General features: G+C 60.7%; 39 protein-coding genes and 1 pseudogene. 22 read left to right on the forward strand and 18 right to left on the reverse strand.

What is annotated here, in order from left to right; all coding sequences use genetic code 11:
- Positions 1-176: 176 nt before the first annotated feature.
- From QME24_RS19425 to QME24_RS19440, 4 genes are all read right to left on the reverse strand, one after another.
- On the reverse strand, positions 177-1,499 hold the full coding sequence (locus QME24_RS19425) for a dicarboxylate/amino acid:cation symporter (RefSeq protein WP_054905940.1): 1,323 nt from the start codon (positions 1,497-1,499) through the stop codon (positions 177-179).
- Between the two features lie 295 nt (positions 1,500-1,794).
- Positions 1,795-3,141 (reverse strand): ATP-binding protein, encoded by a 1,347-nt coding sequence (locus QME24_RS19430; RefSeq protein ID WP_235768006.1) that lies wholly within the window; start codon positions 3,139-3,141, stop codon positions 1,795-1,797.
- The gene (locus tag QME24_RS19435) at positions 3,138-3,815 is read right to left on the reverse strand and encodes a response regulator (RefSeq protein ID WP_054905938.1); all 678 of its coding nucleotides are present in this window, start codon (positions 3,813-3,815) and stop codon (positions 3,138-3,140) included. The genes QME24_RS19430 and QME24_RS19435 overlap by 4 nt, the downstream gene beginning before the upstream one ends.
- A 149-nt stretch (positions 3,816-3,964) precedes the next feature.
- Positions 3,965-4,570: an outer membrane beta-barrel protein gene (locus QME24_RS19440; protein ID WP_192440756.1), complete on the reverse strand. Its 606-nt coding sequence runs from the start codon at positions 4,568-4,570 to the stop codon at positions 3,965-3,967.
- A gap of 129 nt (positions 4,571-4,699) precedes the next feature.
- Between QME24_RS19440 and QME24_RS19445 the strand changes: the two genes are divergently transcribed.
- On the forward strand, positions 4,700-5,491 hold the full coding sequence (locus tag QME24_RS19445) for a dienelactone hydrolase family protein (protein WP_054905937.1): 792 nt from the start codon (positions 4,700-4,702) through the stop codon (positions 5,489-5,491).
- A gap of 157 nt (positions 5,492-5,648) precedes the next feature.
- On the forward strand, positions 5,649-6,350 hold the full coding sequence (locus tag QME24_RS19450; RefSeq protein ID WP_232892526.1) for a 4'-phosphopantetheinyl transferase superfamily protein: 702 nt from the start codon (positions 5,649-5,651) through the stop codon (positions 6,348-6,350).
- A gap of 3 nt (positions 6,351-6,353) precedes the next feature.
- On the opposite strand, the gene QME24_RS19455 is transcribed toward QME24_RS19450, so the two are convergent.
- Both QME24_RS19455 and QME24_RS19460 read right to left on the reverse strand, forming a co-directional pair.
- A complete protein-coding gene (locus tag QME24_RS19455; protein WP_235768007.1) occupies positions 6,354-7,961 on the reverse strand; it encodes an ATP-binding protein in 1,608 nt (535 codons plus the stop codon).
- Positions 7,958-8,656: a response regulator gene (locus QME24_RS19460; RefSeq protein WP_009682568.1), complete on the reverse strand. Its 699-nt coding sequence runs from the start codon at positions 8,654-8,656 to the stop codon at positions 7,958-7,960. The genes QME24_RS19455 and QME24_RS19460 overlap by 4 nt, the downstream gene beginning before the upstream one ends.
- A 747-nt stretch (positions 8,657-9,403) precedes the next feature.
- Here QME24_RS19460 and QME24_RS19465 point away from each other — a divergent pair.
- The 12 genes and pseudogenes from QME24_RS19465 (at position 9,404) to QME24_RS19520 (ending at position 22,495) form a co-directional block, all read left to right on the forward strand.
- On the forward strand, positions 9,404-12,283 hold the full coding sequence (locus tag QME24_RS19465) for a ribonucleoside-diphosphate reductase subunit alpha (protein WP_281690965.1): 2,880 nt from the start codon (positions 9,404-9,406) through the stop codon (positions 12,281-12,283).
- Positions 12,284-12,932: 649 nt separating this feature from the next.
- Positions 12,933-14,183, forward strand: coding sequence for a ribonucleotide-diphosphate reductase subunit beta (locus QME24_RS19470; protein ID WP_029885549.1), 1,251 nt, complete (start codon positions 12,933-12,935; stop codon positions 14,181-14,183).
- 185 nt (positions 14,184-14,368) lie between these two features.
- Positions 14,369-14,575 carry a zinc-binding dehydrogenase gene (locus QME24_RS19475; RefSeq protein ID WP_082414745.1) on the forward strand — a complete coding sequence of 69 codons (207 nt, stop codon included), beginning with the start codon at positions 14,369-14,371 and terminating at the stop codon, positions 14,573-14,575.
- Positions 14,576-14,638: 63 nt separating this feature from the next.
- Positions 14,639-15,270: pseudogene (locus QME24_RS19480) on the forward strand (SDR family NAD(P)-dependent oxidoreductase).
- Positions 15,228-15,338, forward strand: a complete 111-nt coding sequence (locus tag QME24_RS19485; RefSeq protein ID WP_256217110.1) for a hypothetical protein — start codon at positions 15,228-15,230, stop codon at positions 15,336-15,338. Before QME24_RS19480 ends, QME24_RS19485 begins: the two are co-directional and overlap by 43 nt.
- A gap of 297 nt (positions 15,339-15,635) precedes the next feature.
- Positions 15,636-16,352 (forward strand): GntR family transcriptional regulator, encoded by a 717-nt coding sequence (locus QME24_RS19490; protein ID WP_029885550.1) that lies wholly within the window; start codon positions 15,636-15,638, stop codon positions 16,350-16,352.
- Entirely contained in the window at positions 16,349-17,137 is a 789-nt protein-coding gene (locus QME24_RS19495) for an SDR family oxidoreductase (RefSeq protein ID WP_182337208.1), read from the forward strand. Before QME24_RS19490 ends, QME24_RS19495 begins: the two co-directional genes overlap by 4 nt.
- A 53-nt stretch (positions 17,138-17,190) precedes the next feature.
- Positions 17,191-18,123 carry a 3-keto-5-aminohexanoate cleavage protein gene (locus QME24_RS19500; RefSeq protein ID WP_281690966.1) on the forward strand — a complete coding sequence of 311 codons (933 nt, stop codon included), beginning with the start codon at positions 17,191-17,193 and terminating at the stop codon, positions 18,121-18,123.
- Between the two features lie 69 nt (positions 18,124-18,192).
- Positions 18,193-19,071: an SMP-30/gluconolactonase/LRE family protein gene (locus QME24_RS19505; protein WP_182337207.1), complete on the forward strand. Its 879-nt coding sequence runs from the start codon at positions 18,193-18,195 to the stop codon at positions 19,069-19,071.
- A gap of 70 nt (positions 19,072-19,141) precedes the next feature.
- The gene (locus tag QME24_RS19510; protein ID WP_029885554.1) at positions 19,142-20,485 is read left to right on the forward strand and encodes an MFS transporter; all 1,344 of its coding nucleotides are present in this window, start codon (positions 19,142-19,144) and stop codon (positions 20,483-20,485) included.
- 69 nt (positions 20,486-20,554) lie between these two features.
- Positions 20,555-21,877, forward strand: a complete 1,323-nt coding sequence (locus tag QME24_RS19515) for an MFS transporter (RefSeq protein ID WP_050492184.1) — start codon at positions 20,555-20,557, stop codon at positions 21,875-21,877.
- A 93-nt stretch (positions 21,878-21,970) separates the two neighbouring features.
- Complete coding sequence (locus QME24_RS19520) at positions 21,971-22,495, forward strand: gamma carbonic anhydrase family protein (RefSeq protein ID WP_232893041.1); 525 nt, start codon at positions 21,971-21,973, stop codon at positions 22,493-22,495.
- Between the two features lie 905 nt (positions 22,496-23,400).
- Here QME24_RS19520 and QME24_RS19525 read toward each other — a convergent pair.
- The 4 genes from QME24_RS19525 to QME24_RS19540 all read right to left on the reverse strand — a co-directional run bounded on the left by QME24_RS19525 (position 23,401) and on the right by QME24_RS19540 (position 28,578).
- Positions 23,401-24,660 (reverse strand): type II toxin-antitoxin system HipA family toxin, encoded by a 1,260-nt coding sequence (locus QME24_RS19525; RefSeq protein WP_280091667.1) that lies wholly within the window; start codon positions 24,658-24,660, stop codon positions 23,401-23,403.
- Positions 24,653-24,970, reverse strand: a complete 318-nt coding sequence (locus QME24_RS19530; protein ID WP_029885558.1) for a helix-turn-helix transcriptional regulator — start codon at positions 24,968-24,970, stop codon at positions 24,653-24,655. The genes QME24_RS19525 and QME24_RS19530 overlap by 8 nt, the downstream gene beginning before the upstream one ends.
- A gap of 166 nt (positions 24,971-25,136) precedes the next feature.
- Positions 25,137-25,979 (reverse strand): hypothetical protein, encoded by an 843-nt coding sequence (locus QME24_RS19535; protein WP_009682572.1) that lies wholly within the window; start codon positions 25,977-25,979, stop codon positions 25,137-25,139.
- 217 nt (positions 25,980-26,196) lie between these two features.
- On the reverse strand, positions 26,197-28,578 hold the full coding sequence (locus QME24_RS19540; protein WP_054905979.1) for a glucose/quinate/shikimate family membrane-bound PQQ-dependent dehydrogenase: 2,382 nt from the start codon (positions 28,576-28,578) through the stop codon (positions 26,197-26,199).
- 312 nt (positions 28,579-28,890) lie between these two features.
- Between QME24_RS19540 and QME24_RS19545 the strand changes: the two genes are divergently transcribed.
- The 8 genes from QME24_RS19545 (at position 28,891) to QME24_RS19580 (ending at position 36,912) form a co-directional block, all read left to right on the forward strand.
- Positions 28,891-30,135: an OprD family porin gene (locus tag QME24_RS19545; protein WP_280091666.1), complete on the forward strand. Its 1,245-nt coding sequence runs from the start codon at positions 28,891-28,893 to the stop codon at positions 30,133-30,135.
- Positions 30,136-30,293: 158 nt separating this feature from the next.
- Positions 30,294-31,100, forward strand: coding sequence for an NAD(P)-dependent oxidoreductase (locus tag QME24_RS19550; protein ID WP_009682575.1), 807 nt, complete (start codon positions 30,294-30,296; stop codon positions 31,098-31,100).
- Between the two features lie 24 nt (positions 31,101-31,124).
- Positions 31,125-32,006, forward strand: a complete 882-nt coding sequence (locus QME24_RS19555; protein WP_054905981.1) for an SMP-30/gluconolactonase/LRE family protein — start codon at positions 31,125-31,127, stop codon at positions 32,004-32,006.
- A gap of 67 nt (positions 32,007-32,073) precedes the next feature.
- Positions 32,074-33,045, forward strand: coding sequence for a TRAP transporter substrate-binding protein (locus QME24_RS19560; protein ID WP_029885563.1), 972 nt, complete (start codon positions 32,074-32,076; stop codon positions 33,043-33,045).
- A 64-nt stretch (positions 33,046-33,109) separates the two neighbouring features.
- On the forward strand, positions 33,110-33,637 hold the full coding sequence (locus QME24_RS19565) for a TRAP transporter small permease (protein ID WP_009682578.1): 528 nt from the start codon (positions 33,110-33,112) through the stop codon (positions 33,635-33,637).
- Complete coding sequence (locus QME24_RS19570) at positions 33,638-34,918, forward strand: TRAP transporter large permease (protein WP_054905982.1); 1,281 nt, start codon at positions 33,638-33,640, stop codon at positions 34,916-34,918. It abuts the gene before it with no gap.
- 175 nt (positions 34,919-35,093) lie between these two features.
- Positions 35,094-36,017 carry a DMT family transporter gene (locus tag QME24_RS19575; RefSeq protein ID WP_054905983.1) on the forward strand — a complete coding sequence of 308 codons (924 nt, stop codon included), beginning with the start codon at positions 35,094-35,096 and terminating at the stop codon, positions 36,015-36,017.
- Between the two features lie 25 nt (positions 36,018-36,042).
- The gene (locus tag QME24_RS19580) at positions 36,043-36,912 is read left to right on the forward strand and encodes an aldose 1-epimerase (RefSeq protein ID WP_054905984.1); all 870 of its coding nucleotides are present in this window, start codon (positions 36,043-36,045) and stop codon (positions 36,910-36,912) included.
- 21 nt (positions 36,913-36,933) lie between these two features.
- On the opposite strand, the gene QME24_RS19585 is transcribed toward QME24_RS19580, so the two are convergent.
- The 8 genes from QME24_RS19585 to QME24_RS19620 form a co-directional block, all read right to left on the reverse strand.
- Complete coding sequence (locus tag QME24_RS19585; RefSeq protein WP_154211822.1) at positions 36,934-37,830, reverse strand: LysR family transcriptional regulator; 897 nt, start codon at positions 37,828-37,830, stop codon at positions 36,934-36,936.
- An 83-nt stretch (positions 37,831-37,913) separates the two neighbouring features.
- Positions 37,914-39,950, reverse strand: a complete 2,037-nt coding sequence (locus tag QME24_RS19590) for a pyridoxamine 5'-phosphate oxidase family protein (RefSeq protein WP_054905986.1) — start codon at positions 39,948-39,950, stop codon at positions 37,914-37,916.
- A gap of 22 nt (positions 39,951-39,972) precedes the next feature.
- Entirely contained in the window at positions 39,973-40,602 is a 630-nt protein-coding gene (locus tag QME24_RS19595; protein WP_029885569.1) for a glutathione S-transferase, read from the reverse strand.
- 215 nt (positions 40,603-40,817) lie between these two features.
- The gene (locus tag QME24_RS19600; protein ID WP_054905987.1) at positions 40,818-41,369 is read right to left on the reverse strand and encodes a UPF0149 family protein; all 552 of its coding nucleotides are present in this window, start codon (positions 41,367-41,369) and stop codon (positions 40,818-40,820) included.
- 92 nt (positions 41,370-41,461) lie between these two features.
- Positions 41,462-42,451, reverse strand: a complete 990-nt coding sequence (locus tag QME24_RS19605; RefSeq protein WP_054905988.1) for an asparaginase — start codon at positions 42,449-42,451, stop codon at positions 41,462-41,464.
- On the reverse strand, positions 42,448-43,602 hold the full coding sequence (locus QME24_RS19610) for a hypothetical protein (RefSeq protein ID WP_054905989.1): 1,155 nt from the start codon (positions 43,600-43,602) through the stop codon (positions 42,448-42,450). The genes QME24_RS19605 and QME24_RS19610 overlap by 4 nt, the downstream gene beginning before the upstream one ends.
- A gap of 10 nt (positions 43,603-43,612) precedes the next feature.
- Complete coding sequence (locus QME24_RS19615) at positions 43,613-44,509, reverse strand: nitrilase family protein (protein WP_009682591.1); 897 nt, start codon at positions 44,507-44,509, stop codon at positions 43,613-43,615.
- A gap of 145 nt (positions 44,510-44,654) precedes the next feature.
- Positions 44,655-46,592: an FAD-dependent oxidoreductase gene (locus tag QME24_RS19620; protein ID WP_054905990.1), complete on the reverse strand. Its 1,938-nt coding sequence runs from the start codon at positions 46,590-46,592 to the stop codon at positions 44,655-44,657.
- Positions 46,593-46,819: the final 227 nt, after the last annotated feature.

Raw genomic sequence — 46,819 nt, forward strand, 5'->3', positions numbered from 1 at the left:
TTTTGTCCAACGTCAGGGGCGCAGTTCACATTGTAGGAGCGGGCTTGCCCGCGAACACCGGCGCAGCCGGTGCCAGACACCGCGTCGCCTGCTTCGCGGGCAAGCCCGCTCCTACAAGGACCGTGCAGGCATGAAAAAGGCGACCCGAGGTCGCCTTTTTGCATTTCAAGCCGCTATCAACGAGCTGGGCCTTCAGCTACACCCAGGTCGTCGGTTGGGCGGGTATCAACCAGCGGTGTACCGCCGGACGCCAGCTCCGAGGCCAGCTTGTCGTTGTCCATTTCCTTGACCCACTTGGCCACGACCACGGTGGCAACGGCGTTGCCGACCAGGTTGGTCAGGGCGCGGGCTTCGGACATGAAGCGGTCAATACCGAGGATCAGCGCCAGGCCGGCAACCGGCAGGTGGCCCACCGCCGACAGGGTGGCAGCCAGCACGATGAAGCCCGAGCCGGTGACGCCGGCAGCACCCTTGGAAGCCACCAGCAGCACCAACAGCAAGGTGATCTGGTGGGTGATGTCCATGGTGGTGTCGGTGGCCTGGGCAATGAAGACCGCTGCCATGGTCAGGTAGATCGAGGTGCCGTCGAGGTTGAACGAGTAACCGGTCGGGATCACCAGGCCAACCACGGACTTCTTGGCACCCAGGCGTTCCATCTTGGCCAGCATGCGCGGCAGGGCCGATTCCGACGAGGAGGTGCCCAGTACGATCATCAGCTCTTCACGGATGTAGCGGATCAGTTTCAGCACGCTGAAGCCGTGGGCGCGGCAGATACCGCCCAGCACCACCAACACGAACAACAGGCAGGTGATGTAGAAGCAGGCCATCAGGTAGCCCAGTTGCACCAGCGAACCCACGCCGTACTGGCCGATGGTGAAGGCCATGGCACCGAAGGCGCCAAGCGGGGCCAGCTTCATGATCATGTTGATGATGTTGAACATGACATGGGCGAAGCGGTCGATCATGTCCAGCAGCGGCTTGCCGTAGCTACCCAGGCGGTGCAGGGCGAAGCCGAACAGGACCGAGAACATCAGCACTTGCAGGATATCGCCGTTGGCGAATGCACCGACCACGGTGTTGGGGATGACGTTGAGCAGGAAGCCGACCGTGGTCTGCTGCGCGCCGGCGGCGGCATAGGCAGCCACACTGCTGGCGTTCAGGGTGCTGACGTCGATGTGCATGCCAGCGCCTGGCTTGACCACGTTGACGACGATGAGGCCAATGATCAAGGCGATGGTGGAGACGATTTCAAAGTACAGCAGCGCGTAGCCGCCAGTCTTGCCGACCGACTTCATGCTCTGCATGCCGGCGATGCCGCTGACCACGGTACAGAAGATGATCGGGGCGATGACCATCTTGATCAGTTTGACGAAACCGTCACCGAAGGGTTTGAGCGCGACGCCCGTTTCCGGGTAGAAGTGGCCGAGCAGGATGCCGATGGTGATGGCGACCAACACCTGGACATACAGGGATTTGTAAAGCGGCTGACGTGTCGTCATGGCTAATTTTCCTCAAGTGTGCCGGCTCACCCTTCCCAGGGTGATGGGGCACCTGAATCGCTAACCCTCCTGCACCTGGAGGGATTTGTCGTTGTGTTCGAGCTGCCTGGGCAGGCCTCTGCGTAGATCAATAGCAAGGGTGGTGCCAAAGTGCCCAGCAAGGGTGCAAATGCCTTGTGTACCAAGGATTAATGCCCAACGACGGGGCGATAAAGGTGAGGAAAGCTGGCGGATTTCCGCCCGGTGGCGGGTTTTGTACAGGCATGTTGGCGGGAATCCGCCCACCCGGGCCGAATCAATCGAGGTTGAAGGTAATCCTGAACGCAGCCCCACCCAGTGGTGAGTCCCCCAGGCTGAGCACGGCGTCATAGCTGTCGACGATATCCTTGACCACCGCCAGACCGATGCCCTGCCCCGGGTGCTGGCTGTCCAGCCGCTCACCGCGCTCGAGGATGCGCTCGCGCTGGTCGACCGGTACGCCCGGCCCGTCGTCTTCGATGCACAAGCTCAGGCGCCCTGGCACTTGCTCAAGGCTTACGCGCACTTGGCCAAGGCTCAGCCGATAGGCGTTTTCCAGCAGGTTGCCGAGCATCTCCAGCAAGGCGCCCTGCTCCATCGGCACCTGGGCCGCCCCGGGTAACACCCGTTGCACCTCCACGCGTTTGTCCCGGTATACCTTGGCCAACGTGCTGCACAGGCTGTCGAGCACAGGCCGTAGCGGCACACTGTGGCGCACCAGGCCGCTCTTGCGCAGGCTGGCCCGCTGCAGCTGGTAGTCGATCTGCTGGCTCATGCGTTCGATCTGGCTTTGCAGCACCCGCGCCTGTTCGCGTTCGCCACTGCGCTGCTGCAGGCTTTCGCCCACCCCCTGCAACACCGCCAGCGGGGTTTTCAGGCTGTGTGCTAGGTCGTCCAGCGAATCCCGGTAGCGCGTACGCTGCTCGCGTTCACTGCGCAGCAAACGGTTGAGCGAGCGGGTCAGGCGCAGCAGCTCGCGGGGGTGCTCGCCGCTCAGACCATCGCGCGCCCCTGCTTCCACCTCATCCAGTTCGTGGCTGAGCCGGCGCAGCGAGCGCAAGCCCCAGGTCAAGCCGGCCCACAGCAACACCAGCAGCGCCAGCAAGGCGGCGCCGAAGCCCAGGTAGAGCTTTTCGCGCAGGCCGTCGAGGGTGGCCTTGTACTCGCTCACCGGCTGCAGGGCGACAATGCTGTAGGCTGCGCTCTGGCCACCCAGCAGCTTGATCTCGACGTCGTAGACAAAGAACTCTTCACCATCGGCCTGGTGGATGCGTGCAAATTCGTTGCCGCGCCCGTCATAGCGCGGCAGGTAGTTGATGTGCCGGTCGGCGGTGGCGCGCGACTGCCAGACCAGCTGGCCATCGCGGTCGAAGATATACCCGAGCAGGCCGGTGTACGGCAGGTTGTAACGCTCGTCCGGCAGCAGTTCGGGCATCTGCAAGTGGCCGCCTTCGATGCGCGCGGCCGATATCAGCGTGGTCACGTCCGAGGCCAGGCGCTGCTCGATCGACTCCTGCAGGGCCAGGCTGAACGCCTTCTGCAACGCGGGCAGCAACCCCAGCATGAACAGCAGCGCCAGCACGGCGGCGGCCAGCATCAGGCGCACGCGCAGGGAACGAATCATCGGCAGCGCTCGGTGAACAGGTAGCCCAGGCCACGTACGGTATCGATGGGTTTGAACCCCTGCTCGCCTTCCAGCTTGCGGCGCAGGCGGCCGACCAGCACTTCGATGACATTCGGGTCACGCTCCTCATCGCCTGGGTACAGTTGCTCCATCAGGCGGTCCTTGGCCACCACTTGCTGATGATGGCGCATGAGGTATTCGAGGATGCGGTACTCATAAGCCGTGAGCGCCAACGCCTGCGCATCGAGGCTGGCCTGCTTGCGGTTGAGGTCGAGCACCAGCGGGCCGGCAGCGATGGTCGACTGGGTGAAGCCGCTGGAGCGGCGCAGCAGCGCATTCAGGCGGGCTTCGAGCTCTTCGAACTGGAAGGGTTTGACCAGGTAGTCGTCGGCGCCTGCGGCCAGGCCTTCGACCTTGTCCTGCCAGTTGCCACGGGCCGTGAGGATGAGGATGGGGAAGGTCTTGTCCTGGCTGCGCAGGCGCGTGATCAGCTCCAGGCCACTGATACCGGGCAAGCCCAGGTCGATGATGGCCAGGTCGAAGTGGTACTGCCCGGCCTGGTACAGCGCCTCCTCGGCATCGGCGACCGCCTCGACCACGTGGCCGCTTTCGCCCAGGCGGGTGTAGAGGTGATGGCGAAGCAGGGCTTCGTCCTCGACCACCAGCAGTTTCATATGCAGCTCCTTTTCATCTATTGCCTGTACCGGCCTCTTCGCGGCTAAAGCCGCTCTCACAGGGAGCACACAGGTTTGCTGGACTGTGCGATCCCTGTGGCAGCGGCTTCAGCCGCGAAGAGGCCGGTACAGGATAACCCGGCAGGCCGTCAGAACTTGTAGGAGGCCGCCAGGTAAGTCTGCGCACTGCTGCTCAGGCGCAGGGTGCCATCCTTCGGCCCGCCATGCGCGCCCACCTCGGTTGCCGCATTGGTGCGCAGGTAACGGTAGCCCAGCTCGACCGAAGCCTTGTCGGTGATGTCCTGGATCACCCCGGCCTGCAGCCCGTAGGCATAACCGTAGTCGGTATCGCGGCGGGCGCCTGGCGAGTCCTGGGTGAGCTTGGTCATGCCCAGGCTGCCACCGCCAAACAGTTTGGTGGTATCGCCCACCGGCAGGAACAGGTCATAACTGCCCAGCAGGTTTTCCTGACGCAGTTTCAGGCCGCTGTGATCGCCCGAGACGTTGTCATAGGTCATGTAGTAACGGCCTTGGTCGTTGATCTTGCCCACACGCACACCCCAGGTGTCATCCTTGCCGATGATGCCGTCGGTGTTGAGGTTGTCGGTGTTGCGCTGCAACAGGCCGGACTTGCGAACCTTGTCGCTGGTCTGGCCGTAGGTGAAGCTGGCGAAGTTGTCATCGGCAGCCTGAGCGGTGGTGAGGCCAGCGGCGCAGACGGCCATGGCGGCAAGCAGGCTATTGAAGGTTTTCATGGCAGGTTACTCCAGTTGGGTGCGTTGTTTCGGTCTGGAAGCTAGAGTAAGCAGGGCACCCTGAACCGCGACTGAACCCTGACTGAACCTCGGCTGAACGACCCGATTGCCGAACAAGGAGTAGTACCCATGCGTGTCCTGCTGGCCCTGACCCTGATGTGCAGCGCTGCCCTTGCCCAAGCGGCAGTACAAACCCGCGAAATTCCTTACCAGGACGCCGACGGCAACCGGCTGGTCGGCTACTACGCATACGACGACGCCGTCGAGGGCAAGCGCCCAGGCATTGTCGTGGTGCATGAATGGTGGGGGCTGAACGATTATGCCAAGCGCCGCGCCCGTGACCTGGCAGCGCTGGGCTATAACGCCCTGGCCATCGACATGTACGGCGACGGCAAGCACACCGAGCACCCGCAGGATGCCCAGGCGTTCATGGCGGCCGCACTGAAAGACCCTGCCGCCGCAGCCAGGCGCTTCGATGCGGGCCTTGAGCTGCTGAAACTGCAACCGAACACCAACAAGCACGAGCTGGGTGCGGTCGGCTACTGCTTCGGCGGCAAGGTGGTGCTGGATGCTGCGCGCCGTGGCGAGAAACTCGACGGCGTAGTGAGCTTCCATGGCGCACTGGCTACCGCTACCCCGGCCAAACCGGGCGTGGTACGCGCGGATATCCTGGTCGAGCACGGCGCGGCCGACAGCATGGTCACGCCGCAACAGGTCGAGGCTTTCAAGGCCGAGATGGAGGCGGCCAAGGTGAACTATCAGTTCGTCAGCATCGAAGGGGCCAAGCACGGCTTCACCAACCCGGATGCAGACCGCTTGAGCCATGGCGAGCATGGCGGGCCGGACATTGGTTATAACAAGGCCGCGGATGAAAGCTCCTGGGCGGATATGCAGGCGTTTTTCAAGAAAGTATTCAAATAGCGATTGTACGGCCCGCTTTGCGGCCCATCGTCGGCAAGCCAGCTTCCACAGGCACGGCATAGATCTTCGGGCCTGCAGGCTTGCAGGCGATGGGCTGCACGGCAGCCTCGGCTATTGCATCTCCCACACCGTCGCCGCGGCTGGCACAATAGCCGCCATGAACACGCTCCCCGCCTGCTGCGCCCCACTTCAGTACCACTGGCCCCTGCCCCGCCCATTACCCGGTGCGGTGCTGGTCAGTTGCGCCTTCGACCCCGCCCAGCTGGGGGCCGACGACTTCCAGCGCGCGGGGGTAGTGCCAAGCGCCAGCCTGCTGCGCTCGGTGCCCAAGCGCCAGGCCGAGTACCTGGCCGGCCGTGCATGCGCACGGGCCGCGCTGCAGCGCCTGGACGGTCGCAACTACGTGCCTGGCACCCATGACGACCGCTCGCCCATCTGGCCCGCCGGCATTCATGGCTCGATCACCCATGGCCAAGGCTGGGCCGCCGCGGCGGTCGCTGGCGCCCACAGCTGCCAGGGCCTGGGCCTGGATCAGGAAGCCCTGCTCGATGACGAACGCGCCGAGCGCTTGATGGGCGAAATTCTCACCCCGGCCGAGCTGGAGCGCCTGGACCGCGCTCAGCTTGAGCTGACGGTCACCCTGACCTTCTCGCTGAAGGAAAGCCTGTTCAAGACCCTCTACCCCCTGACCCGCCAGCGTTTCTACTTCGAGCACGCCGAAGTGCTCGACTGGTCTGGCGAGGGGCTGGCGCGCCTGCGCCTGCTCACCGACCTGTCGCCACAGTGGCAACGCGGGGCAGAGCTGCACGGCCAGTTCAGCCTGCAAAACGGCCATCTGCTTAGCCTGGTGAGCGTCTGACGCCTACAGCGGTGCCTGCTGGCGCGGCCAGTTCAGGCTGAAGCAGGCGCCCCCCAACGTCGCACTGCGCCCTACCGTGGCTCGCCCGGCATGCCAGTAGATGATCCGCCGCACAATCGAAAGGCCCAGGCCATGCCCGCCCGAGGCGCGGGTGCGGCTGTCGTCCAGTCGGGTGAACGGCGTGAAAATGCGGTCCCATACCCCCTCCGGGATCCCTGGGCCATCGTCTTCCACATCGATGCGGCAGCGTTGCTGCCCCAGCTGGTAGCTCAGGCGTACCTGCGACTCGGCGTGGCGCATGGCATTGCCGACCAGGTTCTGCAGCGCCCGGTGCAGGTAGCGCGGCTCCGCCTCGACCCAGGCGCCATCGGCATCGGCCCCCTGGCACTCACCCCGCTCGACGCGCACATCGGCACGCAGCGGCGCCAACTCGTCGATCACCCGGTCGAGCAAGGCATCGATGTCAATGCGCTGGAACTGCAAGGCCGGCGCGCCTTGCTCCAGGCGCGCGTAAGTGAGCATTTCGTCGACCAGCTTGTCGAGGTCCTGGATGTCGCCGTCCATGCCAGCCAGGTGCTTGGCGCGCGCCTGCTCGGTGCTGGCACTTTCGATCATCTCCAGGCCAAAGCGCAGGCGCGCCACCGGCGTGCGCAACTCGTGGGATACCGCGCGCACCAGCTCACGCTGCATGGTCAGCGAACGCTGCAAGTGCTCGGCCATGCCATTGAATGCAGCGGCCAGGCGCCCTACCGAGTCGGTGTCGCCAGCCGGTACGCGCGTGTCCAGGCTGCCCTGGGCGATGCGTGTGGCGGCAACTTCCAGGCCCGACACGCGGCGCTCCAACTGGCGGACCAGCAAGTAGACCACCAGACCGATCAGGCACAGGCCCAGAAACGCGATCAGGACCAGCAACTGCGGCGGATACGGGTTGAGCTGGTACAGCGGGCCGATCTCCAGCACCCAGGGCGAGCCGGTCAACCCGGCGAACACCCGGATCGAATCGCCATCCTTGCCCAGCGCCATCACCGTGTCGCCCTCCTCGACCCTGTGCCGCTGGTCATCGTCCAGGCTGACGCGCTCGATCCGTTGCAATGCAACGCCAAAGCCGAAGCCTTTTTCCTGCGTCAACTGGGCCAGGCGCTGCTGTTGTTCGGTGACCGGGTAGCGCACCAGCTCATCGGCCAGCAGATAAAGCGTCGCGCGTGCCAACTGCTCGCTGATCTGGTTGATCTGCGCCACCAGCATCAGGTCTTCCTGGCCAACCTTGCGCAGCACCTGTGCCGCATGCGGGCCGGTTTTTTCCACCACCACCAGGCCACGGGCCAGGCGCGCACGCTGGGTGCCATCAAGCCGGCGGGCGCTCATCGGCTGCAGCGCCAGTGGCACGCCGAGCAGGCGCTCCCAGATCAACAGCGAGCGCTTGCGTTCGGTTGCGTTCTGCACCGCCAGGTTGTCCGCCATCAGGCTGAAGGTGCCTTGCGCCAGGCGCTCACGGTGCTGGGCGGCGAGCACCTCGTTGACCAGGTGCAGGCTGAGCACGCCCAGCAGCGCCACCAGTACCAGCACCGCCAGCATGCCGCCATAGATGCGCAGGAAAATCGAATTGTTCATGGCGCCTCGCCGACGAACAGGTAGCCCTTGCTGCGCAGGGTCTTGATCAGCCGCGGCTGCAGCGGGTCATCGCCGATCTTGGGGCGGATCCTGGAAATGCGGATGTCGATGGAACGGTCCTGGCCGTCGTAGCCAACACCACGCAGCGCAGTGAAGATCTGTTCGCGGCTAAGCACCCGCCCGGCATTGCTGGCCAGCAGCCAGAGCAAGTCGAATTCGGCGCCGGTCAGTTCGATCAGTTGCTCACCCAGGCGCGCCTCGCGCAGCCGGTTGTCGATGTGCAGGGCACCGAACGCCAGGTCCTGGCGCTTGCTGTCCAGGGCTTCGCTACGGCGCAGCAAGGCCTGGATACGCGCCAACAGCAGGCGCGGGCGCACCGGCTTGCAGACATAGTCGTCGGCGCCCAGGTCCAACCCGTGGATCTGGTCGAGTTCGTCGCTGCGTGCGGTGAGCATCAGGATCGGCCCAGGGTACTGGTTGCGCGCCCGGCGGCAGATGCTCAAGCCGTCCTCGCCCGGCAGCATCAGGTCGAGAATGACCAGATCAGGTTGGCTGTCGACGATCCGACGCACGGCACGCGCGCCATCGCCCTCGACCGCGACCTCGAAGCCGTTGGCCTGCAGGTATTCGGCGGTCAGCTCGGCCAGGCGCGGGTCGTCCTCGACGATCAGAATGCGGGGTTGGGTCTGGTCCATGGCTTTGGCCTTTTTATTCTCTGGATCGCAATCTTGGCCTTTGAGCGTATGACTGTAGATCTTTGCTGTCCATGAAATCGAGCGGGGCCAGCACGGTGCTCGATCTGACAGGCAGCAACCCGCAACAGCCACGCACCTGCCCCCCTTGGCTCGAGCGTTTTTTGTGGTAGGGTGCGCGCCCGCAAAAACTGCGACGGGGCGGCGAACGGCCGAAAAATACTGCAAACCACTTGGCACAAGGCCTACAGCGAATACTCACCTTTCACCCACAAAGTACCCACACGTTATCCACAGACGCTCGCCTTGCAAACACCCCAATACCGCATTATCTTGTATCCCGATCGCAGCGAACCACTAGATATAGGGGTTCGTGCAAAATCACACACAAAAGTCAACCCGCTAGATCAAACGATCTTCGGGTTGGAACTTCAAGTGATTTCAGCAGCCAAACCGCTCCTGCGGAGGCGACCGAGGCAAGCCCACCCAGGGCCTTGTTCGGGCATGGGTGTTGCAGGCCAGCCTGGCACTCATCAGCAACAGTTTTTGGGCCCAGCCCAGAACCTTTGACTTCGGCCAGGGAGCGGCAAGCCATTGCCCCTTATTCCTGAGTCTGTCCCGAAGTCGGTACGCCCGCGCGGGCGGGTGTGCATGCAGTGCGCATCCCCGTGAGGTTATCGAGCAAGTGGACGGAACGGTGGGCGCTCAAAAGGCGCCTGTACAATATAGAAACTGTGGAGACACCCACCCATGCAAACCGACACAACTCGCGAGAACCCGCAGGCCAAGGTGCCGCAGGCCGCAGATTCCCAGCAGGATCTGGCTGCTACCGCCCCTGGCCAACTGCGCGTGATCAAGCGTAACGGCACTGTCGTCCCGTACACCGACGACAAGATCACCGTTGCCATCACCAAGGCGTTCCTCGCAGTTGAAGGCGGCACCGCCGCCGCCTCGTCGCGCATCCACGACACCGTCGCGCGCCTGACCGAGCAGGTTACCGCCACGTTCAAGCGTCGCATGCCATCGGGTGGCACCATCCACATCGAAGAAATCCAGGACCAGGTCGAGCTGGCCCTGATGCGCGCCGGCGAGCAGAAAGTCGCCCGCGACTACGTGATCTACCGCGACCAGCGTGCCAAGGAGCGTGCGACCCGCGCCAACAACGACGCCGTGGTCGAGCCACACCCGAGCATCCGTATTACCTTGGCCGACGACAGCCTGGCACCACTGGACATGGCCCGCCTGAACACCATCATCAGCGAAGCCTGCGAAGGCCTGGCCGAAGTCGATGGCGACCTGATCCAGCGCGAAACCCTGAAGAACCTCTACGACGGCGTAGCCATCAAGGACGTCAACACCGCCCTGGTGATGACTGCCCGTACCCTGGTAGAGCGCGAGCCGAACTACTCGTTCGTCACTGCCCGCCTGCTGATGGACACCCTGCGCGCCGAAGGCCTGGGCTTCCTGAACGTCGCCGAAAGCGCCACCCACCACGAAATGGCCGACCTGTACGCCAAGGCGCTGCCGGCCTATGTCGAGAAAGGCGTCGAATTCGAGCTGCTGGACCCTGCCCTGAAAGGCTACGACCTGGAGCGTCTGGGCAAGGCCATCGACCACGAGCGCGACCAGCAGTTCACCTACCTGGGCCTGCAAACCCTGTACGACCGCTACTTCATCCACAAGGACGGCGTGCGCTTCGAGCTGCCCCAGGTGTTCTTCATGCGTGTGGCCATGGGCCTGGCGCTGGAAGAGAAAGACAAGGAAGCTCGTGCGATCGAGTTCTACAACCTGTTGTCGTCGTTCGACTACATGGCCTCGACCCCGACCCTGTTCAACGCCGGTACCCTGCGCCCGCAGCTGTCCAGCTGCTACCTGACCACCGTGCCAGACGACCTGTCGGGCATCTACCACGCGATCCACGACAACGCCATGCTGTCGAAATTCGCCGGTGGCCTGGGCAACGACTGGACCCCGGTCCGTGCACTGGGCTCGTACATCAAGGGCACCAATGGCAAGTCCCAGGGCGTGGTGCCGTTCCTGAAAGTGGTCAACGACACGGCCGTTGCCGTGAACCAGGGTGGCAAGCGCAAAGGCGCCGTGTGTGCCTACCTGGAAACCTGGCACCTGGACATCGAAGAATTCATCGAGCTGCGCAAGAACACCGGTGATGACCGCCGTCGTACCCACGACATGAACACCGCCAACTGGATCCCTGACCTGTTCATGAAGCGTGTCTTCGATGACGGCAAGTGGACCCTGTTCTCGCCATCGGAAGTGCCCGACCTGCACGACCTGACCGGCAAGGCCTTCGAAGAGCGCTACGAGTATTACGAAGCCCTGACCGAGTACAACAAGATCAAGGTGTTCAAGACCATCCAGGCCAAAGACCTGTGGCGCAAGATGCTGTCGATGCTGTTCGAGACCGGCCACCCATGGCTGACCTTCAAGGACCCGTGCAACCTGCGTTCGCCGCAGCAGCACGTGGGCGTGGTCCACAGCTCGAACCTGTGCACCGAGATCACCCTGAACACCAACAAGGACGAGATCGCGGTCTGCAACCTGGGCTCGATCAACCTGCCGAACCACATCAATGATGGCAAGCTGGACACCGCCAAGCTGCAACGCACCGTGAACACCGCCGTGCGCATGCTCGACAACGTGATCGACATCAACTACTACTCGGTGCCGCAAGCGCGTAACTCGAACTTCAAGCACCGCCCGGTCGGCCTGGGCATCATGGGCTTCCAGGATGCGCTGTACCTGCAGCACATCCCGTACGGCTCCGACGCGGCTGTCGAGTTCGCCGACAAGTCGATGGAAGCGGTCAGCTACTTCGCCATCCAGGCTTCGTGCGACCTGGCCGACGAGCGTGGCGCCTACGAGACCTTCCAGGGCTCGCTGTGGTCCAAGGGCATCCTGCCACTGGATTCGCAACAGATCCTGATCGAGGCCCGTGGCCAGAAGTACATCGACGTCAACCTGGAAGAGTCGCTGGACTGGGCCCCGGTGCGCGAGCGCGTCAAGAAAGGTATCCGTAACTCGAACATCATGGCCATCGCGCCAACTGCAACCATTGCCAACATCACCGGCGTGTCGCAGTCGATCGAGCCGACTTACCAGAATCTGTACGTGAAATCCAACCTGTCGGGCGAATTCACCGTGATCAACCCGTACCTGGTGCGCGACCTGAAAGCCCGCGGCCTGTGGGACTCGGTCATGATCAACGACCTGAAGTACTACGACGGTTCGGTGCAGCAGATCGAGCGTATTCCGCAAGAGCTCAAAGACCTGTACGCCACCGCGTTCGAAGTCGAAACCAAGTGGATTGTCGATGCGGCCTCGCGTCGTCAGAAGTGGATCGACCAGGCGCAATCGCTGAACCTGTACATTGCCGGCGCCTCGGGCAAGAAGCTGGACGTGACCTACCGCATGGCCTGGTACCGTGGCCTGAAAACCACCTACTACCTCCGTGCCCTGGCCGCGACCAGCACCGAGAAGTCGACCATCAACACCGGCAAGCTCAATGCCGTTTCCAGCGGTGGCGACAGCGCCCCGGTCCAGGCAGCAGGCCCAGCGCCAGTGCCGAAGGCCTGCGCGATCGACGAGCCAGACTGCGAAGCCTGCCAGTAAGGCCTGAATGCCGCACGGGGTGCCCTTGGGTGCCCCGCGCGGCATTTTTGTATCTGCACCCCGGAGAAACCTTGCCCTTTGACCAGCGCTCACGCGGCTCGGCAAAAGAACAGGACTTCTCACAAAACGCGGTCACTGTGGGAGCGGCCCTGTGTCGCGATTGAGGTGCGAAGCGCCCCCAAGATTGCAGCTTCGCCGCATGATTCGCGGGGCCGCTTTGCGGCCCGTTCGCGACACAAGGCCGCTCCCACAAAAATCGCGACAACACCACATAATGTGCCTTAAAAATAAAAAGCCACAACATGTAGTGCCATCCGCGTTTTGCCGCTACACTCCCTTCCCATAGCGAGCCACACAAACCCGGTGAACGGACGCACGCATTTCCGGTCGAAAAAGTTACCCTCGCCCGCAAGAGACGCGCCCCGATCCAAGGCGAAATCCGATATACTTCGCCCCCTCTGAAAAGAGCACCATTCAATTGTCCTGGCCCCTCCCCGAGGCCTGGCCAGGTACAAGCCAGAACACATTCAGATGTAAACGAGAGTCAGCCTCTCGAGCTGTCCATTCGCCGTTACGGCCTTGCGTCAGGCATCACATTCTTTAAATCCAAGCGGTTGCCCCAGGGCAACCCTCAAGCAGGAGCCAAACCATGCTGAGCTGGGACGAATTCGACAAAGAAGACGGCGAAGTAGCCGCCAAAGGCAACAACCCTGCGCAGGCCGCTGCCGCCGCCACCCTCGACAAGCTCGACAGCGCCGGCGGTGCCGCCGCCCTGGAAGCCCGTGCGGCCACCGCTGCTGACTCCGACGCGGTCAAACGTGCCAAGGCAGCCCTCGACGCCCTCGACGTTGCCGAAGGCCTGGCCGAACTGGAAGGCTCCTCGGCCCGTGTTGCGGTTGATGAAAAGCGCATGATCAACTGCCGCGCCGACCTGAACCAGCTGGTACCGTTCAAGTACGACTGGGCCTGGCAGAAGTACCTGGACGGCTGCGCTAACCACTGGATGCCGCAAGAGGTCAACATGACCGCCGACATCGCCCTGTGGAAGAGCCAGGACGGCCTGACCGAAGACGAGCGCCGCATCGTCATGCGCAACCTGGGCTTCTTCTCCACCGCCGACTCGCTGGTTGCCAACAACCTGGCCCTGGCCGTGTACCGCCTGATCACCAACCCCGAGTGCCGCCAGTACATTCTGCGCCAGGCCTTCGAGGAGGCGATCCATACCCACGCCTACCAGTACTGCATCGAGTCGCTGGGCATGGATGAAGGCGAGATCTTCAACATGTACCACGAGATCCCGTCGGTCGCGAAGAAAGCCGCCTGGGGCCTGAAGTACACCCGCGCCATTTCCGACCCGGAGTTCAACACCGGCACCGTCGAAACCGACAAGGAGCTGCTGCGCAACCTGATCGCCTACTACTGCGTACTGGAAGGCATCTTCTTCTACTGCGGCTTCACCCAGATCCTGTCCATGGGCCGCCGCAACAAGATGACCGGCGTTGCCGAGCAGTTCCAGTACATCCTGCGTGACGAGTCGATGCACCTGAACTTCGGTATCGACGTGATCAACCAGATCAAGATCGAGAACCCGCACCTGTGGGATGCGGCGATGAAGGAAGAAGCGACCCAGATGATCCTGCAAGGGACCCAGCTGGAGATCGAATACGCCCGCGACACCATGCCACGCGGCGTACTGGGCATGAACGCAGCGATGATGGAGGACTACCTCAAGTTCATCGCCAACCGTCGTTTGACCCAGATTGGTCTGAAGGAAGAGTACCCGGGGACTACCAACCCGTTCCCGTGGATGAGCGAGATCATGGACTTGAAGAAGGAGAAGAACTTCTTTGAGACGCGGGTGATTGAGTATCAGACTGGTGGGGCGTTGAGCTGGGATTGATCGTCCGGGCCCTTATTTTTCAGCGAAAACCGAACAAATTTCAAATTTTCCGAATTCTCGCACCAAATAAGCGCATGAAATGAAAAAAGCCACCTGAGCCGCAAGGGCCAAGGTGGCTTTTTCGTATAAGCCGAAGAACGGCTAAACCCCTACCCGCTTCAGCGCTCTGATTTCATCCCGGATTTTTGCCAGAAGCTCGTCCACATCGCCCTCCTGACCGACCTGCATCAAGACAATCAGGGTCGCGGGCCCAAGTCTGGCCACTACTGGGCGAAGGGCGTTGCCTACCCATCCTTCATTCAACTTTCCCATTGGCTCAGGCTTCCCAAGCCCACCAGTTAATGGAGAGCAGCAAACACATTGGCAAGATAATTTTGGAGATAGCCCCATGATCCCGGGCAGACACAAAGGTAGCTGTACTGATCTCAGGCGCTGCAGGCGGGATTGGAGCGGCTATAGCGAGGCGGTACTGTGAGGAAGGTGCCAGTGTGGCGCTGCTCGATCTCGATCCGAAAGCTTTAGAGGAGCAAGGAAAGCACTTAAGGCTCAAGGATACAATGTTGCTTGGCATTCCGCAGACGTAGGCGATTTCGGCCAGTGTGAGAAGGCATGTGCACGCCTGTCTGAGGCGATCGGACCAATTGATACCTTGATCGATAATGCTGGAATATCTCCCAAGCATGATGGTAAACCGGCCCCAATATGGCAAATGACTTCTACGGAATGGCAAAGGGTTGTGAACGTCAATCTCAACGGTGCGTTCAACCTGTCACGTCTCCTGTCTGTATCGATGGTTGAGCGCCGCTTTGGCCGCATTATCAGCATGTCCTCCGTGGCCGGCAGCGCCTTCTTACCAATTGTGGCAGCGCACTACAGCGCGACGAAAGCAGCCATTATCGGATTGACACGGCACCTGGCTGGCGAACTCGGCGAATACGGGATCACAGCGAATGCACTAGCACCAGGTCGCATCGAGCCCCCCTTCTTAGGACTGTTTCGGCTTCGGCAACTGACGCCGTCATCGCAGATACGCCGCTTCGAAGGCTGGGACAACCATGGGAAGTCGCGGATGCTGCGTGCTACCTGAGTGCCCCGGACAGCGCATTTGTTACGGGCCAAGTGATCGATGTCGCAGGTGGCTGGCTGATGCGTTAAGCCGATCAAATAATAAGGGTCGAGATGCACCCAGGCGCGATAGCCAAGCGCCTCGCTGCGTCTTGCCACCTTAGGACTGTGTAAAAAGCGGGTAGGGACATCCACACCCAAATGGCTTGCGCCTGCCCGGCCCTTACCAGGTTTCTCCAACGGTCTATCCCATCGCTTCGCGCCCGATCGCAGACTCTAAAGCTCATTGCACTTTATCCCAGCGCCAGTTGGTTTGAAATCAACACTTGACATTGCATTTTTGTGATCACATATTTCATCTCACAAAACACAATAGGACTGATCATCATGACCGACGCCCCGATTGCTTTACCGGTGTTGCGCCAGGTTTCACGGGAAACCCTGCAAGAACAGGTCTACCGCCAGCTACGTGAGGCGCTGATGAGCGGTCGGTTTGAACCTGGACAGAAGCTGACAATTCGCGGCCTCGCAGAGGCCCTGGGTTCCAGTCCAATGCCAGTACGTGAAGCCTTGAGCCGGCTCACTGCCGAGAACGCCTTCGAAGTATCCGGCACAGCCCGCCTACGCGTGCCAGTCATGACAGTCGAGCGTTTGCGGGAAATCCGTGATGCCCGAGTAGCCCTTGAGGGTCTGCTTGCTGAAAAGTGCATCACTTACCTACAACGCGAAGATCTCGACGACATTCATCGTATTTACGCAGAGATGAAGGAGGCAGCAGATACCGCTGATGTGCCTCGTTATCTGTGGACGAACTTCGCCTTCCACCGCCGCATCTACGCCGTCGCTCGCGCCGGACTGACCGTTGCAGCGGTCGAAAACTTCTGGCTGCACATGGGCCCTTGCTTCGCTTTGGTTGCACCTGACAAATCCCATCTCAGCCGTTCGATGGAAGCGCACACACGGATTGTCGCAGCTCTTCAGGCATATGATCCCGCCGCAGCTCGCGCTGCGGTTACCGACGACATCATGCAAGCAGCTGACTCACTCGGTCGCTTGCTCTCCGTACTTGAAAACAACAAGAAATCAGGAGGTAAACGCGCATGAGCGTTATAGAAAGACTCACCCCTTACCCACATCTTCGCGTACTGATCTCAGGCGGTGCAGCCGGTATCGGCGAAATCATCGCCGCAGCCTACATCGAGGCGGGGGCCCAAGTTCACGTTTGTGATGTAAGCCAAGAAGCCATCGCGGCTTTCCTGGATCGCCACCCCGAAGCTACGGCCACGCGGGCAGACGTGGCTGATGCTGCCCAGGTCGCAGAAGTTTTTGCCGTCCAGCGTGGACGCTTCGGTGGCCTAGATGTGCTGATCAACAACGCTGGTATTGCAGGGCCAACTGCAGGTGTTGACCGCATTAGCGACGAAGACTGGCAGCGCACAGTAGAGATTAACCTTACGGGACAATACCGCTTCGCTCACCATGCTGTTCCCCTGTTGCGCGAGTCTTCCCATGGCCACCTGATCCAAATCGCATCAGTCGCGGGACGCCTGGGCTATGCATGGCGGACACCTTATGCCGCCACCAAATGGGCCATTGTCGGGATGATGAAATCCCTGGCTGCCGAGTTGGGTGAAGACGATATACGCGTGAACGCGATCCTGCCCGGAATCGTCGAAGGCCCTCGTATGGACGGCGTGATTCGCGCCCGTGCAGAACAACAGGGTGTCCCCGAGCCGCAAATGCGCCAGGAATACTTAAAGAAGATTTCGCTGAAACGCATGGTCACTGCAGAGGATGTCGCGGCCATGGCGCTGTTCCTCTGCTCTCCAGCCGCTCGAAACGTGACCGGCCAGGCGATCAGCGTGGACGGCAACGTCGAATATCTCTGACCCTTTACCCCTACATCGCTGTTTCCACAAAAATAAGTCAAAGGAAACCCATCATGGCCAAGCCTAATCCCATCATTATTACCTGCGCTGTTACCGGCGCGATCCATACGCCCTCCATGTCTCCGTACCTGCCGGTGACACCTGAGCAGATCGGGGATGCCGCACTCGGGGCAGCAGAGGCAGGCGCAGCGATAGTCCACCTGCATGCACGAGATCCAAAAGACGGACGTCCGGTGCAGGATCCTGAGTTGTTCCGGCAGTTCCTGCCACGAATCAAGCGTGAAAGTGACGTAGTCATCAATCTCACCACTGGTGGAGCGCCGACCATGGGTGTTGAGGAGCGGCTGCAACCGGCACTGCAGCTCAAGCCCGAGCTTGCATCTCTCAACATGGGTTCCATGAATTTTGGTTTGTACGAAATGCTCCATCGCTTCAAGGAGTTCCAGCACGATTGGGAGCGCCCTTATCTGGAAGAGAGTGATGATCGGGTCTTTCGTAACACCTTCCGCGACATCGCCTACATCCTGGAGTCGTGCGGGGAAAATCGCACCCGCTTTGAGATCGAGTGCTACGACATCGGCCATCTCTACACGGCAGCGCATTTTCTCGACCGGGGTTTGTTAAAAAAACCAATCTTTATTCAATCGGTCTTTGGCTTGCGAGGTGGCATAGGCGGTCACCCGGAAGATCTCATGCAGATGCGCCGGACCGCTGACCGATTGTTTGGCGATACCTATATCTGGTCGATCCTCGGTGCCGGGCGCAATCAGATCCCCCTTGCAACCATGGGTTTAGCGATGGGCGGGAATGCGCGTGTCGGGCTGGAAGACTCTCTTTGGGACGGTCCCGGCAAACTGGCGGTATCAAATGCCGATCAGGTTCGACGTATTCGCACAGTCGTCGAAGCCTTGGGAGGACGCGTTGCGTCGCCGGACGAGGCTCGCGAAATCCTTGGACTGAAGGGGCGCAACAACGTCGACTTCTGATTGCCTCAGATGACGTAAGGAAAACGAAAGGTCATCTCTTCCCGTAAAACAATAAAAGAGGGAAATATCATGCGTATCGAGATCGTCGCCGATGTGAAAACTACGCTCGGCGAAGGTCCCTTGTGGGACGTCGAGCAACAACGGCTCTACTGGGTCGACAGCTTTGATGGGCGCGTTTTTCGCTCCACTGAAGACGGTCGAGAATTGCGTGCTTGGGACGTCGGCCAGAAAATCGGCTCGATGACGCTGCGCAAGCAGGGTGATCATGCGCTGGTGGCGTTGCAAAATGGCCTGCACGATCTGGATATGTTGACGGGCGATCTTTCGTTGATAATTGATCCTGAGCCCCACCTCCCCCACAACCGGCTCAACGATGGGAAGGTCGACAGGCAGGGGCGTTTCCTGTTCGGCTCGATGGACACTCGAGAAGAATTGGCGACAGGCAAGCTATATCGGCTCGATCCCGATCTTTCAGTCCACGTCATCGACGAAGGAATCATCTGCTCCAACGGCCCATGCTGGAGTCCGAATGGAGACTTGTTGTATTTCACAGACACCTGGACCGGCGAGCAATGGGTCTACGACTACGATATAGCTACCGGCACGGCGAGCAACCGCCGTATCTCTCATCATATTGACACGTCCCAAGGCGGGGCAGCCGACGGCGCCACCGTGGACGTAGAGGGATGCCTATGGCAAGCGCTGGTGTACGCCGGAAAACTGGTTCGCTACACCCCTTGTGGTGATGTCGACCGCATTATCGATATGCCGGTTAAGAAGGTTACTAGCGTGATGTTTGGTGGGCCGAATCTGGATGTATTATTCGTGACCTCAATGGCCCGCCCTCCTCTTCCACGCTTCCCCGCTGATGGTCAATTACGCGGCGCATTGTTCGCGCTCCATGACTTGGGCGTTCGGGGCGTTCCGGAACGACGATTCGGAAGCTAAGACTGCGCTCCAAAATCGTTCGAATATTTCTGGTCTGACAAGGCTCCGTACCGGGGCCTGGTGAATCATCATGCCTACCGAAAAGAAAGCATCGCTGCGTAACATTCACCGCTATTCATGGGTGTCGTTGTTGGTCTGCTGGCTGATCTGGATCCTCAACGCCTATGATCGCGAGATCATTCTGCGTTTGGGGCCCACAATCTCTAAACATTTCGAGCTCTCGCCTGATGACTGGGGCACGATCGCCACAATTATCATGCTTGCACTCGCAGTTTTGGATATTCCCGGTGCGATGTGGAGCGATCGCTACGGTGGCGGCTGGAAGCGAGCCCGATTCCAGGTTCCCCTAGTACTTGGCTACACCGCGATCTCCTTTCTTTCCGGTTTCAAGGCGCTCACCCATAGTCTCACCACATTTGTCGCCCTGCGCGTGGGCGTAAATCTCGGTGCCGGTTGGGGAGAACCGGTAGGGGTGAGCAACACCGCCGAATGGTGGCCAATAGAACGCCGTGGCTTTGCCCTAGGTGCTCACCACACCGGCTACCCTATCGGAGCGCTGCTCAGCGGGATTGTAGCGAGTTTCGTTTTGACAACCTTTGGTGAGGAAAACTGGCGATATGTTTTCTTCGCTGCTTTTTTTGTTGCCGTACCGTTGATGCTGTTCTGGTCACGCTATTCGACATCAGAGCGTATCACCCGTCTTTACGTCGACATGGCTGCAAAAAACATGACGCCGCCGGATGTCTCTTCAAGCGCCCAGGTCATGAAGGGGCAAGCCTGGAAAACTCTCAAAGCTAGCCTGCGCAATCGCAACATCGCGCTCACGGCAGGTAACACCATGCTTACCCAAGTGGTGTACATGGGGGTCAATATCGTGCTGCCGGCATACCTGTACAACATTGCAGGTCTGTCCCTGGCGCAATCAGCTGGCATGAGCGTGGTGTTTACCGTGACCGGCATTATCGGCCAGCTGGTGTGGCCATCATTGTCAGACATGATCGGCCGCAAAGTCACACTGATCATATGTGGCATATGGATGGCGACAAGCGTAGGTGCCTTCTATTTCACCGAGACCATGACCCTCATGATCGTGGTACAGCTGTTGTTTGGATTGGTGGCCAATGCTGTATGGCCGATCTATTACGCCGTGGCTTCAGACTCCGCGCAACCGTCGGCTACATCGACTGCCAACGGCATCATTACCACCGCCATGTTCATCGGCGGTGGCATCGCCCCTATATTGATGGGTTGGTTGATCACAATCGGCGGCGGCTGGACGAACCTTTCCGGCTATATCACCTGCTTTTTGGTAATGGCCGGCTGCGCCTTGACTGGCGCGGCTCTGCAGCTGTTCACGCACTCAAATATCCGAGCGGAAAATTTGGCAGGTGACCGCCTGCCAACCGCGCTCTGAAGTCCACTTTAAAACAATGACAAGACAGAGGCGCCCGGCTCTGCGGGCGCCATATAAGAGGACCCTCAAATGACCTCCCCTGCAAGCACTGCCCGGAGCCAGAAAGAAATCACCGCGTTGCTTTTCCGAAAACTAATGCCGCTATTAGTGATCGGATACGTACTGAGTTTCCTCGACCGTACAAACATCGCTTTAGCGAAACATCAGTTGGAAATTGATCTGGGAATCTCCGCTGCCGCATACGGGCTGGGTGCGGGGCTATTTTTCCTTACCTACGCGCTGTTTGAAGTGCCAAGCAATCTGATCATGCACAAGGTTGGAGCCCGGTTCTGGATAGCGCGTATCATGGTTACCTGGGGTTTGATATCGGCGTCGATGGCCTTCGTGCAAGGCGAAACCTCGTTCTACATACTGCGCGTACTCTTGGGTATTGCCGAGGCGGGATTCTTCCCTGGGGTAATGCTTTATCTAACTTATTGGTTTGGTCGGGAAGAACGTGCAAAAGCGACCGGCTACTTTCTGCTTGGTGTTTGCTTGGCAAACATCGTTGGCGGCCCGCTGGGTGGTCTGCTGATGCAACTTGATGGCGTGTGGGGCTGGCACGGGTGGCAATGGATGTTCGTGCTCGAGGGCCTCCCGGCGGCTCTTTTTGCAATTGTCGTGTGGAAAAAACTGCCTGATCGGCCGAACAAGGCACCCTGGCTGAGCATCGCCGAAGCCCAAGCGCTAGAGGAGAGACTCGCACGTGAACGAGAGGAAGGTGGAAAAGGTGAGCACTCGATCCGTCAGTGGCTACAGCCACAGATATTGCTGGCGATATTCGTGTACTTTTGTCACCAGATCACCGTGTACACCGTGATCTTTTTCCTCCCTGGAATCATTCGAACCTATGGCGATCTTTCGATCCTCACCATTGGACTGCTCACTGCTTTGCCATGGATTGCAGCCGCAATCGGAGCAGCGTCCTTGCCACGTTTTGCAGATACACCTGCACGCAGTCGAGCGTTACTTGTAGGTGGTTATGTCGTTATGTCTGCAGGCTTGGTGATCGCGGCGTTTAGCGGGCCAGTCGCAGCACTTCTAGGCTTCTGCCTAGCTGCATCGATGTTCTTCCTTGTGCAATCGATTATCTTCATCTACCCATCGTCACGCCTAAAAGGCGCTGCATTGGCAGGCGGATTAGCGTTCGTCAATTCGTGTGGCTTGTTAGGAGGCTTCGTAGGACCATCGGTAATGGGGTGGATCGAGCAAAGTACTGGACGCTCGACCAACGGACTGCTTCTCATGGCCATCTTGTTACTTGTTGCGGCTCTCGCTTCTCTTGCCTTACGTCAAGGGCAGGAAACCAAAGATTGTGCTGCCCAGCGAGAGCCAACTCGTAAAACAATTTGACATCTACATGAGGCTCGCCGGCGCAGTTGCGGCGAGCTGCAACCAAATAATCAGGGTATATCTGGACCACACAATTCCACTTAGGAGACTTGTATGAAATATTGCCTTCAAAGCCACCGTGTCAATGCCCACTCCGAGAGCTGGATTGCGCCCAGTGCGAGCGTAATCGGTAACGTCAAGCTTGATGAGGGTAGTAGCGTGTGGTTCGGTGCTGTGATTCGTGGAGACAATGAACTGATCCATATTGGCAAAGATTGCAATGTTCAAGACGGAGCAGTGCTTCATACAGACTTGGGTAGCCCCCTTAGCCTCGGTACCGGCGTAACGGTTGGACACCAAGCGATGCTTCATGGCTGCGAGGTTGGGGATTTCAGTTTGATCGGAATCCAGGCCGTGGTACTCAATGGCGCCAAAATCGGCAAGCATTGCATCATCGGTGCGAATGCACTGGTTACGGAGGGAAAAATTATTCCTGATGGTTCAGTGGTAATGGGTTCTCCTGCACGGATCGTGCGTCAGGCGACCGATGCACAATGTCGAGAGATTGAAGCCAACGCGTTCCACTACCGTGACAATGCCAGGCGATACCAGCAGAGCCTCCTCGAGCAACTTGAGTAAATCTTTGAGCATCGTGATATTCATTTCCGCAGACACTGCTTTGCCTATCAGTCAAAGGCGGTGTGCCTGAAAGGAGTTTTTGGAAAGCTGTCTAGTCGCTAGTCTAAGTGAACTATATTTATCAATGCCTATTATTCGGAAGTCAGTGAAAAATAAGGCCGGGCTGAGCATCGAGAAGGCTGCCGAATGGCAGCCTTTTTTATTGCCTGGCAGAAGCAAAAGCGGGAGGCTTATACAGCTCCCGGCATTGTCCCTCCCTGTCCATCAAGATAGCGTTTCAGGGCACTTGAGACCGCTCATGCACAGGTGGATGGTGAAGCCGATTCGCCAGACACCGCGTCGCTTGCTTCGCGGGCACGCCCGCTCCCACAGGGCATTGCGTATTGCCAAAGCCTGGCTAATCCTGCAATGCAATCATCGCTGGCAAAACCAGCTCCTGCAGGTATCACAAAAGCCTTCCGCAAACGGGGATACCCCCGTGGGAGCGGGCGTGCCCGCGAACACCGGCGAAGCCGGTGCCAGACACCGCGTCACTTGCTTCGCGGGCACGCCCGCTCCCACAGGGTATTGCGTATTGCCAAAGCCTGGCTAATCCTGCAATACAATCATCGATGGCAAGACCAGCTCCTGCAGGTATCACGAAAGTCTTCAGCAAACGGGGATCCTGTGGGAGCGGAGAGCCATGCTCAAAAAAGCCAAAGTGAAGAGACCTCGCCCACGCCGACAGGAGGGGTACGGCACACTCAGTTGCATGTGCCGGGACTGGACTTGCCAGTCTAAGTGGTCGTGAGCGAGGACGACTTCAGTATAGGGTTGATCGCAGAACATGCACCCCTTTGCAAACCTCGCCGAAGCGAGTTCCCCAGTCAAACGTCAACATTGCACAGCTATGCCCGCCTCCCCAATCAGCTAAGTAACGCGACGTTTTCATCGATACGGCGCTGCACCGTTTGCAAAGTGTCTTGAGTGATCAACCGCGCAAAGCTCAGCTGCGCTCGTTCTGTAAACTGGCGGGCGACTGCGCAAATACGGTCGATAAGCTGACTCGCCGCCACCTCCGGAATGTCCGCCTCGCGTGCCAAGGCAAGCATCTCCTGGCGCCCGATATCCAAAGCTTCCCCCATCACATCCATCTGGTGATACCCACCCGGGCCTTCACAGAACGTGACGTCGTAGGCAGGTGCCAGTGTCCACTCTCCGGTACGCGACATGAGGTAAGCGAAGTTCTTCGGGTGGTCGTCGCGATTGTTGAATGCCACGTTGAACACGGCACGCTCGAAGGCTCGCGCCTTCTCCCGCAAATCATTGGTACACATGTGGGTGGCACGCAAAAAATTGACATAATCCAGCGCGCCAGGCGACCTGAAATCCGCGCCGGTGAATGCGGCAAGGCTTTGCATCGGCACACGCAGGTCACCCTGGCGGTCGAAGCGTCTACTGGCAAAGGCCGCCTGCCCATTGGGCAAGCTGAAATGCTGGGTGTCCGGGGTCGCAATGCCACACAAGCGCAAGCATTCGGCGTACACCATTTCTATCGCGCAGACTTCCGGATGCTCTTCCTTGGCGGGAAACTTGATTAGCCAGGCTTCCAGACCTGGCTTGGCAACGGTGGTGAATGAGCCGCTCAACGGATCGCGATAGACCAGAGCCTTGGGCCTTGCACCTTGGGGAGAGCCACCCACCAGAAGCAGCCGCTGCAGAAATTCTCCCCCCTCCCCTTTAAGTACTTCATGAACTTCGGCCGCCAGCATCTCAAGGGGGATGTGTTGCGGTGGCTCGAACCCTTCAGTTGCGACCGGTTCGAACGACATGGCTCCCATGGCGCTGTCACCGATGTACGCCAACCGCTCCAGCGGACCAACGCGCGCGGCATTAAGGCCCCGGCGCTTGAACAAACGGTCCATCAATAACATGCCCCAGCCGTCCGGCAGCGCATCATAGACAGGGCTTGGAAGAAAAGACTGATGAGCAGCGAATCCTTTGCGCAGGTTTTCGCCCCGCAAAGGCAAGGTGTACGAGGACAGCTCAAACCCGCGCCCCCTGGCTTCATTGCTGTATTCGAAGACGATTTGCGGGCGACTGCCGACCACACTAGTGGAGGCAAGCGTACCCCACAGCCAGCGCTCTCCCCAGCCTTCGTAGTAGACGCGCACCTGCTCAGGCATCGCCCTGCCTCATCTTTATGCGTTGACGCTTGGCGCCTTCTTCATATCGGCGCAAGTCTTCCAGGCTGTCCAGCTTGGGCTGAAACAGGCCCTCCAGTTCACTGGCACGCCCGAGCACCATCGCAATCCGCACAAGGTTCTCGAAGCTGACGTTTCGTCCAGCCTCAAGACTCGAAACAGTACTGATGGCGACACCGGCTCGCCCCGCCACCTCTGCTTGCGTCAGCTGTTGAGACAAACGCTCGCTGCGCAAGCGCTCACACAGTCGTTTGACGACCTCAACGGGTTTGCTAAAGCTTAAATCCAGCATGGCAAATGCTACCCCCAGGCGCGAAGCGGTAGGGGAATTATAGGCTCACCCACAATCAACAGCACACGTAATTCCTGTAAAACATGTTTTAACGTCAAAAAATCGAGTTAATAACTGAAATACCGAAATTATTTAGCACCTGACACGAGTTCGTTGATGGATTGCATCAGGCTTCAGGCGTTGCTAAGGCCGACTCGGCTTCAAGCAGGTTGTGCAACGTATTGAGGAACAGGTCAAAGCTGATGATGCCGGTCGATACGGTCGACAGCACGGTCTGACCGTTTTCGTCCTTGATCACCACAAGTTCGGTCCACTGGCTGAGGTCAACATTGCGCAGGCTGCTCAACGCGACCTTGCGGCCATCCACGTCGAGCGCTTCACGAGTGATGGTCAGCGGTTTGGTGGTGACATTGAAGAAGTCGCCGCTCATGCGCTTGCCCCAAACCTGGGACGTTTCGAGGTAGTTGAACTGCACCGCCCCGCCGCTTTGCAGGGTGGCGAATACTGCTGGCAGGCGTTCGTTCAGGTACAGCTCGCGTACCTGCTCAAGAAACACATAAAGCTTTTGCAGGTGTGGATTGACCCGGCGAAACGGCTCACTGGCGTTACGGCGATAAGCGAGGTTGTTGATCAGGCCGGCAATGGCAGTCTGCCCAGAAGCGAACAGGTAGAAGTCGCCCATCTCGCTGAAGGGCACGTAATCGCGCTGGTTGCCTATGATCTGGCAGATGCCTTTCTCATAAACCTCATAACGGGCAGCGCGCAGTTTCTTCTGCCACAGCGCCAGGGCGAACATCACCCCACCGAGCACCGCCAGCAAGGCGATGGTGGAATAGAACAGGCTTTGCGGGCCGTTGAAGTTCTGGCCGCTGGTAGCACTCAGGTAGCCGACGAAAGCGGCCAGGCCCAGGAAGACACTGCCCAGGATAAGCATGCAGACGATCAGCGCCTTGCCATAACCATAACTGCCGAGCAGCTTGCCGGCGGACGTGACTGGGGTGGGTTGCATGGTGAAGCCTCCTTGCTTGGGGAAATGGACGTCATGTCATTGTTGGTGCTCAGACACCAGTTGTAGCGCGTGGTTCAGTGCCAACGCGCTTCAGGCTAGTGCTTTAGCCCAAGCTCTGACGACAGGGGTGGGGGACGTGCTGGCCGTCAAAAAAGCCCGTGAAACCAAGCGCCGGCCGCGCGGTGCTCGATCTCACAGGCCTTGAACCTGCCGCCGCTTACTCCGGCAGGGCAAACGCCATCACATAGTCCCCTTGCCGGGTACCCAACGAGCCATGCCCGCCGGCCATCACCAGCACGTACTGGCGACCATCCTTGCCGGTGTAGGTCATCGGCGTGGTCTGGGCACCGGCCGGCAGGCGCCCTTCCCAAAGCACCTTGCCATCGCGCACGTCATAAGCACGCAGGTACTGGTCGAGGGTGCCGCTGAGGAACGCCAGGCCGCTGGCGGTGGTGAAGCTTCCACCCAGGCTCGGCACGCCCATGGTCAGCGGGATCGGAATGGGCGAGCTGTCACGTACGGTGCCGTTCTTGTGCTTCCAGATCACCTTGTGGGTGGTCAGGTCCACTGCGGCCACATAGCCCCAGGCCGGTGCCTGGCAAGGCAGCCCCAGCGGCGACAGGAAAGCGCCCATGATCACGCCATAAGGCGCCCCCTTGTTGGCCTGGATGCCCTCGGTTTCACTCTTGCGCGCCGGCTGCCCGGCGATTTTCGAGGCTGGCACCAACTGCGACTTGAAGGCCATGTAGCTGGGGTTGACGAAGGCGATCTGGCGCTCCGGGTCGACCGAAATGCCACCCCAGTCGAACACCCCGAAGTTGCCGGGGTAGACCAGCGAGCCCTGCAGCGATGGCGGGGTGTAGATGCCGTCATAGCGCAGCGAACGGAAGTCGATGCGGCACAGCATCTGGTCGAACGGCGTTACGCCCCACATGTCTCGCTCACGCAGGGTGGGCGGCATGAAATTGAGCTCGGACATCGGCTGGGTCGGTGCGGTGTGATCACCTTCCACGGCGCCTTGCGGTACCGGGGTTTCGTGGATGGGCACCAGCGGCTGACCGTTGCTGCGGTCCAGCACGTAGATGCTGCCCTGCTTGGTCGATGCCATTACCGCAGGCTTGATGCCTTCGGCGGTCTTGATGTCGACCAGGCTCGGCTGGCCACCGACATCCATGTCCCACAAGTCGTGATGGGTGAACTGGTAGTTCCAGCGCACCTTGCCAGTGGCGATGTCCAGGGCCACCAGGCCGGCACTGAATTTCTCCGCCTCTGGCGTGCGGTTGCCGCCCCACTGGTCGGGCATCTGGTTGCCCATGGGCAGGTACAGCAGGCCGAGCTTCTCATCGGCGCTGATCACCGACCACACGTTTGGAGAGTTGCGGGTGTAGAACTGGCCGTCACTGATCGGCGCGGTGGCGTCGGGGTTGCCGCTGTCCCAGTTCCACACCAGCTGGCCGGTGATCGCATCATAGGCGCGGACGACGCCGGACGGCTCGTCGGTGGAAACGTTGTCGGTGACATGACCGCCAAGTATCACCAGGCCGCCGGCCACGGTGGGTGGCGAAGTGGAGTAATAGCCACCAGGGGCGAAGCTGCCGATGTTGCGGGTAAGGTCGATCTGGCCGTTGTCGCCAAAGCCGGCGCACTGTTGGCCGGTATCGGCATCCAGCGCGATCAGGCGGGTGTCGGCGGTGGGTACATAGATGCGCTTGGCGCAGGCCTGCCCTTGCACGGGGCTCGCTTGCGAGCTGGCCGTGTCGAAATAGGCCACGCCGCGGCAGGTCATGTGTGCCCAGCCTTTGAAGTTGGCCGCATTCTGCGTGCTGAGCTTGGGATCGAAACGCCAGATCTCCTTGCCGCTGTCGGGGTCCAGGGCAATCACCTGGCTATGCGGGGTGCATACGTAGAGCTTGCCGTTGACTTTCAGCGGGGTGTTTTCCGCCGTGGTCTCGCCCGGGTCGTTTGGCCCGGGGATATCACCGGTGCGGTAGGTCCAGGCCAGCTTGAGCTTGCCCACATTCTGCGGGGTGATCTGCTTGAGTGGCGAGTAACGGTCGCCAAACTCGGTACGCCCGTAGGACTGCCAGTCACCGTCAGGCATTGCCGGTGCCGTGCTGGTGGTGCCTGCCGTGTCACGGTCCAGGCGGCCGACCACGGTGTCGGGCTGGGTGAACTGGCTGGCCAGCGCCATCAGGCCCGCGGCCGCCACGCCCACACTCAATACCCCTGTACCGAGGGGATAAGGCTGGCCCTGCGTCAATGGCCTGCGTAGCCAAGGCAATAACAACATCAGGCCAAGGACGAACCAGAGGGCCAGCCGGGGGACCAGTTGCCACCAGTCCAGGCCCACCTCGACCAACGACCAGAGCGAACTCAGCAACAGCACGACGCCATAAACGCTCAATGCCTCACGTCGGCCAGCCAGCAACAAGGCTGCGGTAATCGCCAAGCCAATGCCGGCCAGCAGGTAATACAGCGAACCGCCAAGGGTTGCCAGTTTGATGCCGCCGGCCAGCAAGGCAAGGCCCATCAGCAAAAAAACCACGCCTAGCAATCTGGGCAGCAAGCGTGAGGGGTGTGAAGCACGGGTGGTGCTCATCGGTGAAATCTCCGTTTACATGGGACTGAATCAGTAAGACATCCAGCAACGAAGAATAGTGTTACTAAATGATTCTGCGACAAACTGACGAACTCGAGGGAGAGCGTTGCGACAAATGCAACAATTCGCATGTGGTCATAGTATGACTAACGCTCATTGCGAACCCCGAGCTAGAGCCTGCGCTTGATCCCTCCTCGCCGAAAGTAGCTGATTTCCGGCTACCAACGCCGTTGACAGCTGGTTTTTCACTTGCTAAAAAAGCCGAAGTTGTACGACAACACATAACAAAAACAACATCAGCGGAAGCAACCCATGTCGAAAATCTGCCAGACCACCCTCCCCTGTGCGCTGCTTGGCGCCAGCCTGCTCAGCTGCCTGCCGGGCACCAGCCTTGCCCAAGGTTTCATCGAAGACAGCAAAGCCGTGCTGGGCCTGCGCAACTTCTATATCAACCGCAACCTCACCAACCCTGCCAACCCGCAAGGCAAAGCCGAAGAATGGACCCAGAGCGTGATCCTCGATGCCCGTTCCGGTTTCACCGAGGGCCCGGTGGGTTTTGGCGTAGACGTGCTGGGGCTGTGGTCGGTGAAGCTCGATGGCGGGGGCGGCACCTATGGCACCGGGCTGCTGCCACGCCACGACGATGGGCGGCCGGCGGATGACTTTGGCCGGCTTGCCGTGGCGGGCAAGGCGCGCATTTCGAAAACCGAGCTGAAAATCGGCGAATGGATGCCGGTACTGCCAATTCTGCGCGCGGACGACGGTCGCTCACTGCCGCAAACATTGCGTGGCGGGCAGGTCACGTCCAACGAGTTTGCCGGGCTGACCTTGTACGGCGGCCAGTTCCGCGCCAACAGCCCGCGCAACGACGCCAGCATGGAGGACATGAGCTACGGCGGCGCGGTGTCGGACCGCTTCAACTTCGTCGGGGGCGAGTACAGGTTCAACCAGGAGCGCACCCTGGTGGGGCTGTGGAATGCGGTGCTCAAGGACGTGTACCAGCAGCAATACCTGCAGCTGAGCCACAGCCAGCCGCTCGGCGACTGGACCCTGGGCGCCAACCTGGGCTATTTCCAGGGCGATGACGACGGTTCCAGGCGCGCTGGCGAGCTGGACAACAAGACGTACTCGGGGATGTTCTCCGCCAAATACGGCGGCAGCACCTTCTGGGTCGGGCTGCAGAAGGTCGATGGCGATACCTGGATGCGGGTCAATGGCACCAGTGGCGGAACCCTGGCCAATGACAGCTACAACGCCAGCTTCGACAACGCCAACGAACGCTCATGGCAGGTGCGCCATGACTTCAACTTCGTCACCGTCGGCGTGCCGGGGCTGACCTTGATGAACCGCTACATCAGCGGCCGCGACGTGCACAGCGGGGTGGTGACGGATGGCAAGGAATGGGTCCGTGAGACTGAACTGGCATATGTGATACAGAGCGGAGCGTTCAAGGATTTGAGTGTGAAATGGCGCAATTCGTCGATTCGGCGGGACTACAGCAATAACGAGTTCGATGAGAACCGGTTGATTTTCAACTACCCGTTGTCGTTGCTGTAAGGCTTTACGCCGCTCATTTCGCGACACGAGGCCGCTCCTACAGGGCACGCGCATAACACCAGACTGACATTGCGTTGTCATTGACAACACTGAATCGCACCGCCAATAATCACAAAAGTCATACGACAACCTACAACAATTAACAATAAGAGCCGGTCATGACCACTACCCCCCTCAAACGCCTGCTGCTCACCGGAGCCGCAGGCGGCCTGGGCAAGGTCCTTCGCGAACGCCTGCAAGGCTGCGCCGAGGTCCTGCGCCTTTCCGACATCAACCCCATGGCCCCAGCCGCTGGCCCACACGAAGAAGTGGTGACATGCGACCTGGCCGACAAGGCAGCCGTGCATGCCCTGGTCGAAGGCGTCGATGCCATCGTGCACTTCGGCGGGGTGTCTACCGAGCATTCGTTCGAAGAGATTCTCGGCCCCAATATCTGCGGCGTGTTCCATGTCTACGAGGCGGCACGCAAGCATGGGGTGCAACGGGTGGTCTTCGCCAGTTCCAACCATACCATCGGCTTCTACCGCCAGAACGAGCGCATCGACGCGCATGCCCCGCGCCGCCCCGACAGCTACTACGGGCTGTCCAAGTGCTATGGCGAAGATGTCGCCAGCTTCTATTTCGATCGTTACGGCATCGAAACCGTCAGCATCCGCATCGGCTCTTCGTTCCCCCGGCCACAGAACCCGCGCATGCTCTGCACGTGGTTAAGTTACGACGATCTGGTGCAGTTGATTGAGCGCGGCCTGTTCACGCCGAACGTCGGCCACACCATTGTCTACGGTGCCTCGGCCAACCGCACCGTATGGTGGGACAACCGCCATGCCGCACACCTGGGCTACGTGCCCAAGGACAGCTCGGAGCCCTTCCGCGCAGCGGTGGAAGCCGAGCCGGCGCCTGCCGCCGATGACCCGAGCATGGTCTATCAGGGCGGCGCATTTGCCGTGGCCGGACCGTTCAACTGACCGCACGCGCCAGGAGGCACGGCCATGCACTGTGAACTGATCGTCGACGCCCGCAACGGCACCGGGGAAAGCCCCGTGTGGCACCCTGGCGAGCAGGCCTTGTACTGGGTCGACATACCCGCGCGCCAGTTGCACTGCTGGCGGCCGGTGGATAATACGCACCAGGTCTGGCAGGGCGACCAGATGCTGGCCTGTATCGCCCGCAGTGGCGACGGGTGGGTGGCCGGCATGGAAAGCGGCATCTTCCAGATTCAAACCAAGGCCGACGGCAGCCTGGCCAGCCGTGTGCTCAGCGGGGTGGCGCATGCGCAGCCGGGCATGCGCTTCAACGATGGCCGCTGCGACCGCCAAGGGCGTTTCTGGGCCGGCAGCATGCTGCTGGACATGCAGCAAGGCGCCCACGTAGGGGCACTGTACCGGCATGACCGCGAGGGCCATTTGCACCTGCAGCAAGCGGGCATGATCGTGCCCAACGGCCTGGCTTTCAGCCCAGACGGCACGCGCATGTACCTGTCCGATTCGCACCCCAGCGTGCAGAAGGTCTGGGCCTTCGACTACGACACCGACACGGGCACACCCCATAACCCGCGGCTGTTCGTGGACATGCGCAATTACCCCGGCCGCCCCGACGGTGCCGCCATCGACCAGGACGGCTGCTATTGGATATGCGGCAATGACGCCGGGCAGATCCACCGTTTCACCCCTGACGGGCGCCTGGACCGCTCGCTCAGCGTACCGGTGAAGAAGCCGGCGATGTGCGCCTTCGGTGGCGCCAACCTCGACACCCTGTACGTCACCTCGATCCGCCCGGCGGGGCTCGACCTTGGCGACCAGCCGCTGGCCGGCGGGGTATTTGCCCTCAACCCAGGCACCAAGGGCCTGGAGGAGCCAGCCTGGCGGGGCTGAGCCCCGCGACGCGCACCACACCCTTTGCACGCCCGAAACCAGATAATAAAAACCACGGAGTTTCATCATGACGTTCAAACGCAAGCTGCTTCTTGCCGTACTCCCCTTCGCCTGCAGCGTGGCCATGCCCGTTTCGGCGCTGGACATCAAGTTCGCGGAAATTCACCCCGCCGGCTACCCCACGGTGGTGGCCGAGCAGAACATGGGCAAGAAACTGGAACAGGCCAGCAATGGCGACATCACCTTCAAGATGTTTGCCGGCGGTGTGCTGGGCTCGGAGAAGGAAGTGATCGAACAGGCGCAGATCGGCGCCGTGCAGATGACCCGCGTCAGCCTGGGGATCGTCGGCCCGGTGGTGCCGGATGTGAACGTGTTCAACATGCCGTTCGTGTTCCGCGACCACGACCACATGCGCAAGGTCATCGATGGCGAGATCGGCCAGGAAATCCTCGACAAGATCACCAACTCCGACTTCAACCTGGTGGCCCTGGCCTGGATGGATGGCGGCTCGCGCAGCCTCTACACGAAAAAGCCGGTGCGCAGCCTGGAAGACCTGAAGGGCATGAAGATTCGCGTGCAGGGCAACCCGCTGTTCATCGACATGATGAACGCCATGGGTGGCAACGGCATCGCCATGGACACCGGGGAAATCTTCAGCGCGCTGCAGACCGGGGTAATCGACGGCGCCGAGAACAACCCGCCGACCCTGCTCGAACACAACCACTACCAGAGTGCCAAATACTTCACCCTGACCGGCCACCTGATCCTGCCCGAGCCGGTGGTGATGTCCAAGACCACCTGGAACAAGCTCACCCCCGAACAGCAAGCGCTGGTGAAAAAGGTAGCGCGTGAGGCGCAGATGGAAGAGCGGGTGCTGTGGGATGCGAAAACGGCCAGCAGCGAAGAGAAGCTCAAGGCCGCCGGTGTCGAGTTCATCACCGTCGACAAGAAACCCTTCTACGACGCGACCGCACCGGTGCGGGAAAAATACGGCGCGCAATACGCCGACCTGATGAAACGTATCGACGCGGTGCAGTAAGCGCGACCTTTCCTACCGACCTCGGCAGGGCCGCGTCAGCCGCCCTGCCGCTTTGGTGATGCCCATGAAAAACCTCTTTCTGCGTGCCAACGACACGTTGTACCGCGCCTGTATCTGGGTCGCCGGCCTGTCGATCCTGAGCATGTCGCTGATCATCCCGTGGGGCATCTTCGCCCGCTATGTACTCGGCACCGGGGCCAGCTGGCCAGAGCCGGTGGCCATCTTGCTGATGGTGGTGTTCACCTTCGTTGGCGCCGCCGCCAGCTACCGCGCCGGGGCGCATATGGCGGTGGCGATGATCACCGACCGCCTGCCGCCGCTGCAGCGCCGGCTGGTGGCCCTGCTGGTGCAGGTGCTGATGGTCCTGGTGTGCCTGTTCATGACCGGGTACGGCACCCAGCTGTGCATCACCACCTGGAACCAGTTTCTGGCCTCCCTGCCCAGTGTGCGCGTGGGCATGACCTATGCGCCGATCCCAATCGGTGGCGTGCTGACCTTGGTGTTTGTGCTGGAAAAACTCCTGCTGGGCGACCAGAGCCACCGCAAGGTGGTGCGCTTCGACCAACTGGAAGAAAACGAAGGAGCGGCGTAAATGGATGTGTTCATTCTGTTGGGCAGTTTTATCGCGCTCATCCTGCTGGGCATGCCCGTGGCCTATGCCTTGGGCCTTTCGGCGCTGATCGGCGCCTGGTGGATCGACATACCGCTGCAGGCGATGATGATCCAGGTGGCCAGCGGGGTTAACAAGTTCTCGCTGCTGGCCATTCCGTTCTTCGTGCTGGCCGGGGCCATCATGGCCGAAGGCGGCATGTCACGCCGGCTGGTGGCCTTTGCCGGGGTGCTGGTGGGTTTCGTGCGCGGCGGCCTTTCGCTGGTCAACATCATGGCCTCGACGTTCTTTGGTGCAATTTCAGGCTCATCGGTGGCAGACACCGCCTCGGTGGGCTCGGTGCTGATCCCGGAGATGGAGCGCAAAGGCTACCCGCGCGAGTTCTCTACCGCCGTGACGGTCAGCGGCTCGGTACAGGCGCTGCTGACCCCGCCCAGCCACAACTCGGTGTTGTACTCGCTGGCGGCGGGCGGCACGGTCTCGATCGCCTCGCTGTTCATGGCCGGGGTGATGCCAGGGTTGTTGCTGAGCGCGGTGATGATGGGCCTGTGCCTGCTGTTCGCGAAGAAGCGCAACTACCCCAAGGGTGAGGTCATCCCGCTGCGCCAGGCGCTGAAGATTGCCGGTGAGGCACTGTGGGGCCTGATGGCCATGGTGATCATCCTGGGCGGTATCCTGTCGGGCGTGTTCACTGCGACCGAGTCGGCAGCCGTGGCGGTCGTCTGGTCATTCTTCGTGACCATGTTCATCTACCGTGACTACAAGTGGCGCGACCTGCCCAAGCTGATGCATCGCACGGTGCGCACCATCTCGATCGTGATGATATTGATCGGCTTCGCGGCCAGCTTTGGCTACGTGATGACGCTGATGCAGATCCCGTCGAAGATCACCACGGCGTTCCTCACTCTGTCGGACAACCGCTATGTGATCCTGATGTGCATCAACTTCATGTTGCTGCTGCTGGGCACGGTGATGGACATGGCGCCGCTGATTCTGATCCTAACGCCGATCCTGTTGCCGGTGATCACCGGCATCGGCGTGGACCCGGTGCATTTCGGCATGATCATGCTGGTGAACCTGGGGATCGGCCTGATCACGCCGCCGGTGGGCGCCGTGTTGTTCGTCGGCTCGGCGGTGGGCAAGGTGAGTATCGAATCGACGGTCAAGGCGCTGCTGCCGTTCTACCTGGCACTGTTCCTGGTGCTGATGGCGGTGACCTACATTCCGGCCATTTCGCTGTGGCTGCCTAGCGTGGTGCTGTAACCGCACCTCAGCCTGTAGGAGCGGCCTTGTGTCGCGATGGGCCGCAAAGCGGCCCCAGGTTTTCGGCGTTGTTGCGAATATTGCTGGGGCCGCCTTGCGGCCCATCGCGACACAAGGCCGCTCCTACAACGACTGCGATAGGGCTGGAAAATCTACCTGCAAACGGATCCTGCACATGGCTGTCCCCTCCTCTGCTTCCCCGCTGTTCCCGCGCCAGCTGGCCATCGCCCTGCTGGCTCTGCTTGCCTGCTCATTCGCCGGTAACCATATCGCCGCACGCATCGCCTTCGATGACGGCACCGGTGTGCTGCTGGCCATACTCTGCCGTTCCGGCATCACCTTGCTGGTGCTGGCCGGCGTGCTGCTGTGGCAACGTCAGGCGCTGGCGCTGCCCGTTGGCACCCGCCGCTGGCAACTGCTGCTTGGCCTGCTGATCGCCACCCAGAGCCTGTGCCTGTATTCGGCGGTGGCGCGCATCCCGGTGGCCCTGGCCTTGCTGGTAGGCAATACCTTCCCGATGCTGCTGGCGCTGCTGACCTGGGCGCTGGGCGGTGCGCGCCCCACTGGCCGCACCGTGCTGTTCATGGGCTTGATCCTATGCGGCCTGGTGCTGGCGCTGGATGTGCCGGCACGCCTGGCCGACAGCGGTGCGGGCAACCCGCACTGGGCGCTGGGGGTCAGCCTGGCCTTCGGCGCCGCTTGTGCCTTTGCTTGCGCGTTGTGGATCACCGACCACAAGCTGCCTAGCGTGCGGGGCCCGGTGCGCAGCCTGCTGACCCTGCTGATCGTGTTCTCCAGCATGCTGCTCGCGGGCGCCAGCGGGGTGATGCCGGCCGGTTTGTCGCTGCCGGGCAGCAGCAGTGGCTGGGTGGCGCTGGCCAGCCTGGTACTGCTGTATGGGCTGGCGTTCAGCTTGCTGTTCGTCTGCGTACCCAGGCTGAACATGGCGCAAAACGCCCCGGTGATGAACGTCGAACCCATCGCCACTTTACTGCTGGGTTGGGCCCTGCTCGACCAGCAACTGGGCCCGCTGCAATTGCTCGGCGGCGCCGTAGTGGTATGCGGCATCGTGCTGCTGACTTACCGGCGGGCCAACTGATCGCTCTGCTCCAGAGGAACATTGCATGGCTGTGACCACACTGCACCTGCAGGACCGCCTGACCCGCCTGAGCCTGGCGCCGGAACTGGGTGCCAGTCTGGTCAACTGGCAGGTCAAGGCAACGGGGCAGGCGCTGCTGCGCCATACCGACGCGGCTGCCTTGGCCAGCGCCACGCCCAGGCGGCTGGCTTGCTACCCACTGGCGCCTTGGTCCAATCGGGTTGCCGAGGGGGGCTATGCCCGGCCGCAGGGCTGGCAGGCATTGGCGCCGAATACCGAGCACGACCCCTATCCCATCCATGGCAGCGCCTGGCAGCAGGCCTGGCACGTTGAGCATCACAGCGAACGGCGCGCACGGCTGACGCTGGACAGTGCCGTACCTTTCGCCTACCAGGCCACGCTGGATATACACCTGCATGAAGGCTGCCTGACCCTGGACCTGCATGTGACGCACCGGGATGATTCGGCCAACTGGTATGGGTTGGGCCTGCACCCTTACCTTCCGCGCTACCCCGATACCAAGCTGTCTGCGCCCGCGCGCAAAGTGTGGCTGGCCGAGGCTGGGCGCTTGCCGTCGTATCAGGCCACGGTGCCCGAGCCGTGGCGGTTCGAAGCACTGGGCCACCTGCCCGAGACGCTGGTCGACCACGCCTTCAGTGGCTGGCCGGGGCACTGTGTGATCGAACAGCCGGGGGCAGGCTACCGGCTGGCCTGTCGCACCAGCGGGGCGGAGCACTTCTTGCTGTTCTGCCCGCCGGGGCAAGGCTTCTTCTGCTTCGAGCCGGTCAGCCACCCGGTCAACGCCCATCACCTGCCCGGCCGGCCGGGGCTGAGGCTGTTGCAACAGGGTGACACGATGAGCCTGGGGTTCAGCATGCAGTACCAAGCGTTGTAACGCATTGTGGGCGCTACATGCTCACTCCAGTTGCTGGTCCCGCAGCGCCTGCGCCAGCATGTCGATGAAGGTTCTGACCTTGGCCGACCCGTACTTGCTCTCGCGGTGCAGTATGTGAATCGGCCAGGGTGCTTCCTCATACTCGGCCAGAATCACCTGCAACTGCCCGCTAGCCAGTTCATCAGCCACCTGGTATGACAATAAACGGGCAATCCCCAGGCCACCGCAGGCCGCAGCGATAGCCCCATCATTGCTGGTCACCGTCAGCCGCGGTTTCATGCGCACCAAAGTCGGCTCATCGGTCACGCCAAAGCGCCAGCCGGCTCGGGGGGACAGGTTGGTGGTACCGATCACCGCATGCCCGGCCAGGTCCGAGGGGTGCCTGGGCACACCGTGGCGCGCCAGGTAACCGGGCGCAGCGCACAACATGCGCCGGACCTGACCGACCCGCAGGGCCTTCAACCCGGAGTCGGGCAACGGGCCGATGCGCACGGCCACATCCATGCCTTCCTCGACCAGGTTCACCACGCGGTCGAGAAAGTAGGCGGCCACGTCGACTTGCGGATACTGCTGCAGGTAGCGAACGATGCTGGGCATGACGAACTTCCTGCCGAACAGGATCGGTGCAGTCACCGCCAGGTCACCCTTGGGGATGGCATTGATGCCCGCCGCCGCTTCGTTGGCCTCGTGAATGCTGGCCAGGATATGCCGGGTGTCCTCCAGGTAGCGGCCGCCTGCCTCGGTCAGGCGCACGCTGCGGGTGGTGCGCAGTAGCAGCTTGACCCCCAGCTGCTCCTCCAGGGCGCTGACGGCACGGGTGACGGCGGCCGGGGAGATGGCCAGGCGGCGGGCAGCAGCGGCGAAGCTTTCCAGCTCACCTACGGCGACGAATACCTTCATCAGGTGGATCTGGTCCATGCGAGCTCCTGGGGACATGAGGTGCCGGGATTATTGTTCATCTGGGTATTTTCTGCCGCCCGCGAAGAGGCGGGGCTGGTGTATCAGATGTCCAGCACCAGGGCCTGTACCCCCTCCTGCACCTGCGCCGGCACGGCACAACAGATCAACACCGACCCCGCCTCCGGTAGCTCTGCCGGTGGATTCGGGTAATGCACCTGGCCACTCACCAGTCTGGTCTTGCAGGTACCACACGAGCCACCCCGGCAACTGAACTCCGGCGCCAGCCCGCGCGCCTCGGCCAGCTCCAGCAAGGTACCGCCGCCGGGTGCCCAGCGCGCCTCCTTGGCCGACGCCGCAAAGTACACCGGTACTGGCTCGCTGGCAGCGGGTGGCTGATGCAAGGCGGGCTGGTCGGCGTCCGTGTGCCGGCGCAACGTCGACGGCCCAAACGCTTCTGCGTGAATCCGCGCATCCGGCACATGCACGCCGCGCAACCCTTCATACAAGTCCTGGGTAAAACTGCCCGGTCCGCACAGGTAGAACTCGTAGTCGTCCAGCGCCAGCGTCGCCTTGACCTGCCCCATGCCCAGGCGCCCGGCAAACTCGTAATCCCGCCCAAGCAGCGCATGGCTTTCCGGCTGGCTCAGGGCGCGATGAATGTGCAGCAAGCCCTCGGCCCGTTGCTGCAGACTCGCCAGCTCCTGCCTGAACGGCAGGTCGGCCAGGCTACGCGCACCCTGGAACACGTGGATGGCCCGAGCCTGCCCTTGGCTCAATTGCTCACGCAGCATGGCCAGCAACGGCGTAATGCCTACGCCAGCGCCAATCAGCACCAACGGCCGCGTGCTCTGTATGTCGAGCGTGAAACTGCCCATGGGTGGGCGAACATCAAGCACATCGCCTGGCGCGATGCGCTCATGCAAGTGGCGGGAAACCGGGCCCTGGGCTTTGACGCTGATGCGCCAATAGCCGTCGGAAGGTGCGCTGGACAAGCTGTAGGTGCGGATAAGCGGCGCCTCACCGTCGCGCTTGACCTGCACCGGAACATGTTGCCCGGGTGCAAACGCCACAGCGGAACCGGTGGGCGGCTGCAGGTAGAACGAACGGATATCGCGGCTCTCCTGCTCTACCCGCAGCACCCGCCAGGCTTGCCATTGGCGCTGCTGCTGACGTTGCTGCAAACGCGCATCGGCCTCGGCCCAGGTGCCGGTCATCAGGCTGGTGGGGGCGTACTCCTTGAACGCCCAGCGCAGGGAAACCGCAGCCGGCCGCCACACCACCTGGTCGACCTCCAGCGTCCACAGCCGCTCTGCACCTTCGAACGCCTGGATGGCCGGGCTTTCCAGCAGCACCTCGGCACGCCCGCCCACCTGCAGCACGTTGCCGTTACTGAAGTCGATGAACAGCAAACCTGCCCTCGGGTTGACCAACAAGTTGCCCAAGGTGTTGAAGTGCAGGTTACCGGCGTAGTCGGGGATGGTTAGCGTATTGCCTTGCACCCTGACGAATCCTGGCCGACCGCCACGGTGGGACACATCCACCGAACGCTGGCCGGTGTCATGCTCGACATAGCTGGCGACGAAGAAGGTGTCGGCAGACTGGATCATACTGACGGTCGTGGCATCCAGGGATGTCGCATCGATGCGCCCCTGGGCCGGTTCGGCGACGCGCGTGTAATCGCGTAACTGGATGTATTGCGGGCAGTTGCCGAACGACTGCTCTACCGTCACTTGCAATTGCCCTGCAACCGCCTGGCGGATCTGCCCGTTGAGGCGGTTGCGCCGGCGGGTGTGCAGTTCGATGCCCAGCAGGCCGATTGCCTGCCCGGCGACCAATCCCGGGGTCGCCGGGTCATCGGCCGCTAGCCTGGCGTCAATCGTCAACTGGCGTGGGTCGGGCGAACTGACGAAACCTTCCGGCCCTTCCAGCAGCGTCGCCCAGGGCCGCCCCTGAGCGTCTACGCTGGCCGCCACCATGAACGGCAACTGATGGTAGAACGTGCGGTGCTGGTCGGGCATGTAGTCACGAATGACCTTTTGCCCGAACGCCTCCATGCGCTCTGCTACTCCGACCTTTTCCTGCAGGGTTTTCTCGCCCGCATGCCAAGGCGAGGGGCGGCGATCGGGGGACTGTTGCATGGTGGCGTTCCTCGCAGAGGGATCAGACGCTGGTCTGCAACCCGATGACGGTGCGGGGCATCGGTACGAAGCCCGGCAATGCCTCGATCCGCGCCAGCCAGCTACGTACGTTGGCATACGGCTCCAGCGACACGTTGCCCTCCGGTGCGTGGGCGATGTAGGAGTAGTTGGCGACGTCGGCGATGGTCGGCGTGTCGCCTGCCAGGAACGGCGACTTGGCCAGTTCGGCATCAATCACCTTGAGCAGGGTGTGCGCCCGGGTAATCACTTCGTCAGTGTTGAACGAAGCGCCGAACACGGTCACCAGGCGTGCAGCGGCCGGGCCAAAGGCCAGCGGGCCTGCAGCGACCGACAGCCAGCGTTGTACACGGGCGGCAGCGGCTGGCGCTTCGGGTAGCCAGGTGCCGTTGTCATATTTTTTGGCGAGGTAAACGAGGATTGCGTTGGAGTCTGCGATCACCGTGCCGTTGTCATCGATGACCGGTACCTGGCCGAACGGGTTGAGGGCCAGGAAGTCCGGCTGCTTGTGCGCACCTTTGGCCAGGTCCACGAACACCAGCTCGGTAGGCAGGTTGAGCAGCGAAAGCATCAGCTCGATGCGGTGGGCGTGGCCGGACTTGGGGAAGTTGTAGAGCTTGATCGGGTTCGACATGGGCTTGGCTCCTGGTCAGCACCGGATTGGGCTGATGGAGCACATGCTGCACTGATTCGGCTGGCAGCAGAATCAGTGCGCGGGGGAAACCATAATTTCGCCAGATGGAATAATAAACCGCTCCATGTCAAACAACAGTCTGCGTTTTTCGAGTGCTTGCTGACGGATCCGCAGTGCGGCCCCAGCAAGCACCGCAGCAACCGAGCCCGTGTGCCTCAGTGCGGCTTGTTGAAGTAGCGGAACAAACCACGCGCGGCTTCGATCACCTTCGGCACACAGGCCTGTATCTCCGCTTCGCTCATCTGGTCCAGCAGCTCGAAGTTATCCTCCAGCCCATGCAAAGAAATGGCTTTGAGTAACTGGTCCTGCTCTGGCGGCAAAGCTTCCCAGTTGGCGACCTGGGTAGCGCGCATGTAGCCGAAGCACCATTCTTCCATCACGACCACGGTGCCCTGCTCGTCTTCTGTTTCCTCGAACAGCGGCTCGAACTGATCGATGTGGTCGCCCAACTGTCCGGCGACTTGGTCGGCATACCGCAGCATCAATGCCACATAGGCTTCTTCATGGGCCGGTTTCTTGAACTTGGGCACCTTGCCACCTGCCACTGCCGGCAGCCAGTGCTCGGGGGTGACCGTGGTCGGCGAGCTAGCCAGCGCGGTGAAAAAGCCATTGAGCTCGGCCAGGTTGAGTACCGAGTAGTCGTTGCCGTAGGTGATCAGCAGGTCTTCGAGGCGGTGCAGTTCTTTTTCGCTGAGTGGCGGGAGCATCGGGCAGGGAATCCTTGCTAGCAAAAGTGTGTGCACCCTAGCACAGCAATGCTTGAAGGGTTGCCCGTGCAAGGCACTGCGCGGGCAAATTTTCAGGTGGGCAGCCAACCCGGCAACTCATGCTGCCGGTCGGCGCCAATCAGCAGCCACAGCAAGATGCGGCACTTGCGCGGGCAGAGGTGCCCGGCCATGTGCACACCTTTTTTCTGCAAGTCGATCTCGGAGCCGGAAAAACCGTATGTTGCGCGGGCTGTAGCCCCCTCACCTGTACGAGTGGCGACAATGACTGGCAGGGTTGGCGTCATGTGCTTTAGAACATCAGACCAATTGCCGGAAACATGGCCGGCGCCGAACCCGGCGATGACCAGCCCGTCGTAGCGCAATGCGGGCAGAGCCTGCAGCAATACAGTGTCGGCGTCCAGGCACGCCTCCAGCAGGATGACGCGCTGGTCGGTACGCCCCGGTAGCGGGAGTACCTCCCGCCTGTCTGGGGGATGGCGGTACGTTGCAACACCTTCTACAACTTCCCCCACAGGACCGAAACCAGGCGAGTCGAATGCCGCTATCGCCAGGCTGGCTGTCTTGCGAACCTTTGTCGCACGATGGATCTGATCATTCATCACCACCAGCACACCACGCCCACCGCTGCCTCGTGCCAATGCAACCTGGGCCGCAGCCAGAAGGTTGGCCGGGCCATCGTTGCCCGGCTGGCTGGGCGAGCGCATTGCACCGGTCATCACCAAAGGCGCATCGAAGGGCCAAAGCAGGTCAAGGAAATAGGCCGTTTCCTCAAGGCTGTCGGTGCCTTGGGTCAGTATCACGGCCCGGGCACCGCCCTCGACTTCGCAGCGAGCCCAGGCCAGCACTTCCAGCAACGCGTTGAAGCTGAGCGATGCACTGGGGACCAAGCTCAATGACGTTACAGTCAACTGCGCCATTTCGCGCAACTGCGGTACCTGAAGCAGTTGCTGCTCACAATCCAGGGTGGGCGTTACGCCACACCCACCCGCTGTAGCCTGCATGCTGACCGTCCCGCCCAAACTGGCGATCGACAGCTTGGGCAGGTCCGAATGCTCAATCATCCTTCTCCCCCCACCAGTAACCCGATCAGCGGTACGATTCCCAACGTGCTGATCGCCATCGACACCACGTTGCCGATGTAGCCATGCACATAACTCGGCAACCGCTGCGTGATCGCCACTGCCAGCGGCGGAGCCACCAGGGCCCCCAGCACTGCACCGGCCACAATGACTTGCCAACTACCGCCATGCGTCAGCACGGCGGCCGGCACGATCGAGACAATCGGAATATAAGTCGGATACCACCCCCGGGCTTGCCACTGGCCGCGCCAGAATACGACCCCGACCAAGGATGCCAAGGCCTGTCCGGCCAGTATGTGCAACGCCAACATTGAACCGTATGCAGGTGCTGCCGGGGCCAACAGGTAAGCCAGCAACAAACCCAGTAGGAGACCCAGACTAGCCAGCTCATTGCCAAAGAAGGGGGCTTCACTGAAATCGGCCAGTACACGCCGCAAAGTCCAGATCACACCGTAGGATGGCTGGCTGGCCACAGGTTTCACAACGTCGGGTTCGTGGCTTTGGCGGACCCATGACGGGTAGCGCTTGCACAGCAGGAAAGCGGCGGCACTTGCCACGGCCATTCCACCCACGTTGCCGATAACCACAGGCAACTGCAGGGGGTAGCACAGGTAGTTGACCAGCAGCAGACTCGCCGGGGTTACCAGTAATGCCCCCAGCAATGCGCCTGCTATCGCCACACGCCAGCCCGCCCCATACAACAGCACCATGGCTGCCGGCAACGACACGAAGGCCACGAACGTTGGTTGCCAGGTACCACTGGCCAAGGTCCATCCCCACAAGGCATGGCTAAGTAAAAGGCCCATCAGCGAGCTGGTGAACACCCATGGCCACAGTCCGCTTCCATAGCAGATGGCAAAACCCTGCCAGCGGTACCCGCGAAGATGGGCCCAATGTGCCAGGCTGGCGCCTAGCAGCAAGCCCAGCGCAGGCAGCTCATGCTTGTAGAATGCGACCTCGCTGATATCGCCCACTATCCAACGCAAACGACTCAGCGGTTGGTCCAGGGTCGCCGCCAGTTGCCCGTAGTCTGGCCACGGGCCTGACGCAAGGCTGGCTGCCAGCAGCATTGCCAGGCAGGTGAAGATCAGCACGGGGGCGTGCTGCCGATTGGGCAGCAGTAATGGCTTCATGTGCGGATCCTCAGCGTGGCATAGGCGCATGCAGGCGGTAGCCAAGCGCAGCATCGTAGAGGTCGGTACGGCGATCACGCTGCAGATCGTTGAGGCTGTTCCAGATCGGCGCTGAACGCGCGCTGCTGAGGTCGACATCGGCGTAGACAATGCTTTCCTCCTCCGCACTGGCCACAGCACCAATGGGCCAACCGTTGGTTCCGGCAATCAACGAACAACCGAGAAAGCGCCCTCCTCGCTCACTGCCGATACGGTTTGCGGCGGCGATGTAGACATTGTTCACATGCGCGGCTGTCATGGTCAGGTACGACGCCATGCAACGCCCTGTTTCATCAAACAGCGGAGGCGGTGTCCACACCCAATTGTTCAAGCTGCATATGATGTCTGCCCCTTGCGCTGCCATGAGCCGTGGCACTTCAGGGAACCAGATGTCCCAGCAGATCAGCAGGCCAATACGGCCGATTGGCGTCTCGAATACAGGGAAGCCGAGGTCGCCAGGGGTGAACCAGAGCTTTTCCTGGTTCCACAGGTGGGCCTTGCGATAGTGGCCTAGCAGGCCGTCGGGGCCAAACAATACGGCGCTGTCGTAGAGCTTCAGGCCCTCACGCTCGGCGAATCCTGCTGCCAGGTACACCTGATATTCCCTGGCGAAATCAGCCCAGGCTTTCAGGCTGCGGCCCGCCTGCAACGTTTCGGCATGGGCATAGGCCTCGGCACGGGAGTGAAAGGTGTACCCGGTGTTGGCCAGCTCGGGCAGCACGATCAGATTGGCACCTTCACGCACCGCACGCCGGGCCAGTGCCAGGCCTCTGCTCAGGTTGCCATCGCAGTACTCTAGCCCGACTTGTGGGTCGTACTGGATGACAGCGATGCGGACAGGGCTGACGGGGGGGCAATGTTCGGACATGGCGACTTCCTTTTTGTGGTTGTTTTGGAAGGTCGCCAGTAGAGCGGGGTTGGGGTTGGGAGAGACAGTCGGGCAGGTCCTATGAGGTCGAAGGAGAAGCGAGTAAGCGCAGTAGGACGAATCTCACAAAAACACCCAGCTGCCGCTATTTCCCAAGTTGATAATGCGGATAGTGTTCAAGGGTAAAGTCTCCATTGAACGTTGCGGATGTGTTGTTGCAAAGATTGATCACTACATCAAGCGCGGTGCGTAGACTCGGCTCGGTCCAGCCGGCGTCAACGGAGAAGGACTCCCCAGCCAGATAAAGCCCCGAGCTGGCACTGTAATCGCGGTTATACTTCATCAGGCCGACCGCGTCGTAGTAGGTACCAGCGCGGTACAGCTTTGCGCAGCCGAGCGCATTTTTGTCCGTAGCCCAGCGCTGTATGCGGATGTTTCGGGTATCGATGTAAGGCGATATAGGTTCGGCCACATTGCAGCAGCGCAGGAGGATTCGGTCGAGTTCCTCCACACACTTGTTGGCCAGTTCTTCATCAGTGAATACGGCTAGCTTCGTTGCATCATCTTCCCATGTGTAGCTGAGCAGGATGCAGTCGTCGGGGTAACGATCGTTGTACCGATAGGCGTATACGTCGTGGACCAAGCTGTCGGTGACGAGGATCTGGGGTAAAGCTGATTTACTGTCCAGATAACTCTTCTTCAGTGGCGCATAGACTTTGCAGCTGGTTTCCCAATGAGCGTGCTTCCACGCATCCACAATCGACTGCGGCAGTATCTGACGGCTAAAACCGTCGAGGCGCATGTTGGTCTCGATCAGCCAGGAAGGGACAGTCAGGATCACACTGTCGAAGTCATCATATTGGAGGCTTTGATGTGCAGGATCACTGCAGTGCCAGCAGTATCCGACCCGAATACGACCCGCTTCAAGCTTTTGCAAGGAACGGACCGAGGTGTCTGTCAACAGCCCGTCATCTTGTCGAAGGAGATGATCATAAAGCGAAGTGCCGTTCATCCCGGCGTCGAGAAACAACAGACTTTCATCCATCGCCGCTAGACCGATATACGCAGGACCGTTGAACATCAGCCCTCTACTATCAGGAACATTGCTGGCTTCCAGATACGGCGCAGCATAGGGCAATCCATCCTGATCAACGCGGCCATGCACCAGTTGCAAATGACTGCTGAAGCCAAAGATCGCAGTACGCAGCGGATACAGGCAGCAGACGTCGTAAAATGCACCCCAGCTACCATCACCAATACCGATTGAATAGAAAATAGCCGACTCTTCGCTGCTCATGCCCAGCCCGCCAAAATCAGCAGGGTTTGCGGGATTCCACACAGTGAGCATTGGCAAACGCACAAGATCCCTGAATGACAGCAGGTGGTAACGCTCGACTATAGCTTGCCATGTCGACGCCCAGGATGGCGTGCCATACACCATGGCAACGCGCTCGGCAAACTGCGTGGCGAAGCGCTGCCATTTTTCATAGACCTTTTGCAGCGTTGCTGTCGGTGGAGGAGTATCCCCTTGTGGATTCCGCCAAAACAGCAACTTCGGCTTCCCCTCCTCCTCAAGTTCCCCGTCACGAAGATAGATACCGGTTGTGTTCACCCAAGGCGTCCCAGGGTTCGGGAAATCGGAAAGTTTTAGCTTAAACAGCGTCGCGTAGTAGGCCATAAGCGAGCAACCATCTTTAGGTGATTCCCCTGTCCTGTTGAACAGAGGCATACGCATGGCCCCCATTTCGAATGGGGTTGAAGGCTGCTTGTAATTGCCGCCGTTGTTCACCACTGTCAGGTGGCGCCCACCCACGCGCTGAGATTGCTCTATCAAAGTGATGCGGGTAAAACCACAGCGCAACAATTCCCGAGCAGCTGTTAGCCCTGTCACGCCAGCACCAACAATACAGATCCGATGCTCCGGGCGGGCGGCACGTGCAACACCTCCCTGTTGTTCAACAAGACGGCGATAGTCGAAGCAGAGGTCTGGAGGATTTGGAAAACGCGCGGCCCAAGGCTGCAAAGGCAAGGATGGCTCAATGGCCAGATCAGCAGGGTGGTTGTGACTAGAACCGATGGTCATGAACTCGTACTCTCCATAAATTGAAGAGCCTGAGCATGATCGACTTGCGAGACGTGAAGTGTTGGTTATGTGCCACCAGTCAACACCCACAGAATCTTGAGAGACCTGTGGGTGCCAGCGTGCAGTCCCGATAAGGACATCAGCTCTTATACCGCCAGCGCGCGCTCACGCAGCTCGCTGTTGAGGATGCGGTCGTTTTCGCTGTAGTCGACCGGGCAGTCGATCAC

The organism is Pseudomonas sp. PARCl1, assembly GCF_947311875.1.
Taxonomy (GTDB): Bacteria; Pseudomonadota; Gammaproteobacteria; order Pseudomonadales; family Pseudomonadaceae; genus Aquipseudomonas; species Aquipseudomonas juntendi.

What these genes read in the sequence shown, in the direction of transcription:
- QME24_RS19425 (WP_054905940.1), bottom strand. Translation starts at nt 1,499, where the DNA reads ATGACGACACGTCAGCCGCTTTACAAATCCCTGTATGTCCAGGTGTTG.
- QME24_RS19565 (WP_009682578.1), top strand. Translation starts at nt 33,110, where the DNA reads ATGAAAAACCTCTTTCTGCGTGCCAACGACACGTTGTACCGCGCCTGT.
- QME24_RS19470 (WP_029885549.1), top strand. Translation starts at nt 12,933, where the DNA reads ATGCTGAGCTGGGACGAATTCGACAAAGAAGACGGCGAAGTAGCCGCC.
- QME24_RS19445 (WP_054905937.1), top strand. Translation starts at nt 4,700, where the DNA reads ATGCGTGTCCTGCTGGCCCTGACCCTGATGTGCAGCGCTGCCCTTGCC.
- QME24_RS19620 (WP_054905990.1), bottom strand. Translation starts at nt 46,592, where the DNA reads ATGACCATCGGTTCTAGTCACAACCACCCTGCTGATCTGGCCATTGAG.
- QME24_RS19500 (WP_281690966.1), top strand. Translation starts at nt 17,191, where the DNA reads ATGGCCAAGCCTAATCCCATCATTATTACCTGCGCTGTTACCGGCGCG.
- QME24_RS19465 (WP_281690965.1), top strand. Translation starts at nt 9,404, where the DNA reads ATGCAAACCGACACAACTCGCGAGAACCCGCAGGCCAAGGTGCCGCAG.
- QME24_RS19570 (WP_054905982.1), top strand. Translation starts at nt 33,638, where the DNA reads ATGGATGTGTTCATTCTGTTGGGCAGTTTTATCGCGCTCATCCTGCTG.
- QME24_RS19610 (WP_054905989.1), bottom strand. Translation starts at nt 43,602, where the DNA reads ATGAAGCCATTACTGCTGCCCAATCGGCAGCACGCCCCCGTGCTGATC.
- QME24_RS19510 (WP_029885554.1), top strand. Translation starts at nt 19,142, where the DNA reads ATGCCTACCGAAAAGAAAGCATCGCTGCGTAACATTCACCGCTATTCA.
- QME24_RS19535 (WP_009682572.1), bottom strand. Translation starts at nt 25,979, where the DNA reads ATGCAACCCACCCCAGTCACGTCCGCCGGCAAGCTGCTCGGCAGTTAT.
- QME24_RS19540 (WP_054905979.1), bottom strand. Translation starts at nt 28,578, where the DNA reads ATGAGCACCACCCGTGCTTCACACCCCTCACGCTTGCTGCCCAGATTG.
- QME24_RS19460 (WP_009682568.1), bottom strand. Translation starts at nt 8,656, where the DNA reads ATGGACCAGACCCAACCCCGCATTCTGATCGTCGAGGACGACCCGCGC.
- QME24_RS19430 (WP_235768006.1), bottom strand. Translation starts at nt 3,141, where the DNA reads ATGATTCGTTCCCTGCGCGTGCGCCTGATGCTGGCCGCCGCCGTGCTG.
- QME24_RS19575 (WP_054905983.1), top strand. Translation starts at nt 35,094, where the DNA reads ATGGCTGTCCCCTCCTCTGCTTCCCCGCTGTTCCCGCGCCAGCTGGCC.
- QME24_RS19605 (WP_054905988.1), bottom strand. Translation starts at nt 42,451, where the DNA reads ATGATTGAGCATTCGGACCTGCCCAAGCTGTCGATCGCCAGTTTGGGC.
- QME24_RS19560 (WP_029885563.1), top strand. Translation starts at nt 32,074, where the DNA reads ATGACGTTCAAACGCAAGCTGCTTCTTGCCGTACTCCCCTTCGCCTGC.
- QME24_RS19495 (WP_182337208.1), top strand. Translation starts at nt 16,349, where the DNA reads ATGAGCGTTATAGAAAGACTCACCCCTTACCCACATCTTCGCGTACTG.
- QME24_RS19440 (WP_192440756.1), bottom strand. Translation starts at nt 4,570, where the DNA reads ATGAAAACCTTCAATAGCCTGCTTGCCGCCATGGCCGTCTGCGCCGCT.
- QME24_RS19545 (WP_280091666.1), top strand. Translation starts at nt 28,891, where the DNA reads ATGTCGAAAATCTGCCAGACCACCCTCCCCTGTGCGCTGCTTGGCGCC.
- QME24_RS19585 (WP_154211822.1), bottom strand. Translation starts at nt 37,830, where the DNA reads ATGGACCAGATCCACCTGATGAAGGTATTCGTCGCCGTAGGTGAGCTG.
- QME24_RS19555 (WP_054905981.1), top strand. Translation starts at nt 31,125, where the DNA reads ATGCACTGTGAACTGATCGTCGACGCCCGCAACGGCACCGGGGAAAGC.
- QME24_RS19515 (WP_050492184.1), top strand. Translation starts at nt 20,555, where the DNA reads ATGACCTCCCCTGCAAGCACTGCCCGGAGCCAGAAAGAAATCACCGCG.
- QME24_RS19450 (WP_232892526.1), top strand. Translation starts at nt 5,649, where the DNA reads ATGAACACGCTCCCCGCCTGCTGCGCCCCACTTCAGTACCACTGGCCC.
- QME24_RS19580 (WP_054905984.1), top strand. Translation starts at nt 36,043, where the DNA reads ATGGCTGTGACCACACTGCACCTGCAGGACCGCCTGACCCGCCTGAGC.
- QME24_RS19595 (WP_029885569.1), bottom strand. Translation starts at nt 40,602, where the DNA reads ATGTCGAACCCGATCAAGCTCTACAACTTCCCCAAGTCCGGCCACGCC.
- QME24_RS19600 (WP_054905987.1), bottom strand. Translation starts at nt 41,369, where the DNA reads ATGCTCCCGCCACTCAGCGAAAAAGAACTGCACCGCCTCGAAGACCTG.
- QME24_RS19520 (WP_232893041.1), top strand. Translation starts at nt 21,971, where the DNA reads ATGAAATATTGCCTTCAAAGCCACCGTGTCAATGCCCACTCCGAGAGC.
- QME24_RS19455 (WP_235768007.1), bottom strand. Translation starts at nt 7,961, where the DNA reads ATGAACAATTCGATTTTCCTGCGCATCTATGGCGGCATGCTGGCGGTG.
- QME24_RS19505 (WP_182337207.1), top strand. Translation starts at nt 18,193, where the DNA reads ATGCGTATCGAGATCGTCGCCGATGTGAAAACTACGCTCGGCGAAGGT.
- QME24_RS19530 (WP_029885558.1), bottom strand. Translation starts at nt 24,970, where the DNA reads ATGCTGGATTTAAGCTTTAGCAAACCCGTTGAGGTCGTCAAACGACTG.
- QME24_RS19590 (WP_054905986.1), bottom strand. Translation starts at nt 39,950, where the DNA reads ATGCAACAGTCCCCCGATCGCCGCCCCTCGCCTTGGCATGCGGGCGAG.
- QME24_RS19490 (WP_029885550.1), top strand. Translation starts at nt 15,636, where the DNA reads ATGACCGACGCCCCGATTGCTTTACCGGTGTTGCGCCAGGTTTCACGG.
- QME24_RS19550 (WP_009682575.1), top strand. Translation starts at nt 30,294, where the DNA reads ATGACCACTACCCCCCTCAAACGCCTGCTGCTCACCGGAGCCGCAGGC.
- QME24_RS19435 (WP_054905938.1), bottom strand. Translation starts at nt 3,815, where the DNA reads ATGAAACTGCTGGTGGTCGAGGACGAAGCCCTGCTTCGCCATCACCTC.
- QME24_RS19615 (WP_009682591.1), bottom strand. Translation starts at nt 44,509, where the DNA reads ATGTCCGAACATTGCCCCCCCGTCAGCCCTGTCCGCATCGCTGTCATC.
- QME24_RS19525 (WP_280091667.1), bottom strand. Translation starts at nt 24,660, where the DNA reads ATGCCTGAGCAGGTGCGCGTCTACTACGAAGGCTGGGGAGAGCGCTGG.